Consider the following 57671-nt stretch of genomic DNA (forward strand, 5'->3'; position numbering starts at 1 on the left):
CCTTGCAATCCAATGCCGGTATGACTCTGGCGATTGCTGAGGGGCTGACTAACTCAGGGACCTTACTGGCGAAAACCAGCCTGAGCAGTGATTCGGCCAGCGTGACTAACTCGGGTACGCTTCAGGCTAATGACGGCAGCACGATTACCGCTACGGGTGCACTATCGAATACCGGGCTGATGATGCTATCCGATTCCGCTGCCAAAGCGGGTACAGTGAATGCGGGCACCCTGAGCAACACGGGCGCGGGTATTATTCAGTCGGCTCAGGACCTGGTTATCAATGTGTCCGGTGATACGCTGACCAATGCCAAGACCATCATCGCCGCGCGTGATCTGACGCTCACCTCGACCGGTGCCGGCATGACGCTGACCAATCAGAGCGGCGGTTTTATTCAGTCGGGAACAAACAGCGGTGATACGCTCACTATCGGCGGCCCTGCCGTGGCACTTAACAACAATGCAGGCGGCACGATACTGAGCGATCAGTTGGCCTTTACGTTAGCCAGCCTCACCAATGCCGGCGCCATTCAGGGCGGTACGGCCATCAGCACGATTGACGTGAGCGATGCACTCAATAACGCCGGCACCCTAACCTTAGCGACCGGCGGTACCGGCAACAGCCGCGTGACAGCAGACACCCTGACCAACACCGGCACACTGCAGTCTGGTGCGGGTCTGACGGCAAGCATAGCCCAGTTGCTCAACAATTCCGGCACCCTGTTTGCCAGCAAAAATTTGACCAGTAATTCGGGCAGCCTGACCAACTCTGGTACGCTTCAGACGAATCAGGACGCCACCATCACCACGGATGCACTGACCAACAGCGGAGAGTTGATTACCTCGGGTACCGGATACAACGGCGTCATCGATACGTCTACGCTAACCAATACCGAGACCGGTGTCATCCAGTCGGAAAATGACCTGACACTTAATGTAACAGACACACTGGATAATGCCGGTAAGCTACTGGCCAGCCATGACTTGTTGGTTGATGCGGCAACATCGGCACTGGCGATCAGTAATACCAACCCCGGGGTTATTCAGGCGGGCAACGCGCTGACGATCAGCGGCGCGAATGCCACGTTCAACACGCAATCGGGTACGGTGCTGGGTAACACCACAGGCATCACAGTCACAAGCCTGAACAACAGTGGCACCTTGCAATCCAATGCCGGTATGACTCTGGCGATTGCTGAGGGGCTGACTAACTCAGGGACCTTACTGGCGAAAACCAGCCTGAGCAGTGATTCGGCCAGCGTGACTAACTCGGGTACGCTTCAGGCTAATGACGGCAGCACGATTACCGCTACGGGTGCACTATCGAATACCGGGCTGATGATGCTATCCGATTCCGCTGCCAAAGCGGGTACAGTGAATGCGGGCACCCTGAGCAACACGGGCGCGGGTATTATTCAGTCGGCTCAGGACCTGGTTATCAATGTGTCCGGTGATACGCTGACCAATGCCAAGACCATCATCGCCGCGCGTGATCTGACGCTCACCTCGACCGGTGCCGGCATGACGCTGACCAATCAGAGCGGCGGTTTTATTCAGTCGGGAACAAACAGCGGTGATACGCTCACTATCGGCGGCCCTGCCGTGGCACTTAACAACAATGCAGGCGGCACGATACTGAGCGATCAGTTGGCCTTTACGTTAGCCAGCCTCACCAATGCCGGCGCCATTCAGGGCGGTACGGCCATCAGCACGATTGACGTGAGCGATGCACTCAATAACGCCGGCACCCTAACCTTAGCGACCGGCGGTACCGGCAACAGCCGCGTGACAGCAGACACCCTGACCAACACCGGCACACTGCAGTCTGGTGCGGGTCTGACGGCAAGCATAGCCCAGTTGCTCAACAATTCCGGCACCCTGTTTGCCAGCAAAAATTTGACCAGTAATTCGGGCAGCCTGACCAACTCTGGTACGCTTCAGACGAATCAGGACGCCACCATCACGACGGGCGCGCTTGCTAATAGTGGAAAAATAATTACCTCTGGCGCTGGCTACAACGGCATCGTAAATGCGGCTACGTTAACTAATATGGGGACTGGCGTCATTCAGTCAGCCCAGAATCTGAATGTCAATATATCGGGTGGCACGCTCACCAATGCTAATACGATTATTGCCAATAATGACTTAACGTTGACAGGCACAGGAAGCCCACTGACGGTCACCAACCAGGCGGGTGGTTATCTACAGGCAGGGGGGCTTTCGGGCGATACCCTGTCCATCAATGGCACTAATACACGCTTTAACAGCAATGCAGGCAGCGTTGCTTTTGGCCACCAGTTGCTGCTCTCATTGTCGGACCTGACTAACGCTGGCAACATTCAGAGTGGTGCAGCAGGGAGTACTATCACCGCTAACAATATCAATAATACTGGCACCTTGCAGTCGCAAGGCAGCGCTGCACTGAATGTGGCAACGTCACTCACAAACGCAGGCCAGCTCCTAACAGCGGGTAGCCTTACCCTGCGCGGGACTGATAGCTACTATTCCATTAATGATGCTGGTCGCATGGAGTCTGGCGGATTGCTTGACGTGAAGGGTTCAGGCGGGGGTCGAGGGGTCGATATCAGCATAGGCGGTAGCGGCGTCATGCTGGGTAATACCGTGGACATCAATGCGGGAACTCTGACCGTCAATAACGGTGGTGTGCTAACAAGCCCGGGCGGCATGACCGTAAACCTGAACACGCTTACTTTCGGTGGCAGCTCTTCGAGAATTGTCGGCAGTACGTCGAGCGGCACGACGGATATTGGGCTTTCTTCTGGATTCCAGAATTTGGGAGCTATCCACTCCGGCCACATACTTAATTTTAATGCCCCCTGGATTAGCAATAGTTCTACGGGCGGATTCTCGGCGCTGGGTACGTTGAATGTAAATGCGACCGCTGGAAGTTTTTATAATTACGGCGCGCTGTATTCGGGTGGAGCGTTATCCGCAGGTGCAACGAGCACGTTCACAAACAAAGCGTCCACCGGCACTATAGATGCCCATAATATGATATTGACTGCTTCCTCGTTCGTTAATAATCACATGATCAGAGCCACAGGTGATATAACCATCAATTCTACGAGTGGTTTCCGCAACGAACCGGTGGGTGGGTTGCCAACAATTAGCTTAGATTGGGCCAACGCCGAGGTGGTTTCGGGGCCGACGCTTGACCATTACAGTGAAGAATCGAGTTGCTCAGATTGCAACACTATTCATATTTACCAAGATACCACCTATGTAAAGGAAAAAAGTGCTGCCCTGCCGGCAATCAAACCACAAATACTGGCAGGCAGAAACATGACCATCAATTATGGTTCCGGAGCTGCCAATAATAGTGCGGCCGTTCTTTCGTCTGTAGGTACCCTTTCGGTAACGGGGTCGGGGAGCTTTACGAATCAGTCTTTTGACCTCCAGACTCACCAATATAAACGTCGATGGGGCACCGTTATGTATGACTGCTGGGACTGCAGTTCTAAAACTTATCAATACATATATGCAAACAATGATGCTCAATTCGGCTCCAATCCGTACTATGCCGGCACCAGCAGCAATCTGACATGGGGAGCCGGAGGTGTCTGGTATTTAGGTTCACGCGATGATGCTTACAATAAGGATTTTGGTGTTGTAGGGACACACTTTACTTCCTCTGCGGGCATATTCGCAGGCAATATCGTATTTTCAGGCGGAACATTGAAAAATAAAGGTTCTGCACACTCGCCAACCTTAGCGGCAAGAGGGGCTGAGAGTGAAGCCCTCAATGGAGTAGCAGGCCCCACGACGACAAGTGATACCGATGGTTCAGAATTAGGTGATTCAGCATCGGGAACAGAGGGTGGAGCCGGTGTGAATGGGACAACCGCGACCCGTGGCACGGGTGGTTCAGCATTAAGTGATTCAACATCGGGAACAAATGGTGGAACGGGTGTAGGTGGGACAAGTGCTGCCAGCGGCACGGATGGTTCAGCATTAAGTGGCCCAACATCGGGAACTAGTGGCGGAACGGGTGTGGGTGGTACAAATGCTACCAGTGGCAGGGATGGTTCAGCATTAAGTGGCCCAACATCGGGAACAAGTGGTGGTACCGCGGTGGGTGGAACAACCACCGCTACAGGAGCGTCGGCGATCAGTTTTGGCGGTCTCGTCATTACCCTGCCAACTAATCCCAATGGTTACTTTGTTATCAGTAAGGATCCCAATGCCACCTATCTGGTAGAGGCTAATCCTCTCTTTGCTGTAGGTTCAAACTTTGTTGGTTCCGATTATATGGCGGAGCGCTATGGGTATAACCCTGACACTGTTATTAAACGTCTGGGTGATTCTAATTACGAGGCTAACCTGATTCGTCAGCAATTGATCAGTCAGGTCGGTAACAATATTTTGAACGGCTATAGCAATGAAGCGGATCAGATGAAGCGGCTTATGGATCAGGCGGTAACTGAAGGAAAACAAGCGGGTTTTGTATTCGGACAGGCTCTGACAGGCGATCAAACTGCCAATCTGAAGGAAGATGTCGTCTGGATGGTTGAAACGACTGTTGCCGGACAGAAAGTTCTCGCACCTGTGGTTTACTTGTCAGCGGCCACCCGTAATGCGATTCAGACAGGTGCTGTCATTGCAGGCGGTAGTGTCACTATGGATGTGCAGTCCATCAGCAACACGGGGGGGACCGTTAGCGGTACAGACTCACTCAATCTCAAATCGGTTGAAGACATTACTAACACCAGCGGCACGATTACGGGAGGGATTGTTTCACTCATATCGACCGAGGGAAGTATTAAAAACGAGACACTGGCGACAGGTCAAGGCAGTGAAAATACTTTCGTTACCACTATTGGTAAACAAGGCAGTATTACCTCAACTGGCAGTCTGAGTCTGGATGCCAAGAAAGACATCATTGTTTTGGGTGCTGAAGTTAAAGCGGGCGGTGATGCTGCTTTAACTGCTGGTGATAATGTTACTTTTGACACGATTGTTGATAAAACGACGAACTCAATTGCGACAACATCCGGCAACAGCCTGGTGAGCTCGTCCACCAATACGACGACCAGCACGGAGCGCAATATAGGTTCAGTTCTGCAGACGGGTGAAAATCTGAGCATAACGAGCGGTGCCGATACGACCATTGCAGGGAGTGATGTCAGCGTTGGCGGTGATTTAGCTGTTGACGCGGGTGGTGACTTTAATGTGATAGCACGGCAGGACAAGGTAACGACCAAGTCTGTAAAAGAAACATCTGGTTTCGGCGTTGGTGGCGGTGTGGCGGGGACAGAAAAAGTGACCACCGATGATTTTAAAGGTACAAATTCTGGATCGACATTGACAGTGGGCGGTAACGCTACTGTTAAGGCCGACAAATCCATGACCGTGCAGGGTTCGGATGTAACGATTGCAGGCGATGCGGATATCAATGCTAAGGAAGGGATTAATATTCTCGATGGCTTGGATGAGACGCGCACCAATACTGTGACAGAAACGACTACTTTCCTGAAAGTCGGTAGTTCTGGCGAGTCCGACTCTGATTCTGCTTCCAGTAGTGATTCAGCCAGTGGTCCTGGACGGGCCAATGCGACGGCGAGTGCTTCCGCCAGCGCAGAAGCCTCTGGTTCGGGGGATCTCAAATTAGTAGAGACAACCAAAACCTCTACTCAAGCAGGTTCTAACACCAGCGTATCGTCAAACTTTAAAGTTGGCGGTAATCTAAAAGCTCAAACCGAAGGTACGTTCAAGGTGCAAGGCTCTAATGTTGAGTCCGGTGGTGATATGGAGCTGGATGCTAAAAACGTAGAAGTATTGGCAGGACGCAACGAAGAATGGACGAACACCCAAACCGAGCGTACCTCGATAGGTATTTATAGCGAAGGTGAAGCCAAGGCAGAAGCCGGTGCCGATGCTCAGGCTAAAGCAGGGACGGCAGGCACCGACGCGAGTGCGAGTGCGAGCGCCTCTGCTGAAGCCAGCGGTACCGTCACTTTCGGTGCCCGCACTGAGAATGAAGAGTCGACTGACTACTCATTGACCAATTCAAGTTCTACATTGAAGTCTGGCGGCAATATGTCGATCAAGGCAGAAGAGGCGGCTGTTTTTGTGGGTGCTGAGGTCGAATCCGGCGGCGACATGAATATCGAAGCCACGGATATCCTCAACATGGCGGCACAAGATATCACACTGAAAACTTCATCGAAGGAAACCAAGACTGCTGGACTTTATATCGATGCAAAAGTGAGCGCTGAAGCAAGCGCAGGGGCTGATGCAGGAAAGATTAATGTCGGTGGTGATCCAGCCAATGCAGAAGCTGGCGGTGGGGTATCTGCGGATGTTAGTGCCGGTATTCGTTACAAGACTGAAGAGGAATCCAGTACTGAAGGTTCTGTGACTAACGTTACGAGCAGCTTTAAGTCTGGCGGTAACTTTACACGTAACGCAGAAAATACCATTGTGGATCAGGGTACGCAGATTGAAGCGGGCGGCGATATTAATCAATCGGCGCGCGAGATCAAGGAGATAGAGGCTAATGACTCAACTTTCTCCAGTAAAGACTCGTCTAGTCATGATGCTAAAATTGGTGTGGGTGCCAGTGCTTCTGCTGAAGCAGGTGTTAGCAAAGATGGTGCGGATGCGGGTGCGGGTGCAGGTGCAGGTTTGCGTGCCAAATATGAAGGCAGTATTAATAGCGAAAGTGAAAGTTCAACAACGGCTGTCACCACTAAATACAAGTCAGGTGGCAGTATTAATTCTAAGTCGGAAGAAAAAACTACGTTAATAGGCACGCAGTTTGAATCGGGCGGTGATATCAATATCGAAGCAGGTTCCCTGGAGTTCAAGGCGGCTAAGGATACAACTAGCATGTCTTCTGATGCTAACAAAATGGATGCAGAGCTCAAAGTCGATCTGGTGGGTAAGGCCGGCGGTAGTCTGGAAGCTTCATATGGTAATGAAGGAGAAAGTGGCAGTACCAGTACGGCGCGGACCGGTGGTATTAATGCAGGCGGAAACCTCAACATTAAGACCACTGGCGATGCCAGTTTTGAAGGAACTCAAATAGAGGCGGGTGGAGCGGCGGATATTGATGCTGGCGGTAGCGTTGACTTCAAGGCGGCGCGTGATACGGCTGAAAGCAGCAAGTCGACTATCGATGCGAGTGTGGAGTTGAGTACCAGCAAAGGCAGTAAAGGCGCAGCAGCAAGCGGAGGCTACTCACAAGAGGATAGCGTTAGTAGTACGGCTCAAGCCGGAAGTATCAAGGCGGGTAGCGGTGGTATTAATATCTCGGCTGGCAAAGATGCCAGCTTTGAAGGAACAAAATTGAAGTCGGATGGCGATACGGCCGTTGATGCGGGTGGCAACGTCAATCTTAAAGCCGCTAAAAGTACCTCGACCACCACCTCTTTTGGTGTAGAGGCCAGTATTGGAGCAGAGAAGGGCGACGAAGGCACTACGAAAGAAGGCTCTATCGGTGGGAGCGCCGCTTATGCGAATAAAGTGGACTCGGATGCTACATCGATTGAATCCGGTGGTAAAGTGAGTATCAAGGGTAATAATGTTGTTAATCAGGAAGCTAACATTAAGGCCAAAGAAGGAACGCAAATTATCGGAAATGAGGTCAAAATAAAGGCTGAAAAATCGGATATTTCGGTAGGTGTTGAGGCTTCAATTTCTGGGGGTAATTAAACAGAAAAGCCATCAACTGACAGTGTATGGCTCGACCTGCAATAGTTAAAGCGGCATTTCACCTGAATGAGAAATGCCTGGATGCGTAACATAAATGCCACCTTCTTATAAAGGTGGCATTTTGCGTTTTAGTATTTATCGAATTTTTTTATTTCTCCTGATTTCAAGCGTGACATGTATGAAGTCAATTCTTTCTTAACGATAGGCATTAAGAAGTAAAGTCCGATGATATTGGCAACGGCCATGGCAAAAATGGCAGCATCGGAGAAGTCAATTACAGGTCCAAGATTGGCTGCTGCACCAATCACCACGAAAATACAGAAGATTATTTTAAATACTAACTCTGTCGTTTTTCCTTCACCAAACAGATAAGTCCAGGCTTTTAAACCATAGTAAGACCAGCTAATCATGGTTGAAAAAGCGAATAACACCACAGCGACAGCAAGCACGTAAGGAAACCAACTGATAGCTGACGAGAATGCTGCAGATGTCAGCGCAACACCCGATGAACCATCGGCTGTTATAATGCGACCACTCTCTCCAACGAGATAAAGCCCGGTGGTTGGATCTGTAGTTAACTGCCCGGTAATAATGATAACCAGAGCCGTCATGGTACAAATCACAACCGTATCAATAAATGGTTCAAGCAGAGAAACTAATCCTTCTGTAATCGGTTCTTTGGTGCGTACGGCCGAATGGGCAATAGCAGCAGACCCCACGCCAGCCTCATTGGAAAATGCGGCGCGTTTAAAGCCTTGAATCAGTGCCCCAACAAACCCTCCGGCAACCCCTAATCCAGTGAAAGCGCCGAGGAAAATTTGCTCAAAAGCCCAACCCACTTTATCTGCATTCATGATAATTATGATCGCTGCTGCTGATACATATAAAACACCCATGATTGGCACTATTTTTTCAGTGACATTGGCGATAGATTTAATACCACCAACAATTACTGCAAACACAATAAGCGCAAAAATAACACCCGTGATCCAGCCCGGATAATCACCCACAATACTACTGATCTGAGCATGTGCCTGATTCGCCTGGAACATATTGCCGCCGCCCAGTGCACCAAGGATACAAAATACCGCAAATAAGCCTGCAAGGAATTTTCCGCCCGGAACACCGCGCTCCTTGAAGCCTTTCGAGATGTAATACATAGGGCCGCCTGAGACCGTACCATCAGCATATTCATTACGGTATTTGACACCCAGAGTACACTCGGTGAACTTTGAAGCCATCCCCATCAGGCCAGCAAGGACCATCCAAAATGTAGCTCCCGGACCACCAATGCTAACGGCTACGGCAACACCTGCAATATTACCTAAACCGACGGTGCCGGATAATGCAGTAGCCAGCGCCTGGAAGTGGGAAACCTCACCCGCATCGTCAGGATCAGAGTAATCTCCTTTAACCAGTGCAATAGAATGCCGGATAGCACGGAATTGAATAAATCCGAAGTAGACTGTAAAAACGGTAGCGCCTGTCACCAACCATAGAACGATCCACGGGAAGCTGGTACCGGGTAGTGGGGCAAAGATCAGATTGACGAACCAGCCAGTAGCCCATGAAAATGCTTCATTTACGGTTTGATCAATACTGCTTTCTGCCCATGCGGCTGAGCTTTGAAAAAACAGAATAATAGAGATGATTGCGCAACTTATTGTTTTTTTAGTTTGCATAATAAACCTCAGTTTACGACTGTGACAGGAACGGTGGCACTCATTACAAGTTTTGCGGTGACGCTACCAAACAGCCTTGCTGCAAAGCCACTTTCTGTCGATCTGGCTACAATAATCTGCTCAGCTTTCTCTTTGATTGCGACTGAGTTCAGGAGTTCTGCAGCATCACCGTGTAATACACGTCCATTTGCGGTGAATCCTTCGGCTTTAAGTACAGTCAATGCGGGCGTTATTACACGTTCGGTTGCCGTTTTTACCTCTTGCTCTCTGCGTTTATGGCGCTGGGCATTTTCTTCAGCGGTTTGGAAGCTGTAGGGCGACCACTCAATGATATACACCAGCTCAATGGTGCAATGACCAATGAGTTTTGATAAGCGCTTAGCATGATCGAGTGCCCGTTCTCCAGGCTCACTACCATCCAAACCAACGATTAATTTAGTTGTCATATTTTCACTCCTTTTTTTATTATTCAGTAATTTGGTGTGTAATTAGGTGTTAAGTCAATAGAAGCGTCGTTAAATATGTAGCAGATGTCCCAGCATTAAAACTTTTAGCCCGTTCTTCTCTATATCTCTTTTAATCCTCTGAGTTACCACCTGTTAGGTATATTTCAGGGTTAACCGCCGCTTCATAATAAAACGAATAGAAAAGTGCTTGTGTTATTAATACAAGTACTGTCATTCGGGCGATCACTGGCAGGACGAATATGAGCAGTACCACTACCACAGAATTAATTGATGGCTTTGGACGGCGTATTGAGTATCTGCGTATGTCGGTAACAGATCGTTGCGATTTCCGCTGTGTTTATTGCATGTCTGAAGATGTTAAATTTCTTCCGCGTGATCAGGTTTTGTCACTTGAAGAGTTGGCTACTATCGGGCAAGCCTTCAGCGAGCTGGGTGTTAAAAAAATCCGGTTGACCGGCGGGGAGCCGTTAGTGCGGCACGATATTATTTCGCTGGCCGAAAAGCTTGCTGCATTGCCGGGGCTGGATGAACTCACCATGACCACCAACGGTTCGCAGCTGGAACGCTATGCAGAGCCTTTGCAGCGTGCCGGTATCAAACGTTTGAATATTAGTCTGGACTCCTTAAACCCGTTACGATTCGCCGCGTTAACTCGCCGCGAAAAGCTGGATCAGGTATTACGGGGTATCCGCGTGGCAGCGGATGCGGGCTTTGAACGAATCAAGCTGAATACCGTCGTTATAAAAGGCCGCAATGATGACGAAGTGATTGATCTGGTCGATTTTGCCCGAGAGCTTAATATTGATATCAGTTTTATCGAAGAGATGCCGTTAGGGGTGGTGAGTACGCATAATCGTCAGGAGTCACTTTGCACCAGTGATGACGTGTTGAAACGTATTCAAACACGCCATGGACTCGTTGCCAGCGCTGAAAAAACCGCAGGACCGTCGCGCTATTATCGGATGCAGGATAGCGATATCCGTGTCGGTTTTATCTCACCACATAGTCATAATTTTTGTGACAGCTGTAATCGGATTCGCTTAACGGTGGAAGGGCAGTTACTGTTGTGTTTGGGGCGGGATAACTCAGTAGATTTACGTGCGGTAGTGCGGCGCTATCCGGGTGATGCCGAACGTTTGAAACAGACTATTATTGACGCAATGCAGTGCAAACCCAAAGAACATACTTTTTATCAGGAAGATCAGCCTCAGGTGGTACGTTTCATGAACATGACGGGAGGTTAATGATGAATCCTATTATACGTGTCAGGGTGTTGGATCAGGTGCGCGTACATCCGCTGTTTTCTTCACTGAATGATGAAGCATTAGCGCAATTGTTTGAGCGCGCCAGGCCTGTTGATCTTGATACACACGACCGCTTATTTGCACAGGGAGAGAAAGCTGATCGCTTTTATATCGTGGTATCTGGAAGCATTAAACTTTTCAGGTTCTCGAAGGATGGACAGGAGAAAGTCATAGAAGTGATCGAGGAAGGGCACTCTATGGCAGAAGCGATTATGTTCATGGATGACATTAATTGTTATCCGGTGAATGCCGAAGCCTTGGAAAAAACTACCGTAGTGGGGTTTAATAGCAGCCTTTACCGGCAGATCCTGGAGTCTTCACCGGAAAGTTGTTTTAAAATTCTGGGTACGCTATCGCGCCGCTTACATACGCGACTGAATGAAATAGAAACCCTGACATTGAAAAATGCGCGTCACAGGGCATGCCGTTATCTGCTTGATTTAGCAGGTAAAGAGGCGGCAGAAGGGCAGGTGATTCATCTTCCTGTAGCCAAGCAATTAATTGCGGCAAGGTTAGCGATGCAACCCGAAACCTTGTCACGTATTTTGAGAGAGCTGATCAAAGACGAAGCCGTAACGGTAAGCGGTAGAGATGTTACGATTTACAAACTTGACCGACTTAAAGCGGTAGATTAGCAACCCCTAAGCACTTTATGTTGATATATGTGCAGGCTAAAGAGCTGAAATATGCTCAGATCTGGTGGAGATTATTAAATGGGACATGTAAAAGACACAGTGGTATTCAGACCGCTCAATATCGCTGTACTGACTGTATCTGATACCCGAACGGTTGAGACGGATACATCAGGCGATACCTTAGAAGCACTGCTAACGGCAGCCGGGCACCATTGTACAGAGCGTAAAATTGTACCTGATGATATCTATCAGTTACGTGCGGCCGTATCGAACTGGATCGCATGTGAAAACACACAGATTATATTAGTTACCGGCGGCACTGGGTTTACCCTGCGTGATAGTACCCCGGAAGCGTTGATCCCGCTGTTTGATAAGCAGGTTGAAGGATATGGCGAACTGTTTCGTACCTTATCTTATGACGAGATCGGCACTTCAACAATCCAGTCCAGAGCTGTGGCTGGCATTGCTAATCGCAAAGTCATTTTCTGTATGCCAGGCTCCCCGAAAGCGTGTAAAACAGCCTGGACTCGTATTATTGAAGAGCAACTGGATGCGCGCCATCGGCCGTGTAACTTTGTAGAGATGGTCTTGCCGAATGCAGAAACAGCCTGTGGGAGCCGCTCATGAGTGGATGCTCTTGCGATTCGGGTAAATTACAGTCGTTTGAAAGTGGGCTGGAACAATTAATTAATGCCGCTAACAGTGTTCAGGAAACTGAGGTTGTTGAATTGCAAGAAGCACTGGGGCGTGTGCTGGCTCGTGATATTCATTCTACCTTGTCTGTTCCGCCAGCGGATAACAGTGCGATGGATGGTTATGCTGTCTGCGCTAAAGATTTAGAAGAAGGAAAAGTTTTCCAAATCTCGCAACGCGTCGCTGCCGGGCATGCGGCTGACGCTATCCAGCGGGGAACCGCCGTACGTTTATTCACAGGCTCTGAAATTCCGCATGGTGCCGATACGGTTATTATGCAGGAAGAAGCCCAACTGGAAGGTGAGGGGGTACGCTTCGTCGGTCTGCCGCATAAAGGCGACAACATCCGCAAAGCCGGTCAGGATATTAATATTGGCGATAAAGTTATCACTCAAGGCACTATTTTAGCGCCTCAGCATTTGGGTGTATTGGCGTCGATCGGTGTGGCTGATGTGTCGGTGTATCGTCGCTTATGTGTAGCCGTATTGAATACAGGTGATGAGCTGGTGATGCCAGGCATGCCGTGCCCACAAGGTAAAATCTACAATTCCAATTTCTTCACGCTGACGGGTTTGTTATCGCGTCTGGGGTGCGAGGTATGGACACCAGGTATCGTTAAAGACACCCCCGAAGCGACTCAGCAAGCATTAGCGCAAGCGGCCGGCCATGCTGATCTTATTATCAGTAGTGGTGGTGTATCTGTCGGTGAAGAAGATCACATTAAGTCTGCCGTTGAAGCGCTGGGCTCTTTGAACCTGTGGCGACTGGCTATCAAACCAGGTAAACCGTTAGCGTTTGGTGAAGTCAAAGGAACGCCTTTTATTGGTTTGCCCGGAAATCCATCTTCAGTATTAGTCACCTTTCTGATGTTGGCGCGCCCCTATCTGCTGAAAATGCAGGGCGTACATCATGTGCTCCCTCGACATTATCAGGTACAGGCAGGTTTTGATCGTAGTAAAGGCGGTTCCCGAAAAGAGTTCGTACGGGTCATCGTCAGAAACGACAATGGCACCTTGTTTGCGGCTCCTGCGCACAGCCAAAGTTCGGGAGTGCTTAGTTCAGCCGTGATGGCGGATGGATTACTGGTGATACCAGAGCATCATCGGGTTTCGCATGGCGATAGGTTGGCGTTTATCCCCTTCTCAGAAATCGGTGCAGTATAGCTATTTCAGGACGTTTGCCGCTAAAGAGCCTCAATGTTTTTCGTGTAGTGGCGAGGCTCAACAGCTTTAAACAAGCAGCAGATGAACTATGTGTCACCTCGCAGGCCGTAAGTTTACAAGTTCGTTCGCTTGAAGATACGCTGGGCATAACCTTGTTCCAGCGCTTTCCTGCCGGCGTTACACTGACACCCGCCGGCGAGCGTTTATATGAATATGCTGAGCGCAGTATGCAATTACTGGAACAGGGTATTCGTGCAGCGCAAGCATGTCAGCAGCGGCGTCAGTTCCGTATTAATGCGTCCCCGTGGTTTGCCGTTCATCGCTTGTTACCCGTGCTGGAGCAGTTTGAACAACAGTACCCTGATGTGGATATAAAGATCACAACCGCAGTGGGTTTCCCTGACTTTGCAGCACAGCGGTTAGATTGCGCAATACAGTGGGGCTGGGGCCAATGGCCGAGTAGCGCTAAGCAGTTGTTACTCAAAGATGATAAACGATTCGTCTGTGCCCCTTCGATGATAACCGCTAACAAACCATTAAATACCCCGGCAGACATTAAATATCATCGCATACTGTGCACCGAGCTGTCGGTGGCTTTATGGCAACAGTTCTCCAATACGCTGAGCCTTGATCTGCTACTAGAGCAGCAATCGCTGATTCTGGATAGCCAGGCAAGCCAGGTTGAAGCCACCGAGAAGGGGTTAGGCGTCGCGTTAATTTCGGATGCATTAGCACTGGATGCCTGTCAGCAGGGGCGCTTGATTATGCCTTTATGGCAAACACCGGTTAGTGCATTGAATCCGGCCTTACTGCCCGGTTATTGGCTAGTGGTTGGCGAAGAACGTCAGCATGATGTGCTGACGCTGGCTTTCAAAACATGGTTGTTTACGACACTGAAAGACGATACGCGCTTCGCAGGCTTCTGAATTATTCAGCTATTTAGCTTAGCCGCTCTTCCAGCTGTTCTTCCAAGCGATCTTCAAAGTGTGCTTCGCTGTATTGCTCTCTTAAGGTCCGTTTCAGTAATTTTCCGGCCGTGTTCTTTGGCAGTCCGTCAGCAAAAATAATTGATTTGGGTACTTTAAAAGCCGCCAGATGCTGGTGGCAGTGCTCAGTCAATTCAAACACCGTAGCGTCTTCGTCTGGTTTTAGCACGACCACAGCCGTAATAGCTTCAATCCATTTGTCGTGAGGTGTTCCGATAACAGCCACTTCTGCCACGGCGGAGTGCAGGTACAGAGCCTCTTCTACATCACGGCTGGCAACCAGAACGCCTCCGGTATTTACCACATCTTTAATCCGGTCGACAATATAGATAAAGCCTTCTTCATCGGCATACGCTAAATCGCCCGAGTGGAACCAGCCACCCTCAAAGGCTTCCCGGGTTTCGTCAGGTTTATCCCAGTAGCCAACCATTAAGTGGGGTGAGCGGTGCACAATCTCACCGCGTTCACCGGGAGCACAATCGACCATTGTTAGTGGATCAACAATACGAGTGGCAACTGACATGATTGGTTTGCCCGCCGAAGAGAGTCTTCCTGCATGTTCATCGGGGCCTAATACGGTAGCCAATGGCGCAATTTCACTTTGCCCGTAGCAGTTGTACAAACAACTGCCTGCTAGCCGCTGAGCCAGCTCTGCAGCAATTGGCGCGGGCATAATAGACGCGCCGTAGTAAATGTTTTTCAATGAGCTAAGGTCATACTGATCAAATGCGGAGTGACGTAATAACCCAATCCACACCGTTGGTGGCGCAAAAAACGAATTGATTTTCTCACGGATGATTGTCTCAAACACCCGTTCGGGTAGTGGCGCTTCCATCAGATAAGTCAGACTTCCGATCATCAATGCCGGCATCGTAAATACATGCATTTGCGCTGAGTGGTAAAGAGGCAAGGCGGCTAAAGATCGATCCGTATCTCTAAGGTCAAGATGGTGAATGCAGCTGGTATATTCGTTCATAAAAGAGCGGTGAGTATGCATCGCGCCTTTAGGCTGTGAAGTCGTACCTGAGGTATACAAAATCTGCACAATATCCGTATTGTTTACGACCACATCAGGCAATTGATCATTGCCTTGCGAGAGTGCAATGCTCAGGATATCCAATGTGTCGGTATGCCCCGTCTCAGCGCGTAGCCGACCGATAAAAGCCAATGATGTTGATTCCTGAACCGCTGCAACATGCTCGGCCAGTGTATCATCTACAAATACAGCCTTGGCTCCCGACTGTTCTAGCAGGTAGCTCAATTCATCCTTGACCAATGCAAAATTAATCGGCACATGAATCATTCCTGCACGCGCGCAGGCAAGCCAGAGTATTAAATAAGCATCCGAATTTTTACCATAAGCGGCCACCCGATCACCTTGTTGCAGACCTGTCGTCAGTAATCGGTTAGCTACACGATTAACGGCTAAATCCAGCTGTTGATAAGTCCAGCGGCGTTGTTGAAAGATGATGGCTTCTTTATGGGCAAAGCGCATAACAGAACGTGTTAGTCCGTCACCAATAGTATTGCCGGTAGCGGTGTGAATAAAAGGTAGTAAATCGGTTTGCATCGCGAATGGCCTCTAACGTTTTATTGTTTTTTTACATGGGCTTTATCGAGTTCTACCTAGTCTCTGTGAGTGACGCAAGCTAAACAATGATGAATTTGTCCAAAGCATTTAACGAATCAGGCCAGTCGGAGGGCAGGCGTTGCATATCATCCTTAAAGAAGGGAAATCTTTAGCCGATAAGACTTTCTAGAAAGAAAAAAAGAGATTCTTTATTAAGCGAGTTTCCCAGTCAACTTAGCCACGCTGCACCGGAGTTGGTTTGAATACAGATAATTTCCAAAAAAATACTGCTTACCTGGACGGTGTCTTGATGTCACTTGCTGGCGATAAGGTCATCATCATCAGTTATGGCGCTAAACAAGAACGGTTTTATGTATCTGCAAGCGGCGATGTAAACCGTTGTGGCGAGCAGGGACCAGTACCCGGAACAGAAAGCGACTTTGAACTGTATCGAATGGCATTTTTAGAAGCACTGATAGAGGGCGGTTCAATAATCGTACGCCAAATTGGTGTTGATACATTGCAACTACCCGCCACACTCGGTGGTGGAGCTGTCCCTATGGATTACCTGAGCGCCGCCAGTGTCAGCCTCAAAGGCGTACGCGCCCTTAATGCCGGAGAACTCAAAAAAGTGTACCAGCAAGGCGCTGATGGCGCGGTCGAATATCATGATTTTCTGAGCAAAGATCAGGTTAAAATCGCTATGATTAAACTGGTAGAAGCAGAGCAAGGTTAAAGGTTAAGGTAAAAGTTTGGTGGCTGAGTGAATCACTACAGTGTCATTTTTTACTATGCAGACGGTCACTCTTCAAGTTTTAGTGTGTGCTATAAACGCTAGGTGCCACGCCTGTCCAATTTTTAAAGGCCCGGCAAAATGCGGCCTGCTCTGTAAAGCCTATGAGCAGGCTGATATCGGCAATCGATAACGACTCTTCTGTTAATAGGCGTATTGCAGTGTCGCAGCGCAACCGGTCTTTGATCTGCTGATAACTCACGCCCTCATCTTTGAGTTTGCGGCGTAGTGTTCGTGCTGTCATGTGCATTGAGTCTGCTATTTGTTCTAATGTTGGCAAATGTTCTAAGCCTTGTTTAAACAATAAACGCCGTACTTGTGAGTGCAAAGAGCTGTCTTGCCCTACACGCCGTAATATTTCTAACGGTGACTGTAGTAAAAAAGTGGATAGCTCGTTCTGGTCTCTGACAATGGGTAAGTTGAGTAGTTTGGAGTGCAGTGTAAAGCCTGATGTCGGTTGCTCAAATAACAGCTGCCCGCCAAACATGGGAGGGTATTCATCAATATGAGCAGGCTCCGGGTAATTGAAACGGGTATGTAAAAAAGCTATTTTTTCATTTACCAGCCAACAGCTGAAACGCTGCCACATGAGTAACAAAAACTCTTGAAAAAGGTGGTCGGGATCATGTTTAGGATCACGTAGTGTGAGTGTGAAATCGACGCTATCATTGTGTTGGTTTATAGCAAACTCAATGTCGTTTTGTACTCTGTTATAAAAGCGCGCACTTTGATGCAGCATCCCACCGAGCGTTTTTGCCTGCAGTACCGATTCTGCCATCAGTTCAAACACTCCCAGATGGCAAGGGTTAGCCGTCAACCCCATAAACTCATCGCCGGTTTTACTCCATACACTACGAATTAGGTTCGCTAGCTGTACTTCTGTAATCCTGGCGCGCGGTTTATTCCTCAATTCCAGCGGAATGGCGGCCTGTATTAGTAACGCTTCAGCAGAAAATCCTGCTTTGAGTGCGCCGCTGATGGTGGCTTGGATGTAATGGTTGGAAACCAGCTTCTTTTTCATTTTGTTCTACGTGAAAACCCTGATGCCAGAGCATAACGCTATCGTCAGTGACTCGCTAGCGTTTGGTCATATCGAAAAGCTTGCGTGGACATTTTGGTTAAATAAAACGTCTCCAATCGTCATGGTCAGTACACATTGCCGCGGTTAATACTGGTGAAAAATTAAAACCTTCATTTATCGTGAAGGTTTTAGCGATGCGGTTTTATCAATGGAGTGTCACTACAGGTGAATATTAATAACAAAGTAGCGGTGGCCATTCGTATGGAGTCACGTTAATGCAAACTGAGGAAATGAACCTTTATCGGGATATGACTATTCGTGTGCTGACGAAGGAAGTCGCCCCTTTTTATGAAGCGTGGGAGTCTGATGGACAAATGCCGCGCAGACTCTGGAACACCTTAGGTGCAGCCGGTTTGTTAGGGGTGGATATGCCCGAGTGTTATGGGGCAGCTGAAGTATCGTTTGATGTGGCGCAGATGGTGCTTGAAGAAATCTCGCGTATGGGATTTGGCGGGCTGGCCAGTGGCCTGAATATTCACGCCAATATCGTCATGCCCTACATTCTGACTTATGGCAGTGATGAGCAAAAACAGCAGTGGTTACCTGACTTGATTTCTGGGAATGCTGTCGGTGCCATTGCCATGACAGAACCCGGTGCAGGCAGTGATTTAGCCGCTATCAGAACCCGTGCCGTTCGCCAGGGTGATAGCTGGTTTATTAATGGATCAAAGATATTTATCACCAATGGATTACACGCCGATGTGGTGATTGTTTGTGCGAAAACAGATCAGCAGGCGGGTGCGAAAGGGATATCGCTATTTTTGGTGGATACCCGAATGCCAGGCTTCTCTCGTGGGCCCGGGATTAAAAAAATTGGCCAGCATGCCAGCGATACCGTTGAGTTGTTTTTTGATGATCTGCTGATCCCGCATAATGCATTGCTCGGGGAGGAAAACTGTGGTTTTGCTTATTTGATGCAAGAATTGCCGCGCGAGCGCTTAGGCGTCGCCACACAAGCGGTGGGTTCGGCTGAAGGCGCATTAGCTCTGACGCTTGACTACGTGCAACAGCGCAAAGCTTTTGGGAAAAGTATCGCCGATTTTCAGAACACCCGCTTCAAACTGGCTGAAATAAAAACCCGGATAGAGATCTGTAAAGCGTATTTGAACCAATGTATGCGGCTATATCAGGCAGGACAGATGAACAGCCACGAAGCCTCTATTCTTAAATTGAGCTCGACCGAAATGCAGTGCTGGGTAGTGGATCAATGTCTGCAGTTGTTCGGTGGTTATGGCTACACGCAGGAATATCCCATCTCGCGCTTTTACCTCGATGCCCGCGTACAGACCTTGTATGCAGGTACTTCTGAAATCATGAAAGAAGTCATTGCCCGCGGCATGATCAATAAGAGAGAGACAAAATGAGCAATGCAAAAATTGCCGGTGTCGGCATGGTTAAGTTCAGTAAACCCGGACAACACCAACCTTATAAGGTGATGGTTAAACACGCCGTCGAAGCCGCACTTAAAGATGCCGGGATTAAGTTTACGGATATTCAACAGGCCTACGCCAGTTACATCTATGGCGACAGCACCTGTGGACAAAACGCACTTTACACTGTGGGTATGACCGGCATCCCGGTCATTAATGTGAATAACAACTGCTCTTCTGGCTCAACGGCGCTGTTTCTGGCGCGACAGGCAGTTGCATCCGGTGCAGTGGAGTGTGCATTGGCGTTTGGTTTTGAAGAGATGCAGCGTGGTGCATTGTCATCCCACTGGACAGACAGAGAATCACCATTTGACCCGATGCTGCAACAGCTTGATAGGGTTGCGCCTGAGGCACCCGCAGGCCCATTGGCGTTACGTATGTTTGGCTCGGCGGCTACGGCATATATCGATCAATATGGCGCAAATCCTGACATCTTTGCCAAAGTGGCGGTTAAAACACGCCAACATGCAGTAAAGAATCCATTCTCGTTATTCAGCAACGAGCTTAGCGTTGACGAAGTGATGTCTGCGCCGCCAATCTATGCACCTTACCTGACGCGTTTAATGGCATGTCCACCGACCTGTGGAGCAGCCGCTGTGATTGTTTGCAGCGAAGCGTTTGCACGTCGCCATGGCATTAAGGCATCAGTTGAAATTGCCGGACAAGCAATGGCGACCGATTTGGCCAACAGTTGGGATAACCCGATTGATCTGATTGGCGCGCAGATGACACGAAAAGCGGCGAGTGAAGCCTATCAGCAAGCAGGTATCGGAATTGATGAAGTGGATGTTGTTGAGCTGCATGACTGCTTTACGCCTAATGAAGTGATCACTTATGAAGCACTGGGTATGTGTGGAGAAGGGCAGGCCGAGCAGTTGATCAATGATGCCGAAAACACCTATGGTGGCCGCTTCGTGGTGAATCCGTCGGGCGGACTGATGTCTAAGGGTCATCCTATTGGTGCAACGGGTTTAGCCCAATGTGCAGAATTAGTCTGGCATTTACGCGGCGAGGCAGGTGCACGACAGGTGCCGAACGCCAGAATTGCGTTGCAGCACAATCTGGGATTGGGTGGCGCTGCCGTAGTGACGCTCTATAAAGCGTGCTGATAAGCTATTAAGTCAGAGAGCTGGTGATAATAAAACTTGTCCTTGATGGTAAGTTTTATTGTTTGCGCTCTGGGTTGTTGAGGATCAAACTGACATTAAATAATCCTGTTCCCGGAGCGCACCATGCAAGCTGAAGCTTTTTTTAATGAACTGTGGACTGATTACGTAAGCATCACACCACAGGCTAAGAAAATTCGTGATCTGTTTACCGCCACCGATGGTGAAGTGATCAATGATCATGTGGCTTTTCGTACCTTTGCTAACACGCCACTGCGCCTGGATCTGCTCGAACCTCTGATTTTAGCGATGGGATATGAGCGCCAGGACAGCTACGAATTTAAAGCTAAAAAATTACGTGCTCACAGCTATATCCATCCTAATCCGTTGGTGCCAAAAATATTCTGTTCTGAATTGCTGGTGAATCAGTTGAGTGATTCCGCGCAGAAAATTATCGGAAAATACACCGCAGAAATCACACAGCAACCTCAGGATCAAGCAGTGTTCTGGTCTGGCCGCCACTGGTCTATGCCTAGCTGGGAAGATTACAACACGATCATGACTGAGAGCGAATACGGCGCCTGGTTGCTGGCTATTGGCGTACGGGTTAACCACTTTACTGTCAGTATTAATCACCTCACCACGGCTGATGCCATTCACACTGTGCTGGGCCGTGTAAAAGACGCTGGTTTTAGTATCAATACGGTGGGTGGAGAAGTGAAAGGCACCCCTGAGTCTTTACTGGAACAAGCCTCTACATTGGCTGACCGTCAGGTATTTGAGTTTGCCAGAGGCGACCAGCACGAGATTCCAACCTGTTTTTATGAGTTTGCTAAACGCCACGCCGATGCTCAGGGTTTTGTTTATCAAGGCTTTATCGAAGCTAATGCAGATAAGATTTTCGAATCAACTAATGCTTCATAAAGTAAGTGCTTCATGAGTCAGTACTTAAGTAAGCCAATATTTATGTGATCCAAACGGGCTCTATCCATCGGGATTTAGTCCGTTAGCCCCTGTAATAAACCAGAATGCCTTTCTGGCTGTTCTGTGACCGGCCTCGCGAAAAAATATTTTGCATCAATGTACGTATATACCCGTCAGAGGAATTACACTCATTACTGAGTTTGACTGTAATTAGGGATAAATCATGAACGTCAAAGATCATTTTCGGCTAATGGCCGCCTACAATCGACGCTTGAATGAACAACTGTATCAGGCGGCGGCGAGTTTGCCTGAGGCGGAGCTTGAGCGTGATGTCGGTGCTTTTTTTAAATCTATTATGGGTTCGTTAAATCATATAGTGGTAGGGGATTTACTGTGGCTCTCACGATTTGCTACGCATGCAGAAAGTTATCAGTCCTTAGCTCGTCTGGAGACGTACCCGAAACCCGGTTCATTAGATGAGCGGCTGTTTGATGATTTTAATGCTTGCTGGGCTGTTCGGAAAGAACTGGATGAAATTATTCAGGAGTGGTTGTTGAGTGAAATTCTGGAAGTAGATTTTGATCGCGATCTCATATACAAAAATAGTAAGGGCGTAGCGAGTAGCCGCAATTTTGCGGAGCTGCTATTTCACTTCTTTAATCATCAAACGCATCATCGTGGCCAGATAAGCACATTGTTATATCAACAGGGTATAGATGTAGGGGTAACGGATTTTTTAATTGATATCCCGGATGCTTTGCGCGAGCAATAACGAGTTCTGGTTCACTGTAAAACGGGCTTGTCGGAGTAAAGATAAGCCCGCTTATTGTTCGTGATGACTATTATATAAAGCTGGCTATCAAGCCAATCAGCCCACCTAATACGCCTCCCCAGACAACTAACCAGCCAAGATGCTTTTTGATCATGTGTTGAATAATATTCTTCACCATTTCCGGTGTTAATTCATCCAGACGAGCGTCCACAATCGTTTCAATATGCTCGCTTATATCAGCGCCCAGTTTATCGGTACTCAGGCTTTGGTGAATGGCGGTCTGGAAACGTTCGCTATGGGCTATTTCTTCTAAAGCTACCCGCATTTTCTCTGATACGGGTTGGCGTAACGGTTCGAGTGCCTCTGAGCCGCCTACCATTTTAAGCATGGCACCCAGAGAAGAGGCATTGATGGCATCGATCAGTTTTTGAAAGATATTATCGTAATCGACAGCATCTAAAACGGGCGTGAAGTCTAACGTTTTTTTGGCAGACTCCTCTTCTGATTGAATAAAACGTTTAATGTTATCTGCGGTAAAAAATTGCAACATGATGATGTTTTTAATACCACTTTTGAAATCTTCGAACTGATTTGGAATAACACCGGATCCGTACAAAAAGGGTACTTTCTCAAATAACATATGAATTGCCAACCAATTTGTTATAGCACCAGAAAGTGAAAATAAGCCAATGGATAGCAGTACATTTGAATATACAGGTGAGAGGAGGCCTGCAATGACGAGCAGAAGGGCAACGAGATTAGTGATGAGGCTTTTATTCATAATAAAGAGCTGATTCTAGTATAAGGATGAGGAAAAGAATTTTAGTACATTATTGGCTCATAAGAGAGACTATTTGATGAAAGTTTACTGTTGCAATAGGACATAGATCTGCTTGCCGCCGATTTTAGGTTGGTATGCCGGATGCATCACTGTTTCCATAGTGCGTGGTTTCTTTTTTCAATAGCTAAACAGGCTTAGGGGCATCATTAATGGATATGGCAGCTATTCCATTCGGTACCACCGATTTGTCTGAAATTACGCCGACTCGACATGTCCGAGAGAAATGTTTTGCTTTATGGCGTACCCGTCAATGTGGCAATATTCGTGTGAGCATGGCGGAGTATTCTGCAGAAATTTCAACAGTGTTTTCAGGTGCCATTGAATACGATGCTTACGCTTTATTTAAGCTCTATGTATATATTAGTCATTTACAGCGTTAGTGACTAAATTCAACAGTTTTACCGGCCAGTCTTCATCCAGACACAAAAAGGCCCCCATCATTTCTGATGGGGGCCTTTTTAAAAATAGCTTAAATTAAACAGCTTTTTTGGTAGGTGCTTTAGCAGCAGCTACAGAGTCCTTGCTTTCAGCCAGGATAGCCTGAACTTCAGCAAAGTAAGCCTTAGTAGTTTCTGCAGATGCTTGAGCTTCGGTCTGTAGTGCTTCAAGTTTGGCTTTAGCTTCTTCAGATTTTACGGTAACAAAAGAAGTTAGCGCTTCAACGTCTTTGATTCCAGAAAGCGCTTTAAAATCAGCTTGTGCCTGAGCAATTTGTTTCTCAGCAGCCGCTTTCTGAAGTTCGAATGCTTTAGTAAAGGTAGCTGTATTTAGTTCGATCAGCTTCTGAACAGGAGCGCTAAAAGCAGAGAAGTCAGCAGTAGGAATATTCTTAAACATGATTTATATCCTTATAGGAAAATAGTTGATGGAGTGATGGTATAGATCTTTATGCTGCATCGCAACAATTTTATTTTTTATTGGGTGATATGTTTTTATAACTATCTGAAAATAAAAGATAATTATAAATAATATTTTTTGTGCAGATGCTTATATCATCGTATCTTTAGGTTGCGAGTTGACGTTTACAGCTTTGTTTCGCTCTCGCTGGCGCAGTCACAAAGGCTCAGGCCAGCGTCAGCTTAGGGAAAGTTGGATTGTTGCAATGGAGCCAAGGTTGATGCAACGTCAGAGGCGACAATGAGACGGTAATCGAAGCAAAACCAGATCAAGCGTTTTGGCAGGTTCGTGCCAAAAGCGGACGAATAATAGGCTCGATTTTATGAACGTTTAGATACAGTATTTGTAAATGATGGAGCAGTCATCACCTTCCTTTTCCTGTTTGACTGCTTGGGGTACTTAATTCAGTTTAGCAGCTCCTAACAACTAGGCCTGTAGAGCAGGGATAGATACTTATTCGTAGGCTCCGTTCCCATGCCTAAGGGGGTATGTGTTTCGAATGGGTAATCATAAGGTTTCCTCTATTGATGAAAAATGGGTAGTACGTTATTGGCTATGTCAGTCATACTGTCTTCTATGGGCCTATCGTTTTTCCTGAAATGAAGGCCGATGTGATCAACGCCAGCGGCCTTCATGCTTTCAAGTTCTTTTATGAGACCGTTGACACCGGTTTTTACCCCGAAACGTTGTCGTTCTATAGGGGCATTAACATCAGAAACTAAATCTAAATGAATGAAACTAACATAAGGTTTTGAGCCTGCGACCTTTCGCCATAAAGCGACACGATTTGTGTGATCTTCCGGTGTTCCCGGGTAGGCTAACCAACCATCCAGGTTCCCACCTATCCACTCAGGTGACTGTTGTGCGAGTCCTGCAACGTAAATAGGGAACTTAGGAACCTCAGGATAAATTTTTTGACCCAACATTAATTTCGAATTCGAATGGTCTTTTAGTACTTCAACAGCATCTCTGAATAGCTGCCCCCTAGACGCATAATTCACGCCAAACAATGGATACTCTGATGGTCTATCCCCGCTAGCTACGCCCAGTATCAGGCGATTGTGGCTTAATTCTGCTGTCGTATTAGCAGATTTTTTCACTAACCAAGGTTGTCTCAGGGGTAAAACGATTGCAGCAGTACCCAGTAAGATTTTATTAGTGACACCTGCTAAATAGCCAAGATAAGTGAAGGCTTCAAAAACTTGGGCGGCATCTCCAAAATCAGGGTCATACAATGGAACATCACGGACCCATGCGGTACTGAAGCCTAATCTATCAGCCAGCTGAATCCGTTCCTTGTGCAAAGACAGATCAGGCACACCGAATGGTCTACCGGCTTTTACACCTTTACTTTGTCCTTCTTGAGACCAGTCGTTATCTAAAGGCAGCTCAACGCCAATTGAGAAGCCTAAATTCTGTAATTTGTCGAAAGTCATATACACTCCTCTATCATCTATGGGGGCTTCCCCCCCAGGCATTTGGTTTTAGGCTGTCTTAGCTTGTTCTCGTGAATCCAGGAAACCAGATACGTTTGTTAGAATGATTGCAACAACAACGATTAAGGCGCCAATCCAGGGTGTATCGACTAGCTCCATATCTTCAACCACCCTACCGCCAATAATTGAACCGATAGCAATGCCGACATTGAATGCGGCGATATTTAATCCAGAAGCAACATCGACTGCATTAGGTGCATATTTTTCAGCTAGTTGCACAACGTATACCTGTAGCCCCGGAACATTGCCGAATGCAAAAGCGCCCCATATAAGCACGGTAATGACGGCAGCAATTTGATTGCCAGCGGTGAAGGCTAAAAGTACCAAAGCAAGTGCGGTGAAAATGATGTTAAGCGCTTTCACCGGCCCCAGTTTATCAGCCAATTTACCGCCCCAGATGTTACCTACAGCAACAGATACACCGTAGACAAGCATGATCAATCCTATTGAACTGGATTCAAAACCCGACACTTGTTCTAAAATAGGAGCAAGATAAGTGAAAGCGACAAATGTACCGCCATAACCCACAGCCGTCATTGCATACACTAACAACAACCTGGGTTGAGTCAGTACTTTTAACTGCTCAGAAAGCTTTGCCGGTGCCGGTTGTTTTAAGTTTGAAGGGACTAGAATTGCGCTGCCAATCATAGCGACCAGGCCAAGTACAGCAACAATTAGAAACGTGGTTTGCCAACCAAACGTTTGACCAATGTAAGTACCCAGCGGCACACCGGTTACTAACGCCACAGTCAAACCAGTAAACATAATCGCAATGGCACTGGCCGCTTTCTCTTTGGGAACCAGGCCTGTCGCGATGGTAGAGCCAATAGAGAAAAACACACCGTGCGCCAAACCGGTCAAAATACGGGCAAAAATCAAGGTGTTGTATCCAGGTGATTGCCACGCTAATAAGTTGCCGGCGACAAAGAGCGCCATCACCGTAATTAGTACGTGTTTACGATTCCATTTCCCGGTCAGCGCGGTTAAAACGGGTGCACCAATGGCAACGCCAAGGGCGTAAAGACTCACTAACAGCCCGGCTGATGGTATAGAGACGTTTAAATCGGAGGCCATGGTTGGAATTAATCCAACAATAACAAATTCTGTGGTTCCAATAGCAAAGGCGCTGAGCGCCAATGCAAGAAGAGCTAAGGGCATACTATTACTCACTATGGTTGTTTGGTTTCACATCACGATAGGAGGGTGAGGGTGCCATCCGCCATATCGTATTTTGTTTTGATGGCGGCATTATGCATACATATTTACTTGTGAAAAACAGATGTATTAACAAATAATATTTGTTATAAATGCAATAAAATATCTGAGGTCGAGAACCGAACTCTTGAATACCGTAGTATTAGGGTAATGACATGCTGACGCGATCTGATGATTTAGAAATATTGCTGACCGTGGTTGATAGCGGTGGATTTTCTGCTGCCGCAGAGGCATTAGATATTCAAGTGGCTCGTGTATCGAGGGCGGTGAGCAAGGTAGAGAAGCAGCTCGGTGTCACTATACTCAATCGCACCACAAGGCGGATAGAGTTAACCGATGAAGGGCGTCAGTTTATTGAATCGGTTCGCATCGGGTTAATCCAGATTCAACAGGCTGAAGAGGAGATTATTTCCCGGGGAGCGCTGCCGAAAGGTCGATTGCGCGTGGATGCCGCCAGCCCGTTTGTTTTTCATCAGTTAGTCCCACTGGTGCAAGCATTTAACCACGAGTATCCCGATATCGAATTGGAACTCACGTCCAATGAAGGGTTTGTTGATTTACTCGAAAAGAAAACCGACTTAGCGATTCGGATTGGACAATTGAGTGATTCGACCCTTAATGCAAGGCCTTTGGGGATAAGCTTGTTATACATTGTGGCTGCTCCCGACTATTTATCGAGACGAGGTTTTCCAAAGAAAACAAGTGACCTTGTGAATCATGATACCATTGGATTCTCTGGTGCCAAGGTGCTTAACGATTGGCCGCTGAGAGATTTTGATACATTAAAGCCAGTGCTGGTATCCAGCAACGGTGAAACAGTGAGGCAACTGGCCTTAGCGGGTAATGGTATCGCTTGTTTATCGGGCTTCATGATCAAGAAAGATCTTGAAGAAGGCCGTTTAATCCCTCTGCTTGAGAGCGAAAAACTGACCAATACAGGTAGGGAACAGATCAACGCGGTATTCTATAAATCATCGTCGGTGGCCAAGCGTATTTCTGCCTTTATTGATTTTATTCAACCCAGATTATTGCTGTAAAAATTCATTGCCTCATCGTTTACTGACTATTGCACATTTTAACAAATATTATTTTTTTATTGCTGTAAATATTATTGTTCCGCTTGCTAATATGTATTCATATATTGGGGGGGGATAGTTATGACGAATTTACTTTTTCGGAGGTTCTTTAGTAAAAAGTCGCTTGTCGAAGCTGTTTATTGGTAGAAGGTACTAGCATTATGAATACGGGTAGTTAAGAGCCTCGAACCCCCGCCCCCCCCGCATGCGGGTCTGCACAGAGTGTTTTATTCAGTATTTGTCCGCCATCGCGTAAGGAATAAAGGGCGATAGATATTTAAATAAATATGGGATAATTTATTATTAATCTCGGAGATATTACACAGCGTGTTTAACACGATATCTCCCCCTTTGTTCTATCGCTATCATTTCATGCCGTGGTTGGTTTAGTTCTTAGGGTCGACACCGGAAGTTTAACAGTCCAAACAGCTATCGGTAGTCCCAGTCGTTTAACAACAGTAAAAGACACGCTAATGATCATTCAGGAAACCATCGTTACATTCACAAACCAGTGGATTAACGGTGCCAGTGGTGCTGCCAATATCTTCATCGTGGTCTAGCATGTGGCTGATTAACGCATCACTAGCAACACCGATGCTTAGGGTGTTGGTCAATATAATCGGTGTTTCAATCGTTCCCATCTCCTCGACTTGCATCAGTCCCATGGACTTTCCGAAGCCGTTTATGACGTGTACTGCGGCTTGAACTTTGTTCTGATACAGGTTCCCTTCGTGGGGCAGGATGGCCGTCACTCCAGTTTTAATTCCGCCCTCGGAGAGGGTGAGGTGGCCGACTTTTACGCCTTCAATATCGGTGATTGAATTTTTTTCGCCGGGATCTAGCTCACCAATCACAATGCCATAATCGCGTATACGTTTTTGTCCTCGCATCTGCTAATGCTCCTGTACGGGTGATTTTGCGAGTGCCGGGCGAATTTCACCGACAGCCTGACCTCGGGAATTTAATATCTTTGGGTTGATGTGAGCGCTGAGTTTTTGTTTCTCGGTTTTTGATAAAGCACCTATACGGTCAAGAATTTCTAGCAAGGCAACCGAATGAGCGCGGGCGTTGCCGTCGGCGATCTTTAATGCGATGCCCAGGCCGCGATCAGGCAGTGCCGCCATAAAAAAACCTTCAGCACCGGTTTTTGCCAGCACAGCACCCTTAGTCACATCTATCAGGTCACTGGAGACGGCACCCTCTCCGGCGAGATAGAAGGGTTCATTGGTGATCGCCGCTTGAATGCGTTTAATCGCTTTGCCACGCCGCTCTGATAGGCCTGCCGGGTTGGCGAAACGCGCCATAGCGATACCAAGATTTCTTAACGGCAAGCTCAGTGCAGGAAAACCACAGCCATCGATCGCCATTCGGTGGAGGTCAAGCTTAAATTGTGCAAGATCAGAGATGATATCGAACGACAACTGCTGCACTGGGTGGGCGGCTTGGTGATAACCTTCTACCGGTTGTTGCAGGTGCAGTGCGGTTGCCATAAAGCCGGTATGTTTACCCGAGCAGTTATGGTGCACACGACAGCAATCTTGACCGGATGCCAGCAATGCGTGAGCGCTCGGCACATCCATCGGCAGTTGTGCACCGCAGGCTAGTTGGTTTTGGTCCAACCCCAAACGGTTTAGCAACTCACTCACTCGCTCAATGTGCATCGGCTGTCCCAGATGAGACGCACAGGCCAACGATATCTCTGCGTCAGTCAGGGCATAATGATCACTGGCGCCACTCTCTATCAGGCCGATCGCTTGAATCGGTTTTATGGCCGAGCGGGGGAACACTAATTGATCAATATCTCCCCAGCTTTCCTGAACGTTACCGTTAAAGTCGCAAACAACGGCGGCACCGAAATGTTGGCTTTCGACCGTGCTGCCGCGTGTAACCTCAACAAAAAGTTCGTAGGACATAAAAAAACTCCAAGATATTAATTCGCAATGATAGGTTCACAACCATCAGGTTATGGTCGATGATGGACCACCGGTCATTGCCAATATCAGTCGATTCATTACAATAAAATCATCGACTATTGTCTGTATACAAGCGTCAGTCGTTGAGGCTACGAGAGCCTTAACATACTGAGCAGTTGGTACCAATAGGCGTATTGAGGCGAATGTTAAGGTGCTCAATTAGGCCTTTTACAACACGGTTAGTGTTGAATAATTTGGCTGAGAAACTCTTTGCCGCGTGCTGACTGTGGGTTGGCAAAAAAGCTGTCCGGATCCGACTCCTCAATGATTTTTCCTGCGTCCATAAAGATAACTCGATCGGCGATTTTCTTGGTAAACCCCATCTCGTGGGTAACACAGAGCATGGTCATGCCACCTTCTGCCAACTCCACCATGGTATCGAGAACTTCAGAAACCATCTCCGGATCTAGCGCCGATGTCGGTTCATCGAACAGCATCAGCTTAGGCTTCATACACAGTGCTCGGGCTATGGCTACACGCTGCTGCTGTCCACCCGATAACTGACCTGGAAACTTGTTGGCATGCTGAGGAATATGGACCCGCTGCGAAGGCCGCACCGCTAATTGCCGTCATCATTGTTTTTATTTTGATCATCATGAACCTCATTGGGTTAGTCGCGAATTTTTCGAAAGATCCCGGCCTTAGCTCTTGCTACTCAAGATCCGAAATTGGGGGATATTTAAAATCTGAAGCAGCCGGCAAGGCCTGTCCTTCGATTAGATCAATTTCGTTGGCTCTCCTTGAGTTAGCGATTTTAGCGCCTCCGTGATTGATAAAAACAATATGGCGATTATCACTTTCAGTCCAATACCGTTATCAGGCGAGGTCATGCAAATAATGCATCAGGTGGTGGGGGTTACTATACTTGCGTATACTAAAGATGGTTTTACCTAACTTGTTAACAATGTACATGTTGAGATTATTATCATGGAACTCAAGTGGTTAGAGGATTACCTTAGCCTGTGTAATTCTGGGAATTTTCGTGTTTCTTCCGAACAGCGATTCGTTTCTCAACCTGCGTTCAGTCGACGCATCAAGGCACTGGAAACCTGGATAGGTGCTGAACTCATCGATCGCACTAGCTACCCAGTACAGCCAACCGACGCGGGACAAGAGTTTAAATCGGTAGCTCAACATATCGTGAGTCTGTCCTACCAGGCCCGCAACGACATCAGAGAGCAAATCAGAGGCAGTGAGGAAAAACTCTGTATTGCTACGTTAAACACATTAGCTGAGTTCTTTATTCCTTCCTGGTTAAAAGAGCTAAAGCCTTTTGTTGAAACGGAATTTTTCAGTGTTAGAACAGATTTTAGGAGCATTGATGCCTATCTGAGTGCCTTGGATGAAGGAATTGTCGATTTCTATATCAGCTACGAAGATAACTCTAAGTCCGTGTTAATCGATGCTGATAAATATCCTTCGCTGTTGCTAGGCACAGAAACGATGGTGCCAGTAGCGAGTCCTGACAGCGATGGCAGGACGAAGTGGTGGCTCCCCTCCAGCCCTCAGGCTCCAATACCTTATCTCCAATATACGAGTGCCAGTATTCGTCTGCACTCGTTCGTCGAGAGTCACCTTAAGAAACGCTATAGCGACCTTACCTTCACCCCAGCTTACGAAGCTTCGTTTACCACCGCGTTAAAGGCGATGGCGATAGAAGGCTATGGTGTAGCTTGGCTACCATACACAATAATTCGAGATGATCTGGTTAACGGTAAGCTGGTGCGAGTTGCTGAGGAAAGCGACGACATTTTGATTGATATTAAAATTTTTAAGTGTGCAGCCATCGTTGAATCGAGGGTGGACGCGTTCTGGCAGACGTTAATGCAACATTCATTACCTTAAAATAGTGCTGCAATATCAGCAAAAAACCAGCTTCATTTCGCCTTGCGACCTAAATGGCTCAGAGTCGAGCAAGCGTTTTGGCGAGTTAGTGCCAAAAGCGGAATTTTAGAGCTTGCTAATATAATATCGCACCTGCTAACCCTCAGTTCCAAAACCGGTCATAGACAGTAATCCTAAAGATAGGCGAGTCACAATCCAATGCGGACCCTAAGCCGGAGCGCTTAAGTTATGGGGTCACAGTCTATCCTGGGTATAAAAGTGTCAGGATTTTTTACAATGTTCGAATGTAGATAGCCGCTGCCGATAGCGGAAGTCACCTCGAAGTCGCAAAGTTTGCATAGGGTCGCTTTGCGACGTAAATGGCTCTGAGTCGAGCCAGATCAAGCGCTCGGGCAGGTTCGTGAGCCGGACATAGACAGTAATCGTAAAGATAGCCCGCTTTCGACCCACCTCAGTCCAATCATTATTGCGTAAACGGTTCAGTAAATTACAGATACTGTTGTTAGCACTCGCTAACCCGTAAGGCTATATATCGCGTAAATTTGGCGTTGAATTGGCGCTTGCCTTTAACTAAAAGTTAGTTAGCTGCGCTTTAAATAACATTTTGTCGCTCTATCACCCTGGCAAGTTAGCCGGAGATGAAGGATGTTTTTTTGATTCAGTAAATATTTCTTACAGGCCACGCTAAATGTTTTGTGGTTGCCAGACAAACGAAACAGATTAAAAAGTGGCGGGCCTCGCCAGCCGTCATCGCAGTCGCGGACCAGCCATTGATAATGGATGCTCAGCTAATAGGGCCTTTTTTAGGCACTTAGTGTCATTATTTTTTACATCTAAAACTCATTAAATTTTAATTAATATTTAAGTATATGTATTAATAGATATTTTTTATTTGGCCCGATTATTGCTTTTAACAAACCAGATGATGCTCAATTTATTATAGAGCCTCAATATACTTGCAGTTACATAAGGAAATACTAATGACTCTATCCCGTATGGTTATCGCTAGCGCTTTAAGCGCTGGCATTATGCTCTCTAGTTCATATGCTTCGGCAACCGTTATACAGGTAGGTATCGGAAGCTTCTCAGGGACGCCTGTAATTAATTTCGAAGATCTTAGTGGGTACTCAGCGCTACCACCAGGATACGGATCAACCTCAGGCTTCAGCTTTTCAGGTAGCACTAAATCCTATCCGAATAGCGCATACGGCGGTACCCTCCAGACCAACGCGACGGCTCTTGGGCTAGGTACTCAAGGTGGCACTTGGGGGGGGGCTGGATCATATGGAAGTGGTTTTGATCTGACTACTGCGGCGGGCAGCGTTGGCTTTTACATTGGCTCGAACGTTGCCATTGAAAACGCTGTCGTATCGCTATTCGATAGCGCCACATTACTAGGCTCTTTTACTTATAACTTCGCCGTAAACCAGTGGGGATTTGTTGGCTTACAATCCGACACTGCATTTAATCGCGTAACTATTGGCGACGAAACTAATTGTGCTGGCACCTGTGTCCACCAAATTGATAACATTATGCTTGAGACTGCATCCGTCCCAGAACCCGGCACTCTAGCACTACTCGGCCTAGGGCTTGCTGGCCTTGGATGGAAAAGACGTAAGAACGCTTAGACAAAAGACCTGATGTTAAAGCCCGCTTCGGTGGGCTTTTTATTACCCGCAATCTGAGGATGCTAACGACCGCTTGTTGCAGGGAGTCCAATTATCTATTCTTATATGGAGACGCTTGTTTGTCCGGTTAGGGTCGATAGCGACTAAAGGGCTCTGAGTCGAACAAGATCAAGCATTTAGGCAGGTGGCAAAAGCCGACATTCTCTTCTTAAGAAGGCGCTAAGTACTAATTGAATTGATCAAACCCAGTTCGGTAAAAAATGGTCTTTCATATTCGTTCTCAAATAAATTTTCTATCGCCGCACAGTCGGGAAGGTCTCCCCCTGCGCATTGGGATGCCATCAACTCTAGGTTGCTTTTTAGTCACCAACCGGTCTCTGTGAGACTTGGAGTAAAAACTTATTTTTAAAAAAATAGCCTCATTATCTTTACATGTATTAAAATTCATATATATTATATTTCATATATGTTTACTTTGGTAAATCACGAAGGTCTTGTTATGAATCCAGTACAGTTTTACAAATGCCTAGCTGACGAGACTCGACTGAAATGCATGTTGCTTATTGAACATGAAAATGAGCTATGTGTTTGTGAGCTAACTGAAGCTCTACAAGAAATCCAACCTAAGATTTCTAGGCACCTCGCTCAGTTACGTCAGTGCGGGCTGCTGATGGATCGTCGACAGGGGAAGTGGATTTTTTATCGCATTAATCCTGCACTGCCTGAGTGGAGCAAAAAAATCATCACTGATACGACGTTAAGTAACACAGTTTTTCTTAAGGAAAGTCTAGCGAAATTAAGCGATATGGGTGGTCGTCCTGAAAGAATGGCTGCTTGCTGCTAAATAAATTTAGCTATACATATATGAAAATTCATATGTTTTTGTTTTGAAAAAGGAAATCAACATGGGTATTTTTGAGCGCTACCTCTCAATATGGGTTGCTCTGTGCATAGCGGCTGGTGTTCTTCTAGGGTATTGGATACCAGGTATATTTTCTATCATTGCGAAGTTAGAAGTCGCCCATGTAAACCTGGTCGTTGCCGTTCTCATTTGGGTCATGATTTATCCGATGATGGTTCAAATTGATTTCTCCAAGATAAGAGATGTGGGGAAGAAGCCGCGAGGGCTTGTCCTTACACTTGTCATCAATTGGCTGATAAAACCATTTACGATGGCGGCGTTGGGATGGTTGTTTTTCAAAGTGCTATTTATTGATTATGTTGATCCCGCATCAGCGAGTGAATATATAGCCGGCATGATTTTACTGGGTGTAGCCCCTTGTACGGCGATGGTCTTTGTATGGAGTCAACTGACTAAAGGTGACGCTAACTACACACTGGTACAAGTGTCCGTAAATGACATCATCATGATTTTTGCCTTTGCTCCAATCACCGCTTTTCTATTGGGCGTTAGTGACATTACTGTCCCATGGGGAACCTTGGTGATATCGGTAGTGCTCTACGTTCTTTTACCGTTAATTGCTGGCGTAATTACCCGTCATTATCTTGAGAAAAGTAATGATGGAGAACAGATTACTTCATTTCTATCCAGTGTAAAGCCTTGGTCTATTGTGGGTTTGCTAGGCACCGTTATTCTTTTGTTTGGCTTTCAGGCACTGAGAATTCTGGAGCAGCCACTGATTATTATGTTGATAGCCATTCCATTGTTAATTCAAACCTATGGGATTTTTGCAATAGCCTACGGTGCAGCCAAAGTATTGAAACTGCCGTACAGCATAGCGGCCCCTGCCTGCATGATCGCTACGTCCAACTTTTTTGAACTCGCCGTTGCAGTCGCTATATCGCTGTTTGGCTTACATTCAGGGGCCGCGTTGGCCACGGTTGTTGGCGTATTAGTTGAAGTTCCTGTGATGCTATCTCTCGTCTTCTTTGCAAATAAAACGCAGCATTGGTTTGCTTCGAATAAATAGTATGAAATCCCATCTGATCGGGTAAGGAGTTCGCATGAAAAGAAATCAGTACTCTGTATTGAAATGTGCCTGCATATTTTTGGCATCTATGCTCAGTTTTTATGTATCCATGGTAAAGGGCAGTAGTTTAGAGGTTGAGCAATTAGCACCTAATATCTACTCAGTTATTGGCCCACTGGAGCAACGTTCTGAACTAAACCTGGCAAATAATGCGACCTTTGGTTTTATCATTTCAGAATCAGGGGTTATCTTGATTGATAGTGGCGGGACTCTTGAGGGAGCTAAAGCACTAGAGGAAATAATTCACACAATAACGCCTAAGCCTATCACCCATATCATCAATACAGGGGGACAAGATCACCGCTGGTTTGGTAACCGCTATTTTACTGATAAAGGAGCGGTCACTCTAACCTCTACAATGACTCAAGCCGATCAGCAACAACGCGGCTCATTGCAGGCCATCAGTACAGCAATACTAACCGGTAAGAACTGGTCGGGCACTGACCCTCAAGCCGCTCAAAGAGCTATCTCAGTTGATACGACATTAGACATTCCTGGAATCACGCTTCAAATAATCCCCGTGGGGCCTGCCCATACCGGAGGGGAAACGCTTGTCTGGCTTCCTCAGAAAAAAGTGCTTTTTAGTGGTGATGTTGTATATGTCGAGCGCATGCTAGGTATTGGTTCTCAGTCTCATCATCGCGAATGGATTAAAGCGTTTGAAAAAATAGTGGAATTAAACCCTGACATCATAGTTCCAGGGCATGGGCACCCAACTACATTAAAAATAGCGACTCAAGATACCTATAACTACCTTACATTCCTGAGAAATGAAGTAGACAAATTTCTTCAAGCAGGTGAAGACATTAGCTCAGTAAACTTAATCGACCAATCACGATTTAGTTACTTAAAAGTGTATGAGCAGATTAAAAACCGAAATGCACAGCGTGTATTCGAAGAGATGGAGTGGGAATAATGTCACCGTTGATAGAGGATTTTAAATCATGTTAGGGATTTTTAGTGATTTTGCTAGTTGGTTTACCTATACCATTCTAGAGTTATCACCAGAAACCAAGTTGGGAGATGCGGTACATTTTTTTATTGAGGATGTCAGTAAAATATTTGTACTACTGCTTTTTATGATTTACGTGATAGCGCTGATGCGGGCCTCACTGAATGTAGAAACGGTACGTGACTATTTGGCGCGTAAACATCGTGGAGTCGGCTATTTGATGGGGTCAAGCTTTGGCGCTATTACCCCATTTTGCTCCTGTTCCAGTATCCCTATCTTTCTGGGTTTCACCTCAGCGGGTATTCCCGTGGGTATCACAATGGCATTCTTGATCACCTCTCCACTGATTAACGAAGTGGCTGTGCTCTTACTGATGAGCTTATTGGGGTGGAAATTTACCGTACTCTACGTAGTTATCGGCATGGCTGTTGGAATTCTAGGGGGCTTATTTCTTGATGCGATTAAAGCCGAGAGGTGGTTACAGTCCTTTGCTGCAAAAGCTCTAGAGAGAGGGCAATCTCAAACGCAAGAACCGTCCAACTCTGTACTTAAACCTAAAAAACTTTCAATTAAGGAACGCCACCAATTCGCAAAAACGGAATCTTTTGAGATTTTTGGCCGAGTCTGGAAATGGGTGATTGTTGGTGTTGGATTGGGGGCAGCTCTACATGGTTTTGTACCCGATGGTTGGATTCAGGAACATTTAGGTGACGGCCAATGGTGGTCTGTGCCTGCGGCGGTACTGCTGGGCATACCGCTTTACTCCAATGCGACGGGTGTAATTCCCGTGATGGAGAGCCTCATCGTTAACGGCTTACCTATTGGCACAACATTAGCGTTTTGTATGAGTACAGTAGCCGCCAGTTTTCCTGAATTCATTTTGCTCAAACAAGTGATGCAGTGGAAGCTATTAGCAACACTGTTTGCATTGCTTTTGGTTGCTTTTACCTTAGTCGGTTGGCTGTTTAATTTCTTCACTCCATTTCTATAAAGGATAAAACTATGAAAAACATACAAGTACTGGGTAGCGGTTGTGCGAAGTGCATAAAGACAGCGGAAATAATTTCCGAAACTGCTCAAGCATTATCAATCGATGTAAACGTAATAAAAGAGACCAATCCCGAAGTTATTATGGGTTATGGCGTGATGAGCACACCTGCGGTAGTGATCGATGAAAAGCTTATTCATTCTGGATCTGTACCCCAGGTATCCCAAGTCAAAGAATGGTTAGAGCGGGAGTAAATTCCTCATTCTTATTCGATAGAGGGCCCCTTAGCAAGGGGGCTTCTTGCTATTACCAGTCATATTTATTTTGGTTTATCTATCAAGTAAGTCTTGTCTTTTTTAGGAGAATAATCATGTCCAATAAAATGACATTTAACGTCGTCGCCAATCGGATTGACGCGCACGGCAGTACCGTAAAATGTAAAGATGCTTCATTGGTGATTGATACAGATTTGAAAGGCCGTATTGACGCTTTTAATCCTGCTGAACTATTAATGAGCGCATTAGCAGCATGCATTATCAAAGGGATTGAACGCGTAACACCTATTTTAAAATTTGACCTGCAACATATTGAAGTAGAGATTACGGGTGTAAGACAAGATGCCCCGCCCAAAATGGAGTCTATCCAATACACCATAAAAATCACAACCCAAGAATCGGATCATCGCTTAGAACTGCTACACGATAATGTTCGTAAATTCGGAACAGTATTTAATACGATTGCGCCTGGCACCAATCTGACTGGTTCATTAATTCGCGCATAATACAAAGTGACATAATATGACTCATCAACATACTCACACCACTAACTATGGCCGATTGTTTGGCATAGGTATAGCGCTAAATATTGGCTATGTTTTGCTTGAATTTTCATTTGGCTGGCACATCAACTCTCTCGCGTTACTGGCCGATGCTGCGCATAACGTGGGAGATGTTGCTGGTTTGTTGTTGGCGTGGATAGCTGTGGCCATGGGCAATATAAAAGCCAACCAGCATCATACCTTTGCCTGGAAAAAAGCATCCATTCTAGCGAGCTTTTTTAATGCTGCTATTTTGCTTTTGGGAATGGGGGCATTAGCGTGGGAGGCTATCTCTCGATTTGGCCAAGTCAATAATGTGCAACCTGAAACCATTATTTGGGTTGCCGGTGTTGGTGTAATTATTAATGCTATTACTGCGGCTCTATTTTTAAAAGGCAGTCAGTCTGATTTAAATATTAAGGGGGCATTCTTGCATATGGCCGCTGATGCATTGGTATCACTGGGTGTGGTTATATCTGGCATCATTTATATCTTTTGGCCACTCTCTTGGTTAGATCCAATGATGAGTTTAATTATTGCAACAGTAGTAGTTCTGAGTACATGGTCATTATTTAAGCGCTCCACTCACCTTTTATTTGAAGGTGTACCTGACGACATTGATCCCAAATCTGTAAGTGATGCGTTAATTGCGCATCCCCAAGTCCGACAAATTCATGACTTACATATATGGGCCATGTCTACCACTGAAAACTCTTTGAGTGTACATATTGTTATCGATCAATCCGATAATAATTCATTTGAATTACTCAAAGAAATTGAAGAGTTAATTAGCCATCAGTTTAAAATTTCACATGTCACCATTCAAATAGAGTCATTGGGTTTTGCAGAACAATGTTCTTCCTTGTCATGTACCTTCGATCCACAACCATTATCTGGTCAAAATGCTTAAATATTGGAGCTAATCATGTCTCATCCCTTTGATGCATTGTCGTTTGGAAACGGCGCTAAATTTATTTTCACAGCATGTCCTGGCACCCAAGATGAAGACTTGGTTGCATCATTAACAACATTAAAAGCTGTGGGTACAAGTGCCGTAGTAAGCCTGCTATCAGATACAGAGATCGGGGTGTTAGGCGTTACAGGTTTAGGCGAAGAGATTAGTCGCCAAGGTCTGGCTTGGTATCAGTTACCGATTGAAGATGACTGTGCACCTGGTGACGATTTTTTTGAGGCGTTTGCATTAGTCAAAACTGAGTTGCTCGACAAAATGAATCGGGGAGAAACAATAGTGATCCATTGTAAAGGGGGCTCTGGTCGAACAGGGTTAATGGCTGCCATTTTATTACTTGAGAATGGAGATAGCTGGTCCGATATCATAGCGCAGGTTCAATCTTTACGTCCAAAAGCACTCACACTGCCCCATCATCTTAATTTTATCCATACGCATTATTCTATCTGAGGTATTTATGACAATCAAAGTTGGTATTAATGGTTTTGGTCGCATGGGACGACTCTCTTTTCGTGCCGCATTCGACTGGGATGATGTGGAGTTTGTGCAAATTAATGACCCAGCGGGAGATGCCTCAACACTCGCACACCTGATTACGTTTGATTCAGTTCATGGACGTTGGCACCATGAAGCCAGTACAGAAGGTTCAGATATTATTGTGAATGGCGCACGTATTTCCTGTACTCAAAACATCGCCATTGAAGATACAGACTGGTCCGATTGTGACGTGGTAATTGACGCATCAGGAAAGATGAAAACAGCAGAATTACTTCAACCATACCTTGATCAAGGGGTGAAGCGCGTAGTAGTAACGGCCCCCGTTAAAGAAGATGGCGTGCTTAACGTAGTAATGGGCGTTAACCATCATCTTTATGACAAGCAAGTACATCCTATTGTTACTGCTGCATCCTGTACTACTAACTGCTTAGCACCTGTAGTGAAGGTTATTCATGAAAACTTGGGTATCAAGCATGGATCAATGACAACCATTCACAACATTACGAATACTCAAACAATTCTGGACGCCCCGCACAAAGATTTACGTCGTGCCCGTGCATGCGGTATGAGTATGATTCCCACAACTACAGGATCTGCAACTGCAATAACTCATATTTTTCCTGAGTTAAAAGGTAAGCTGAATGGACATGCTATACGCGTTCCTCTTGCTAATGCCTCTATCACAGACTGCGTATTTGAGGTTGAGAGAGCAACGACCATTGAAGAGGTGAACCAGCTGCTAAAAAATGCTTCTCAGGCGGAGCTTGAAGGCATCTTAGGTTATGAAGAAAGGCCCCTCGTTTCGATTGATTACAAAACCGATCCTCGCTCAAGCATCATTGATGCATTGTCGACCATGGTGATTAACGGCACGCAAGTGAAAATCTATGCCTGGTATGACAACGAGTGGGGCTACGCCAACCGCACTGTTGAGTTAATGCGTCTGGTCGGTTTGTCTGATAAGGAAGCAGAGTGAATGAAATGGCTCGCACAACTATCACCTGAAATTCGTCAGTACATGGTGGTCACCGGTAATTATTGGGCGTTCACCCTGACGGACGGTGCGTTAAGAATGCTGGTTGTGTTGTATTTCTATGGGTTGGGTTACAGTCCGTTGGACATCGCTATGCTGTTCCTTTTTTACGAAATTTTCGGCGTAATAACGAACCTTGTGGGTGGTTGGCTAGGCGCTCGATTAGGCCTCAACAAAACCATGAATATTGGTTTGTTTCTGCAAGTGGTAGCTTTAGGCATGTTATTGGTGCCTGCATCAGTGCTGACTATTCCCTGGGTCATGGCAGCCCAGGCGGTGTCGGGAATTGCCAAAGATTTAAATAAGATGAGCGCCAAAAGCTCCATCAAATTGCTGGTTCCCACGAATGCCGAAGGTCAGCTCTATAAATGGGTGGCGATACTCACTGGCTCAAAGAATGCACTCAAGGGTGTCGGTTTTTTCCTCGGCGGAGCCTTACTCAGTCTATTTGGTTTTAGAGGCGCAATACTGGGTATGGCCGTAGCCCTGATCCTGGTTTGGATCTCTAGTTTATTGACCCTAAAGAAAGATTTAGGCAAAGCAAAGAACAAGTCAAAATTCACCGAAACTTTCTCCAAAAGCCCAGCCATTAATTACCTCTCAGCCGCACGCATGTTTCTGTTCGGTTCCCGAGATGTCTGGTTTGTCGTTGCATTACCTATTTATTTAGCGAACACTTTTCAGTGGGACCATTGGATGGTTGGAGGATTTCTAGCGATTTGGGTTATTGGCTACGGGATTATCCAGTCAATTACCCCGTTATTAACAGGTAAAAAAACAGGGCTTGCTCCTGATGGTAAAGACGCATTCATTTGGGCCTTGGCCTTACTGTTCATTCCGATCGTAATTGGAGTACTTCTACAAAATGACATATATCCTTCAATAAGTTTGATTACAGGGCTGCTAATCTTTGGAGCCGTATTTGCAATCAATTCATCCATCCATAGCTACTTAATTGTTAGCTATGCAAAAGAAGATGGAGTTTCACTTGATGTTGGCTTCTATTACATGGCTAATGCTATGGGGAGACTAATTGGTACTGTGTTATCGGGATATGTTTTCCAAGTAGCGGGTCTGGAAATGTGTTTGTGGGTTTCTGCGATGTTTATTGCAATAACATCCGTGATCTCCTTTAAGCTACCAAAACATAAAGATCTTTTGAAAAACTGAAACGGTGCGCAACACTTGTTCTAACAATCTAGACAAATGGGTAGCAGCAGATCGGAAACGGTATGGTCATGTCACTTCAAAGCTGCGATAACCGCCACCTAGTCAACCGAAAGAATGATACATTAGCAACATCTAAAGGTCAGCTTGGGGTCGATACCTTCCATGGTCTTCCGCTCGCTCAACGTTCACTTTCAGGGATTTAGATAGCTGGGCAAGGGCTTTTGGGACTCGACGGTCAGAACGCTACCGATGTTAAAATGGGCAAACTTAGAAAGGTTTGTTACACGGGATGGTTGAGGTTACGTCGATACATAGCACTGCCACCTGCTTCGTAGTTTCACTACAAAAATAGTGCTTATGCAGGCTTCTAGTAAACATTATTCAAACTTATGCGCATTTTAGGCAGACTTATGGTTCGTTTTTGTTGGGTATTTGGCGCAATGACAATCATTACGGATTTGACATGTTTGAGGTGTATAAGGTGCCGGATGATTTATTATTAAGCATTAAAAAGCTGCTTAGATGCGGCTTTTTAACAGGTATTATTTAGGTTTAATTACGACGATGTGAATAACGCCGGTATTGGAATAAACGCCTCCATTGCTGAAACCACCGAAAAGCAGGCAGGAGATGTGTATCGCTCCTGCCTGTCATTTTATGCGCGTTTAGCGAGTTTCTTTTGTGCGGCCAATTGATCGGCCAGATACTCGTCGTAGGTTCCCTGGAAATCGATCAATTTTTTATCCTTGATTTCGATAACACGAGTCGCCAGCGAAGATACAAATTCACGGTCATGACTGACGAAAATCAAAGTGCCGGGGTAATTTTCCAGTGCCATGTTTAACGCTTCGATCGCTTCCATATCGAGATGGTTAGTCGGCTCGTCCATAATCAGAACGTTAGGATTAGACATCATCAATTTGCCGAATAACAGGCGATTTTTCTCACCACCTGAACACACTTGCGCTTTTTTGTTGTAGTCATCGGCAGAAAACAGCAGTTGTCCCAGTATGGAACGGACAATCTGATCGCCATGGCTGGGTTTACGCCACTGGCTCATCCAATCAAATACGTTGATGTCAGAATCAAAATCAGCCGTGCTGTCTTGTGGGCAGTAGCCGAATGAGGTGTTTTCAGACCATTTAACCGTACCCTCTTTAGCGCTTAACTGGCCGAGCAAACAACGTAACAGCGTGGTTTTTCCCGCGCCGTTTTCGCCGATAATGGCCAGGCGACTGCCGGCATCCAGGATAAGATTACCACCACTGAAGAGTTGATCTCCTTCAAAGCCGTGACCAATATTTTCCAGTATCAGCGCCTGACGGAATAATTTCTTATCTTGATTGAAACGAATAAACGGGTTGATACGGCTGGAAGGTTTTACTTCATCCAACTTTATTTTATCGATCTTCTTAGCGCGCGAACTGGCCTGTTTGGCTTTAGACGCGTTAGCGGAGAAGCGGCTGACGAATTGTTGCAGATCAGCGATTTCAGCACTCTTTTTAGCATTTTCTGATAACAGACGTTCTTGCACTTCGTTTGCCGCCATCATGAAATCATCATAAGTGCCGGGATAAACACGTAGTTCGCGGTAATCGATATCAGCCATGTGAGTACATACGGAATTCAGGAAATGGCGATCATGTGAGATGATGACCATAGTGCTTTTACGTTCGTTGAGTATTGTTTCCAACCAATGAATAGTGTTGATATCCAGGTTGTTGGTTGGCTCATCCAGCAAAAGGATATCCGGATTAGAAAACAGCGCCTGTGCCAGCAATACTCTTAACTTCCAACCGGGTGCAACTTCACTCATCGGGCCATAGAGCAATGATTGATCAATGCCGGCACCCAATAGAATATCTTCTGCCCGGCTTTCTGCACTGTAGCCATCCATTTCAGAAAAGATTACTTCGAGTTCAGCAACCTTCATGCCTTCCTCTTCAGACATCTCAGGCAGAGAATAGATGCGCTCTCGTTCCTGTTTGATCTCCCATAGCTCTTTGTGACCCATAATAACCGTGTTAACCACACTGAACTGCTCAAAGGCGAACTGATCCTGATGTAATTTACCGACGCGTTGATTAGGGGAGATAGAGACGTTGCCAGAAGTAGGGGTCAGGCTGCCGTCGAGTATTTTCATGAAGGTTGTTTTGCCGCAACCATTTGCGCCAATCAAGCCGTAGCGATTACCGTTGCCAAATTTTACAGAGATATTTTCGAACAATGGCTTGGCGCCAAATTGCATGGTGATGTTTGCGGTGGAGATCAATGAATTATTCCTGAATCTGGAAAGCGTTTAAAAATGCTGCATGAGCGGTACGGTACTATAAAGTATTGTTGGGTGATTCAAAGGGGTAAATTGCATTTAATTGGATGAATTTTGTTCAATTTGGCGTAAGTTCCCGCTTGTTAACCCGTTTTATAATCTGGATATGCCCATAGCGCCTTGAAAGCACATGAGTTAATGGATTAAGCCCATACATAATCGCTGAATTCGACGGTAGAATAGCCGGCGTTAACTTTTTAGCATGACCGGCGTATTTGTCCCGGTCATTGATAACACGAGTTGAGAGCAAGTATTGAGACCACGAATTGAGAGTACGAATTGAGAGTACCAATTGAGAAGAAACACGTGAAAACCAGCCAGCGTTTACAACAAATCGATACAATGATTACCCAACGTTATGACCATATCTGGGATTGCTGCTGTGATCACGGCTTGTTAGGCTATCGATTGTTACGCCGCGAGGCTACCCGGACCGTACATTTTGTAGATGTGGTTGAGCCGCTGATAGCTGAGGTGCGAACCAAGCTGCAGCGTTTCTTTACGCAGGGTTTTCCTGAACACAGTTGGGAAGTTCATTGTACCGATGTGGCAGCACTGCAAGTGTCATCCGCGGCGCTCGGCTCGCCTGAAAGATCGTACGATAGTTCGAGTGAAAGTACGCATGAGAACAGGTGTAAAAGTTCGCATCTGATGGTGATTGCGGGTGTTGGCGGTGATTTGCTGATTGAGTTGGTGAGAGGCTTGCTTAACGCTAATCCTGATCAGAATCTGGAGTTTTTATTATGCCCTGTTTATCACAACTATAAGGTGCGCGAAGCACTGGTTGATATGGGGTTTGGTCTGCTAAATGAAAACCTGATGCGTGAAAATAATCACTTTTACGAAATTATGCACGTGTCTACTGATGCTCGTGAGCCGATCTCGTTAGCAGGCTCCATGATGTGGGATTTTTCCCGTGAGGATGATAGAGAATACTTAGCGCGCACTATTAATCATTATCAGCGCATGTCAAAAAATCCAGGCCGAGACGTACAGCGGGTTATCGACGCTTATCAGGCGTTAGGCTGCGTTCTTTAATTTAGAATTATTGTTTCCAAAATATTACAAAGAATAACCAAAAGTTATATATGAAACTCTTCACAAAGGGTTGTCATAAAAATATCTTTTAGTTGTCTCTGTTTGTTCATAATTCCTGTTTATTCTTTTCGCCAATGATTTGAATAACGCTTTACCGGTATGACAGTGCCGGTAAATGATCTGGCAGGAAGATATGTCGAATAAAGTAATATTGGTAATTCTTGATGGGCTTGAGTACCGCACGGCTGAACAGTGCATGGGCTTTTTGCATGCCTTGAAAGAGCAGGGTAAAGCGACATTGTACAAGCTTCAATGTGAGCTTCCATCCATGTCTCGCCCGTTGTATGAAACTATCCTTACGGGTACACGGCCTGCTGAAAGCGGCATTGTACATAATCAGGTGGTGCGTAACTCTACTCAAACCAGTGTCTTTAGCTTAGCTCGGGAAAACAATTTAACTACGGCTGCCGCGGCTTATCACTGGTTTAGTGAGCTGTACAATTGTGCTCCCTATAATGCGGTTAGAGATCGTTTTACCGAAGCGCCTGAGCAGCTCATCCAATATGGCTGTTTTTATCACCAGGACCATTATCCCGATAGTCATTTGTATCTTGATGCTGAATGGCTGCGCCGCAAATACGATCCGGATTTTCTGTTAGTACATCCCATGAATATTGATGATGCGGGTCACCGTGCCGGGTTTGATAGTGCGCATTATCGTAATACTGCCCGTCACTCAGATATGTCGTTGTCTTCTCATCTGCCTGAATGGATAGCGGCGGGGTATCAGATTCTGATTACTGCGGATCACGGCATGAACAATGATAAAAGCCACGGCGGCACCTTAGCAGAAGAGCGCGATATTCCTTTATTTGTTATCGGAGATCGTTTCACCCATCAAATTGAATGCCTGCCTCAGCAAACCGATATCTGCGGCGTGGTCTGTGAATTGCTGGGAATACAAGGCCATGCGAAGCCTGTAGCGAGTGGGCTCTTAAGAGCAGAGCTCAGCTATCAAGGGGCTGTTTAATGGCTTTGGCGATTTTTGATCTGGATGAAACCTTAGTTGCTGGTGATAGTTGCTCTCTTTTTTGTCAGTTTATGTTGGCAGAAGGTTTGGTTGGCAGTGAGTTTGTTGAACGTGATCAGCAAATGATGGCTTTGTATAACGCTGAAAAATTAGTGCTTGATGATTATATAAGTTTTTTTATTAAACCACTGAGCCAGTTAAGCATCGCCGCCATTGACGAGATGATGCCGCGCTTTGTTGAGCAGTATATTGCCCCGCGTATTTATTCTGAAGCGCATCAGATTTTAGAGATTCAAGCGGCACTGGGAAATCGTTTGCTGATTATTTCTGCGACTGCTGAATTTATCGTCAGTGCTGTTGCACGCTACTTAGGCGTCACCGATGTTTTAGCGATTCGACTGGCGAGTGAGCAGGGGTTTTACACCGGCAAGATTGAAGGTGTTCCCACCTTTCGAAATGGCAAGGTAACCCGGTTGCGCAGCTGGTTAGTTGAACAGGGTGAAACGTTAGCAGGGGGGCAGTTCTACAGCGATTCTATCAATGATCTTGCGTTGTTAGAACAGGTCGATTATCCCACTGCAACCAACCCGGATGGACAGCTTTTACAAATAGCTAAACAACGCAACTGGCCTGTTCTTAATTGGTTTGCTCTTAACTCGCCTGCTCATAATCTGCCAGCTATCAACAGGTTAACTGCGCAACATGAAACCAATCCACTTCAGCTTAATAAACCTTTTAATAAACCTTTTAATAAACAACGTAACGACTCATTCAATGAAGAGTCCGTTCAACACTTAACCCTTCAGGAAATCACTCATGTCTAAACTTTTGATCGCTGGTGCCCTAGCACTGATCTCAGGTAACGTAGCCGCGTCATGTCCGTCTGTGGCGGGTGCTGATGCCGGTGGCGCTTACCCTCATATATTTGAAAAGGTTGAATTTGAAAGCCAGCATTCTTGCCTGCTGACATTCCATGAAAACCCTGTTATTGGTGCATTGAATAGCCGTATTGCCGGCAATCCGGAGTTGCTGCCTTTGGCACAGCGTTTACCACAAGAACCTTTGGTCATTGCTCCCTATCAGCGCATTGGTCAGTATGGTGGTGTGCTGAATGGGATTTCAAAAGCGACTGAATCGGGCACCTCTGATCTGTTGTCGTTACGTCATGTGAACTTAGTACGTTTTAGCGATGATCTTGCAACGGTAGTGCCTAACGTAGCTAAGTCCTGGAAATGGAACAGTGATTTTACGGTACTCAAGGTTAACCTGCGTAAAGGTCACAAGTGGTCTGACGGTAGTAAGTTTACCGCTGAAGATATCGCCTTCTGGTACAACAATATGCTGATGGATAGCCATATTATCGAGAAGCCAAAAGAGCGTTTTTTATCAGCCGGTAAAGCGATAAAAGTGGATGTTCTTGATGAAACCACCGTCCAGTTCACCATGAACAAGCCTGCGCCGGGTTTTTTAGATAACTTTGCTCAGGATTACGCTCAGCCGTTTCAGCCTAAGCACTTGCTGGCTCAGTTCCACCCTGATTTTAATAAAGACGCCGATAAGAAAGCTCAGGCACTGGGTTTTGACAACGGCTATGCGGTGATTAATTTTTACTACGGCCAATCAGACTGGAAAGATATACCCACACCTCTGCTAAAAGATAAAGCGGCTTCTGATCGTCTGGTCAGTGCAGGTTTAACGGCGATTATGCCGACTTTGGAATCTCATTTGGTAGCAGAAGAGTCTCTTGAAGGTCGTCGTCTGGTCGCTAACCCATACTTTTTCCAGGTCGATACGGCGGGTAACCAGCTGCCATACATTAATGAGATTAAAGAAGTCTTCATCGGTGACGAAGATATCCAGACGGCTAAGTTGATTTCTGGCGAAGTGGACTACAAGGCGCAGGCGGTTAACCTCCCTCAGACTCCGGTATTACTGGAAAATAAGGATCAGGGTAAGTACGAACTTGCACTTCGCCCGACTATTGCACAGACGACGGTTGCCTTTAATCTGACCGATAAAGACGAAGAGAAGCGTGCGGTATTCAACGATATCAACTTCCGCCGCGCTATGTCGGTAGCGATGAACCGCGAACAGATCAACGAAATCGCTTACTTCGGTTTGGGTAAACCAACGCAGTACACCGGTTTCGACGCTGACACCACACCCTTTGTCACTGAAGAACTGCAGAACAGCTGGACACAGTTCGATCCTAAAATGGCGGCTGAACTGCTGGATAAAGCCGGTGTTGTTGATAAAGACAATGATGGCCTGCGTGATCTTCCTTCGGGCAAAAAGCTTGAGTTGAACATTCAGTATGCCACTCAGGGGACGCCTACTGAACTGGTTGAAATCATCGCTAATAACTGGACGGATGCGGGTGTTAAAACCACTATCAAGGAAGTAACGTCGGATGAATACCGTAACTCTCAGACGGCTAACGATCTGAGTGTGCTGAGCTGGGTGATGGGACGTCCACTGTCAAATATCGCCAGTAACACTGAAACGCTGGTTCCTCCTTATGGTGGTTTCTTTGATCTGCGCACCGGTATGCTGTGGTCACAGTATCAAGATACTAACGGTGCTGAAGGTGTGGCGCCGCCAGCAACGGTTGCAAAAATGCAAAAATTGGCCGCGCGCTTCGTAACATTAAAAGCAGGCACTGCAGAGTCTGACACGCTGGGAATGGAGATTGCCACGCGGGTGGTTGATGACCTGTTCATTATCGGTACGGTAAAAGCGGTATCTCCGGTTTATCGCAGTCGCTCTCTGGGTAACTTCGAAGTCCCTAAAACCTCGTCATACGAGTTCTACCGTATGTACCCCTACCTTCCTACCCAGTGGTTTTTGGGTAATGAGGATATGGTTAAAAACTAATTGTTTAAAAACTAATAGATTACGAGCTTAGTAAAGGGAGGGGCGCAGTCTCTCCCCTTTAGTTATTTCTGCTGACGGAGTCCGGTCGTGATTGCCGATTTTTTTACTAATACCTGGTTGTTATGGATCCTGCTCAGTGTGGCAGGCTTGCTGTTTTGGCGAAGCCGCAGCAGTCAGTATTTTCATTATGTGCTTAACCGTTATCTTCTGGCGCTGATGACACTATTGATTGTCAGCGGTATTGTTTTTTCGTTGATGGAAGTATTACCCGGCGACTGTGCTGAAAAGTATATTGCTTATAAAAGTACACAAGGCGAAATGATTACACAGGCTGATATTGCTGCTGAAAGGTCGCGAATGGGGCTGGATCGCTCATTGATTGTTCGTTGGAGTAGCTGGATAACGGATCTGACATTAAAAGGCGATCTGGGCTTTAGTTGTGCTAAGCGCCAGTCAGTCAATATTGCTCTGGGAGATCGCTTCTGGATGAGCTTTGGCTTCTGTATTGCAGGTTTGGTTTTTGCCTATGTGATTGCTGTGCCGTTCGGTATTCTCTCTGCTTATATGATCAATAAGCCCTGGCTGGATACCAATCCACAGCATAACCAAAAACAGCGATGGATAAACTCAATCGGGTTGAGTTTCAACAAATTGCTCGATCTTAAACTGCGAATTATCAGCTATCTTGGCTTGGCATTACCGAATTTCTTGTTAGCGTTGAGCATCATTCTGCTCTACGTATTCGCCGGTGAACCTGTGCCTACCGGTTTATTTTCGGACCAATGGAGTGCTGAGCCCTGGTTTGGTGTAAATGGTTTTCAATACGCCAAGCTAACTGATTTTCTGAGCCATATCTGGTTGCCAATTTTTGTTATCGGCTGGGCGGCAACGGCGCTGCAATTACAGACAGTGCGTGCTCTGGTTGTCGATGAATCTAATAAGCTCTATGTCGATGCGGCACGTGCACGCGGTGTTCACGGCATGAGTTTGTGGGTGGGTTATCCGGTACGCCATTCTATTAGCCCGTTGTTTAATAGTATCGGTTTCGATTTTCAGCGTGTATTTAATGATCTGCCCATCGTAGCGGTTGTTATCGGCCTTACCGATTCCGCAGCATTATTAATTGAAGCGTTGGCGATGACTAATGATCAGGAGATGGCTGCAGCGATTCTGTTTCTGGTGGCGCTGGTGGTTATCTCGATGAATTTTATTACTGATATTGTTCTGGCGGCAGTCGACCCGCGCGTCCGAAAAAGTGTACTTGGATAAACTTATGATAAGCAGTGTGTTGGCCCGTTTCGGGAAAAAAGTTGAAACCTCGCAAGATGAGTCTTACTACACCGCGGGCCAGCTGGCGTTGATTAAAGCTCGCTTTACGCGCAAGGCCAGTGGAGTGATTGCTGGCTGGGTACTGGTATCCATTATCCTGATGGGTTTCTTTGCGCCGTTTTTTTCTCCGATAGATCCTACTATCCGTGGCGCCGATGCTGAATATCGACGAGGGGCGCCTCAGGCTTTTTTCTTTTGGGATGAACAGGGTGCTTCCTTACGGCCATTTACCTATACCTACACGAAAGACAAACCCAAAATTAACCTCAGAGCGTTGCTTGGCAGTGGTGGGCTTGATGCACTGGATGCCTTTACTTCCAGCGGTGCGTTGAGCGCTTCGGCACAAAACAAATATAACGTGGATAGGGGGCAGCGTCGTTATGTGCAGTTTTTCGTTAAAGGGTGGGAATACAGTCTGATTGATTTCAGTATGGCAGGTTTGGATCTGGATCTTCGCTGGGATCGGCATTTGTTTGGTGTTGAGCAGGGAGATATTCATCTGATGGGTACGGACGAAGACGGCAAAGATGTATTCAGCCGTACCCTGCATGCCGTGTGGGTTACGGTCAGTATTGCCATCGTTGCTCTGATTGTAAAATTGTTTTCGTCTTTGCTGGTCGGTGGTGTCAGCGGTTATTTCGGTGGGCGTGTTGATGCGGTATTAATGAGCTTCACTGAAGCGGTACGCGTGATCCCGTCGATTCCTGTCTATCTGGCCTGTGCCGTCGCCTTATCGAGCATGGATCTTACCGCTGTGCAGCGCTACTTTGCGATTGCCGTGGTGATTGGCGCACTGGACTTCGCTACCTTGGGACGGCGCTTACGCACGCATATTCTAACCGAGCGTAATCAGGACTATGTGCTAGCGGCGCAGCTTTGCGGTTCCAGTGGCTGGCGTATCATCTGGCGTCACCTAATACCTAGTTTTACCAGTTATATCATTGTCGATACCCTGATCAATTTTCCTTACGTCATTCTGGCGGAAACCAGCCTTAGTTTTCTGGGATTAGGTTTGACTGAGCCGGTCAATAGCCTGGGCGTATTACTGCAAAAAGCTCAGGATCCGGACATCCAGCAAAATATGATCTGGCAGTTCTTTCCGGTACTGGTTTTTGTCATATTAATTATGGCTTTTGTTTTTGTCGGTGACGCGCTGCGTGATGCTGCAGACCCTTATTCGGAGAAGAAATAAATGATGATTAATAAAAGCATGCACAGTAACTTGCTTGAGATTCGGGATCTGAGCATCGACTTTAATACCGATGAGGGCTTAGTTCACGCCGTTGACAACATCAGCTTTAATATACGTCCTGGTGAGGTGATGGGGCTGGTGGGGGAAAGTGGTTCTGGTAAGTCGATTACCGCAAAAAGCATTATGCAATTATTGCCGGGTAACGCCATTATTCAACCTCAGAGCCAGTTGCGGATTCGGCACGACAATCACGACATCGATATTCTTAAATTGCGTGGCCGGGATTTGCGTAAAGTGCGCGGTGATTTGGTTTCGATGATCTTTCAGGAGCCGATGGCGAGTTTCGCTCCGGCGATTCGTATTGGTGATCAGATCGTTGAAACCATGCAGATTCATCTGGGTTATAGCCGTGAACAGGCTCGCCGGGCGGGTATCGAATTATTTGAACGCGTAGGCATTGTCGACCCTGCCCAACGCTTTGACCAGTACGTATTTGAACTGTCGGGTGGTATGCGACAACGCGCCATGATCGCTATGGCGTTATCAACAAAGCCCAAACTCTTAATTGCTGACGAGCCTACCACGGCGTTAGATGTAACGATTCAGGCGCAAGTACTGGAGTTGATGTTAGAACTGCGTGAGCAGATGGGCATGGCCATGCTATTCATTACGCATGATCTGGGCGTTATCTCTAAGATTGCCGATAACGTGACAGTGATGCGTAAAGGCGTAGTGGTCGAGGCGGGTAATGCCGACCAGGTGTTGTTTAGACCTCAGCATCATTACACCCAACGTTTGTTGGCAGCGTTACCTAATCTGGATAACTTACCTGAAGCGCCAAAGGAAAAACCACAGCCGCTGCTGAGTATTCATGATCTGTCCGTAAGCTACTCATTAGCAGGAAGTAGCCGTAAACAAGCAATGTTTACGGCGGTAAAAAATATCTCGCTGGATCTTCCTGAAGGGCAAATTATTGGTTTGGTCGGTGAAAGTGGATCAGGTAAAACGTCATTAGGTAAAGCGCTCTTAGGTGCAGCGCCTATCAGTGGGGGCAGCGTTGAATATCACGGCACCAAAAAGAAAGTGCACTTTGGGGCCAATAAGCGTCTTAAGCGCAAGCGTTTATCCAAAACGGCACAGATGGTGTTCCAGGATCCTCATAGCTCGCTGAATCCACGCATGACGATTAGGGATATTATTGCAGAACCCTTAGAAGCGATGAAATTAACCTCCAGCAGAGAAGAAACCGACCAGCGGGTGATAGAAGTAGCAAAACGCTGTCATATTGAAGTTGAGCATTTGCGGCGTTTTCCGCATGCTTTTTCGGGTGGGCAGCGGCAGCGTATTAGCATTGCCCGAGCATTGGTGTGTAACCCTAAATTTATTGTTGCCGATGAGTCGGTTGCGGCATTAGATGTGTCAATCCAGGCTGAAATTCTGGGTTTATTAAAAGAGCTGCGTGCCGAGTTTGGGCTGACTATTTTGTTTATCTCACATGATCTGAGCGTTATTGCGAACCTATGTGATTGGGTTTGTGTGATGAAAGACGGATCGATGGTTGAGCAAGGGACTGTTCGGCAGATATTCCTTAAGCCTCAGCAGCCGTATACTCAGAAGCTAATCGCCTCTATTCCGCTTTTAGAACCGCCACAGGCGCGGCTTGAACGCTTGCCTGGCTATACAGGGGACATGGCGCTGCTAAAGGAGCCTTCTGCAAAGGCCAATAACGAAGCATTGCGTTGTTAAGGCACTCTGATGGACTATTCATTAGCAGAGGTGCGTGCTTTTAATGCGGCGATTCAATGTGGTAATTTCACGCGGGCGGCGCAACAGCTGTCCGTTAGCCAGCCGGCTATTACCGCTCAGATTCGCAAGTTAGAATCTCGCTTTGAAACACCGCTATTGGAACGTTTTAGCCGAGGCTTAAAGCCAACAGAACTGGGCAAACGTCTTTATCAAATCACGTGTCAGTACAGTGATCTACAAGGGGCAATAGAGGCACTCGCCAATCCTCAAACGCCACCCGGTAAAATGACCTTACGTGTGGCTACGGCTTCGCCGTTGGTGTTTATGCCGTTAATCGCACAGTTTAATCAACGCTTTCCTGATGTGACCTTGAAAATAACATCAGTAACAACACTGCACTGTAAAAAAATGCTACTTAACCGGGAGGTAGATATTGGTCTTTTTCCTTCGGGTGAATTGGAACCAGGGTTTTCCAGATTAGCTTATTCCTCCCATCGTCTTATGGCTATTCTCAAGGCTGGCCATCCTTATGCGACACAAAAGAACCTGAGTGTTTTACAATTAAGAGATGAGCCGCTGATTTTCTATAAGCCAGAAGCCTGTACTCAACAGCTGCTGAATGATCTGTTTCGGCGCGCTAATATGAAAGCCAACGCTAATGTTACGGTCGATGGGCGTCTTGATATGTGTGAAGCAGTCGCATATGGATTAGGCATCGGTTTTGCGTTAGCGCAGGATGTTCGCCCGGATGAGCGCCTGCGTACAGTAACGGTTACTGAGGCTTCTGAAAATGTGCTGGAGCATGTTGTTTGGCAGAAAAACCGTAGCGCTTTGCCTGGTGTCAGAGATTTTATCCAATTGACATTGGAGCAGCGAAGCGAAACAGCATTGAGTTAAATATTGAAGTAAATGCATTCAGTTAAGCGGTAAGCAGCCCCGCTTTTTCAGGAGGGCTGTTTTGTTGAGCGAGTAGCTATTTTTAGTCAGCTCTTCAGGCCATTCTCTTGAAAAACGTCGCTGTGAGCTGTTGGTGTTGCTATATGAAATTTTGGGTTATCAAATTCACGATGTTTCATATCATAATAGGCCTGATAAAAATCACCGTCACTTTCTGCGTTAAAGGTAAAGAACATGGCTCTGCGCGTCATGTTTGAGTTGTTCTTTTCGGAGTGATGGGGCGCGTACGAGTCGAATAAAACTACATCACCCTTTTTAGCAGTCACAGGTGTCCAGCGAATCTGGTCGCTTATCGCCTGACATATATTGCCATGCGTACGCCCACCTTCGTCACTATCAAGTACCGGACGATTACCGCTCAGGGTGCTGACTCGTTTGGTGTTTAAGTCCTTGAGGTCTTCCAGGTAATTCTCAGGAAAAAAAAGACAACCATTTTCGATGGTCGCATCATCCAGAAAAATGGCTGCGGTGATATGGTAAGCAGGCTTAAACTGGTCATACGCAATGATGTCCTGATGGGGTGCGAATGCGCCACCCCCCGGATTTTTTGCGTTGCATTTATCTTTGAATAAAACAAATTTCTGCTGAGTAAGTTGTTCTATCAGGATTTGCAGCTTAGGGATGATTTTAGTGCGAACGGCTTCGCTGTAACCACTGAGGTATTCATAGCGACATACTTTGTTTGCGTTATCAATTTCAGGAACAACAATTAGTTCGTGGATGTTTTTGTTGTAAAATTCTGTGAGTGTTTCTCCGTTTTCAGCAATGGTTTTAAGTAACTGTTCGGAGTGTGCATATAGCTCATCGCTGGCATTTTCTAAGGTTTCAATATCATCACTATTAAGTGCTTGTTGTAGGGCGATATAACCTTTTTGTGTAAATGATTGTGCATCGTTTAACATGATGGATCCTGAGTATTAGGCGGGGATAGTTACTTTTAAAATAGCGGCTTCAAGATACGGCAGGTAATGCCTGATACCGTTTTTACTCAGTTCCTGCACTTTACCTTCATCGTCCCAGCGGCGAAGTTTAATGGCTGCTTGAGCGAAAGGGTCTTGCAAGAAAGACTGTTGCTCTGAAGCTGACATCAAGCCACCCTGATTATGTAGTGAATCGACTGAAGCGGCAGACAACCCCGCTAAATACCCCTCTTCAACCGCGCAAAGATAGCGCTTTGCCTGCGCATGTAAGCGGATAGGCTCAGTGACCTCTTTGGAGAAATAAGGCGCTAAAAACTCAGCGCCGATGAGGTCATGTTTATAGTTTCCAAACGCAATATCCGTCGCAGCCATCAAGTGACCGATGTCATGCAAAAGGGCTGAAACCACCAATTCAGAAGGTTCTCCCGCTATGATTGCCAGTTGTGCGCACTGCACTGCATGTTCGATTTGGTTAATATCTTCGCCGTAGGTTTGACTACCCTGGGCATCAAATAAAGAGACTATTTGTTGAATAAATGGGTGCATAATTATCGTCATATAGAGTGAATGGTGTGGGTGAATCGATCGGCTATAAAGGCTCTCACCAAACATCAATAATGCAGTAATTATGTGACAAAACTATTAAGAAAAGATGAATATGATATGGCTGATGCTAAGGAATATGTGATTAGGTGCAGAGGGTATCGATGGCACTAATTATCGTGATCATTCATTCTGTTTTAGCACGTTTAATGCCTTGTTTTTGAGCACTTGCACGAAGATAGGCAGGACTAAACATTTAAGGCTTCCCGCTGGGGGAGTTCGTATGTACGACCTTTAAGAGGGCGAAAGCTGTGAATAGTTGTGAAGAGCGAATAACTGTTAGCTTATGTGAAATCTCCATGAGGCTGCATGCCCGTGTATTTTATTATTAGTTGAGATCTGATTACCGCGAGAGCACGTATAAGGTACATGGAAAAAGACACACTATATTACGACGATGCATGCCCGATTTGCAGTGCTGAAATGGCTAAGCTGGCGACGCATCATGATGATGGTTTAGCACTGTTGCCCATTACGTCGCTGCCAATAGAAAACCAGGCGGCGTTGCGTTCTGAGTTACATTTAAAAACCGAAGATGGCCTGTGGCTGAAAGGTTTAGAAGCCAATGTGCGCGCTTGGCAGCATACGCGTTACAGTAAAGCAGCGCGCTTGTTGCTGCATCCGGCGTTTCGCTGGTTAGCGGAACTGGGCTACAGAACCTGGCTTGTTTGGTATCAATGGGCGCGTAAACGGAGAGACGTTAATGGTTGATCGGTCATTACAACGAACGCTCCCTGACACAGTGCTATTTCTGGGCTATGCGGGTTTAATCCCTTTTGTCGCCTTGCCATTTTTGCAGTATTTTGGCCTTGTGGAAATGACGCAGTTACAACCGACTATTAATGCATACGCCTTTGGCATAATCAGCTTTATCTGCGGTACCTGGTGGCGAGCAGATATGGCAACGGTTGCTCAGACCCCAGCGTTAATACTCAGTAATTGTGTTTTTTTAATCGGCTTTTTTGCTTTTGTGTTATTGCCGAACGTCTGGCCGCTCATTGCTGCAGTTTTATTGTTAATACTCTTTACGATCGAACATTACACGTCTTTGATCGGCCGTTTTAGTATGAGCTATAAATTTATGCGGGGTACGTTGTCGGTGCTGGCCAGTATCGCGATGCTGTGCTCTTATATATTTTATGCGTCATAAAAGCTCGGATCGTGGATTCAATGTTCAACGTAACACATTATCCTTAATTCAAAGATGCAGGCCTAACGTTATGAGAATTATTGAGAAATCATCAATATTTCAAACAGTTGAATCCAGAAGCAGAAGGCTTAGCGATGGCAGAATTGAGTGAAGGCCTGGTGATAATCTCTGTGAGGATTGAAAATATCGAAGATACTTTTATTCGCGCACGAAACATCATTACTAACGAAGGGTAAAAAAATGAAACAAACTATTATTGATCTAAAACGTAGAAATCTTCTGAAGCAAAGCCTTTTTGGTTTAACCGCTCTTGCAGCGGGTACAATCATTGCAACTAGCGCTTACGCTGACGAGCTACCTGAATTAACCGAAGATGATCCAATGGCAATTGGTTTAGGCTACAAAAAAGATACCACAACTGTAGATGCCGCAAAACAACCAAGGCACACAGCTGATCAACAGTGTTCTAATTGTGCTTTATATATGAGTAAGTCAGAGACAGCAGGAACCTGTGCTATCTTTGCAGGAAAGCACGTTAGCGCGACAGGCTGGTGTTCAGCGTATGCTAAAAAAGCTTAAGTTTATCAAATGACGCGTAATCCTCCTCCTTAAATCGGGGGGGATTTTAGGGACAGTTTACTTCATCCCGTCTACTTTTAGGCCCCGGTTTTCCATTACGTAAAATACACTTTGTCTGTCACTCAAACTTGTTCAAAAAACATCTTTACCGCCATACATTACCGTACGAGTTTACTTGAATGAGTACAACAGATCAGGGTAAATTAAAACGGCCCATCAATGCTGTCAGGGTATTTCAATCGATGAGAGCAGCCG

The 57671-nt window shown here is 46.3% G+C and carries 49 protein-coding genes and 2 pseudogenes; 37 read left to right on the forward strand and 14 right to left on the reverse strand.

From position 1 onward, the window contains the following. Positions 1–20 precede the first annotated feature (20 nt). A complete protein-coding gene (locus Nant_RS20140; RefSeq protein ID WP_238377211.1) occupies positions 21–7673 on the forward strand; it encodes a hemagglutinin repeat-containing protein in 7653 nt (2550 codons plus the stop codon). A 128-nt stretch (positions 7674–7801) separates the two neighbouring features. On the opposite strand, the gene Nant_RS20145 is transcribed toward Nant_RS20140, so the two are convergent. Both Nant_RS20145 and Nant_RS20150 read right to left on the reverse strand, forming a co-directional pair. After that, on the reverse strand, positions 7802–9355 hold the full coding sequence (locus Nant_RS20145) for an alanine/glycine:cation symporter family protein (protein ID WP_054343486.1): 1554 nt from the start codon (positions 9353–9355) through the stop codon (positions 7802–7804). Between the two features lie 8 nt (positions 9356–9363). Further along, positions 9364–9801, reverse strand: a complete 438-nt coding sequence (locus Nant_RS20150; RefSeq protein WP_054343487.1) for a universal stress protein — start codon at positions 9799–9801, stop codon at positions 9364–9366. Between the two features lie 260 nt (positions 9802–10061). Here Nant_RS20150 and moaA point away from each other — a divergent pair, with 260 nt between their 5' ends. The 5 genes from moaA (at position 10062) to Nant_RS20175 (ending at position 14543) form a co-directional block, all read left to right on the forward strand. After that, positions 10062–11066: a GTP 3',8-cyclase MoaA gene (gene moaA / locus Nant_RS20155; RefSeq protein WP_054343488.1), complete on the forward strand. Its 1005-nt coding sequence runs from the start codon at positions 10062–10064 to the stop codon at positions 11064–11066. Continuing rightward, positions 11066–11761 carry a Crp/Fnr family transcriptional regulator gene (locus Nant_RS20160; protein ID WP_082400445.1) on the forward strand — a complete coding sequence of 232 codons (696 nt, stop codon included), beginning with the start codon at positions 11066–11068 and terminating at the stop codon, positions 11759–11761. The genes moaA and Nant_RS20160 overlap by 1 nt, the downstream gene beginning before the upstream one ends. A gap of 78 nt (positions 11762–11839) precedes the next feature. Beyond that, positions 11840–12388, forward strand: coding sequence for a molybdenum cofactor biosynthesis protein B (gene moaB / locus Nant_RS20165; RefSeq protein ID WP_054343490.1), 549 nt, complete (start codon positions 11840–11842; stop codon positions 12386–12388). Beyond that, positions 12385–13617 carry a molybdopterin molybdotransferase MoeA gene (locus tag Nant_RS20170; protein ID WP_054343491.1) on the forward strand — a complete coding sequence of 411 codons (1233 nt, stop codon included), beginning with the start codon at positions 12385–12387 and terminating at the stop codon, positions 13615–13617. Before moaB ends, Nant_RS20170 begins: the two co-directional genes overlap by 4 nt. Positions 13618–13631: 14 nt before the next feature. Continuing rightward, a complete protein-coding gene (locus tag Nant_RS20175) occupies positions 13632–14543 on the forward strand; it encodes a LysR substrate-binding domain-containing protein (protein WP_082400447.1) in 912 nt (303 codons plus the stop codon). A gap of 13 nt (positions 14544–14556) precedes the next feature. Here the strand turns inward: Nant_RS20175 and Nant_RS20180 are convergent, their stop codons facing one another. Then, positions 14557–16173, reverse strand: coding sequence for a fatty acyl-CoA synthetase (locus tag Nant_RS20180; protein ID WP_054343493.1), 1617 nt, complete (start codon positions 16171–16173; stop codon positions 14557–14559). A 259-nt stretch (positions 16174–16432) separates the two neighbouring features. Between Nant_RS20180 and Nant_RS20185 the strand changes: the two genes are divergently transcribed. After that, a complete protein-coding gene (locus Nant_RS20185) occupies positions 16433–16909 on the forward strand; it encodes a hypothetical protein (protein ID WP_054343494.1) in 477 nt (158 codons plus the stop codon). Between the two features lie 79 nt (positions 16910–16988). Here the strand turns inward: Nant_RS20185 and Nant_RS20190 are convergent, their stop codons facing one another. Then, positions 16989–17987 carry an AraC family transcriptional regulator gene (locus Nant_RS20190; protein ID WP_054343495.1) on the reverse strand — a complete coding sequence of 333 codons (999 nt, stop codon included), beginning with the start codon at positions 17985–17987 and terminating at the stop codon, positions 16989–16991. A 275-nt stretch (positions 17988–18262) separates the two neighbouring features. On the opposite strand from Nant_RS20190, the gene Nant_RS20195 reads away from it, so the two are divergent. From Nant_RS20195 to Nant_RS20210, 4 genes are all read left to right on the forward strand, one after another. Continuing rightward, positions 18263–19411 carry an acyl-CoA dehydrogenase family protein gene (locus Nant_RS20195; RefSeq protein ID WP_054343496.1) on the forward strand — a complete coding sequence of 383 codons (1149 nt, stop codon included), beginning with the start codon at positions 18263–18265 and terminating at the stop codon, positions 19409–19411. Beyond that, positions 19408–20586 carry a lipid-transfer protein gene (locus Nant_RS20200; RefSeq protein WP_054343497.1) on the forward strand — a complete coding sequence of 393 codons (1179 nt, stop codon included), beginning with the start codon at positions 19408–19410 and terminating at the stop codon, positions 20584–20586. Before Nant_RS20195 ends, Nant_RS20200 begins: the two co-directional genes overlap by 4 nt. Before the next feature lie 123 nt (positions 20587–20709). After that, positions 20710–21507, forward strand: a complete 798-nt coding sequence (locus Nant_RS20205; RefSeq protein ID WP_054343498.1) for a DUF1338 domain-containing protein — start codon at positions 20710–20712, stop codon at positions 21505–21507. A gap of 223 nt (positions 21508–21730) precedes the next feature. Next, positions 21731–22279, forward strand: a complete 549-nt coding sequence (locus tag Nant_RS20210) for a DinB family protein (RefSeq protein WP_054343499.1) — start codon at positions 21731–21733, stop codon at positions 22277–22279. 70 nt (positions 22280–22349) lie between these two features. On the opposite strand, the gene Nant_RS20215 is transcribed toward Nant_RS20210, so the two are convergent. Continuing rightward, entirely contained in the window at positions 22350–22919 is a 570-nt protein-coding gene (locus Nant_RS20215; RefSeq protein WP_238377212.1) for a DUF445 family protein, read from the reverse strand. Positions 22920–23269: 350 nt separating this feature from the next. Here Nant_RS20215 and Nant_RS20220 point away from each other — a divergent pair, with 350 nt between their 5' ends. Continuing rightward, positions 23270–23500, forward strand: coding sequence for a hypothetical protein (locus Nant_RS20220; RefSeq protein ID WP_054343501.1), 231 nt, complete (start codon positions 23270–23272; stop codon positions 23498–23500). Positions 23501–23594: 94 nt separating this feature from the next. On the opposite strand, the gene Nant_RS20225 is transcribed toward Nant_RS20220, so the two are convergent. The 3 genes from Nant_RS20225 to Nant_RS20235 form a co-directional block, all read right to left on the reverse strand. Continuing rightward, complete coding sequence (locus Nant_RS20225; protein WP_054343502.1) at positions 23595–23957, reverse strand: hypothetical protein; 363 nt, start codon at positions 23955–23957, stop codon at positions 23595–23597. A gap of 581 nt (positions 23958–24538) precedes the next feature. Continuing rightward, on the reverse strand, positions 24539–25453 hold the full coding sequence (locus Nant_RS20230; protein ID WP_054343503.1) for a TIGR03571 family LLM class oxidoreductase: 915 nt from the start codon (positions 25451–25453) through the stop codon (positions 24539–24541). 48 nt (positions 25454–25501) lie between these two features. Further along, on the reverse strand, positions 25502–26671 hold the full coding sequence (locus tag Nant_RS20235; protein WP_054343504.1) for an MFS transporter: 1170 nt from the start codon (positions 26669–26671) through the stop codon (positions 25502–25504). Between the two features lie 212 nt (positions 26672–26883). On the opposite strand from Nant_RS20235, the gene Nant_RS20240 reads away from it, so the two are divergent. After that, positions 26884–27765 carry a LysR family transcriptional regulator gene (locus tag Nant_RS20240; RefSeq protein ID WP_054343505.1) on the forward strand — a complete coding sequence of 294 codons (882 nt, stop codon included), beginning with the start codon at positions 26884–26886 and terminating at the stop codon, positions 27763–27765. Positions 27766–28274: 509 nt separating this feature from the next. On the opposite strand, the gene Nant_RS20245 is transcribed toward Nant_RS20240, so the two are convergent. The 3 genes and pseudogenes from Nant_RS20245 to Nant_RS20255 all read right to left on the reverse strand — a co-directional run. After that, positions 28275–28694, reverse strand: coding sequence for a P1 family peptidase (locus tag Nant_RS20245; RefSeq protein WP_082400449.1), 420 nt, complete (start codon positions 28692–28694; stop codon positions 28275–28277). Between the two features lie 3 nt (positions 28695–28697). Beyond that, entirely contained in the window at positions 28698–29717 is a 1020-nt protein-coding gene (locus Nant_RS20250) for an asparaginase (protein ID WP_054343506.1), read from the reverse strand. Between the two features lie 239 nt (positions 29718–29956). Continuing rightward, positions 29957–30319, reverse strand: a pseudogene (locus Nant_RS20255) (amino acid ABC transporter ATP-binding protein); the annotation flags it as partial. Between the two features lie 385 nt (positions 30320–30704). Here Nant_RS20255 and Nant_RS20260 point away from each other — a divergent pair. The 12 genes and pseudogenes from Nant_RS20260 to arsJ all read left to right on the forward strand — a co-directional run bounded on the left by Nant_RS20260 (position 30705) and on the right by arsJ (position 41669). Then, on the forward strand, positions 30705–31622 hold the full coding sequence (locus Nant_RS20260) for a LysR family transcriptional regulator (protein WP_054343507.1): 918 nt from the start codon (positions 30705–30707) through the stop codon (positions 31620–31622). Between the two features lie 1547 nt (positions 31623–33169). Next, positions 33170–33250: pseudogene (locus tag Nant_RS21960) on the forward strand (PEP-CTERM sorting domain-containing protein); the annotation flags it as partial. A 499-nt stretch (positions 33251–33749) separates the two neighbouring features. After that, entirely contained in the window at positions 33750–34094 is a 345-nt protein-coding gene (locus tag Nant_RS20270; RefSeq protein WP_054343509.1) for a metalloregulator ArsR/SmtB family transcription factor, read from the forward strand. 61 nt (positions 34095–34155) lie between these two features. Continuing rightward, complete coding sequence (arsB, locus tag Nant_RS20275) at positions 34156–35181, forward strand: ACR3 family arsenite efflux transporter (RefSeq protein ID WP_054343510.1); 1026 nt, start codon at positions 34156–34158, stop codon at positions 35179–35181. 34 nt (positions 35182–35215) lie between these two features. After that, positions 35216–36157: an MBL fold metallo-hydrolase gene (locus tag Nant_RS20280; RefSeq protein ID WP_054343511.1), complete on the forward strand. Its 942-nt coding sequence runs from the start codon at positions 35216–35218 to the stop codon at positions 36155–36157. Between the two features lie 28 nt (positions 36158–36185). Next, positions 36186–37184 carry a permease gene (locus Nant_RS20285; protein ID WP_054343512.1) on the forward strand — a complete coding sequence of 333 codons (999 nt, stop codon included), beginning with the start codon at positions 36186–36188 and terminating at the stop codon, positions 37182–37184. A gap of 11 nt (positions 37185–37195) precedes the next feature. Continuing rightward, entirely contained in the window at positions 37196–37435 is a 240-nt protein-coding gene (locus tag Nant_RS20290) for a thioredoxin family protein (protein ID WP_054343513.1), read from the forward strand. Between the two features lie 116 nt (positions 37436–37551). After that, the gene (locus Nant_RS20295; protein ID WP_054343514.1) at positions 37552–37962 is read left to right on the forward strand and encodes an OsmC family protein; all 411 of its coding nucleotides are present in this window, start codon (positions 37552–37554) and stop codon (positions 37960–37962) included. 16 nt (positions 37963–37978) lie between these two features. Beyond that, positions 37979–38908, forward strand: a complete 930-nt coding sequence (locus tag Nant_RS20300; protein WP_054343515.1) for a cation diffusion facilitator family transporter — start codon at positions 37979–37981, stop codon at positions 38906–38908. A gap of 15 nt (positions 38909–38923) precedes the next feature. Beyond that, on the forward strand, positions 38924–39418 hold the full coding sequence (locus tag Nant_RS20305; protein ID WP_054343516.1) for a cyclin-dependent kinase inhibitor 3 family protein: 495 nt from the start codon (positions 38924–38926) through the stop codon (positions 39416–39418). Between the two features lie 7 nt (positions 39419–39425). Then, complete coding sequence (locus Nant_RS20310; RefSeq protein ID WP_054343517.1) at positions 39426–40442, forward strand: ArsJ-associated glyceraldehyde-3-phosphate dehydrogenase; 1017 nt, start codon at positions 39426–39428, stop codon at positions 40440–40442. Beyond that, a complete protein-coding gene (gene arsJ / locus Nant_RS20315; RefSeq protein WP_054343518.1) occupies positions 40443–41669 on the forward strand; it encodes an organoarsenical effux MFS transporter ArsJ in 1227 nt (408 codons plus the stop codon). It abuts the gene before it with no gap. A 655-nt stretch (positions 41670–42324) separates the two neighbouring features. Here arsJ and Nant_RS20320 read toward each other — a convergent pair. After that, entirely contained in the window at positions 42325–43941 is a 1617-nt protein-coding gene (locus Nant_RS20320) for an ABC-F family ATPase (protein WP_054343519.1), read from the reverse strand. A 363-nt stretch (positions 43942–44304) separates the two neighbouring features. On the opposite strand from Nant_RS20320, the gene Nant_RS20325 reads away from it, so the two are divergent. The 8 genes from Nant_RS20325 to Nant_RS20360 all read left to right on the forward strand — a co-directional run bounded on the left by Nant_RS20325 (position 44305) and on the right by Nant_RS20360 (position 54104). Continuing rightward, a complete protein-coding gene (locus Nant_RS20325) occupies positions 44305–45036 on the forward strand; it encodes a tRNA (adenine(22)-N(1))-methyltransferase TrmK (RefSeq protein WP_054343520.1) in 732 nt (243 codons plus the stop codon). A 193-nt stretch (positions 45037–45229) separates the two neighbouring features. Next, positions 45230–46066 carry an alkaline phosphatase family protein gene (locus Nant_RS20330; RefSeq protein WP_054343621.1) on the forward strand — a complete coding sequence of 279 codons (837 nt, stop codon included), beginning with the start codon at positions 45230–45232 and terminating at the stop codon, positions 46064–46066. Further along, positions 46066–46890 (forward strand): HAD family hydrolase, encoded by an 825-nt coding sequence (locus Nant_RS20335; protein ID WP_054343521.1) that lies wholly within the window; start codon positions 46066–46068, stop codon positions 46888–46890. The genes Nant_RS20330 and Nant_RS20335 overlap by 1 nt, the downstream gene beginning before the upstream one ends. Next, entirely contained in the window at positions 46883–48940 is a 2058-nt protein-coding gene (locus Nant_RS20340; protein ID WP_054343522.1) for an ABC transporter substrate-binding protein, read from the forward strand. The genes Nant_RS20335 and Nant_RS20340 overlap by 8 nt, the downstream gene beginning before the upstream one ends. A gap of 87 nt (positions 48941–49027) precedes the next feature. After that, positions 49028–50209, forward strand: a complete 1182-nt coding sequence (locus Nant_RS20345) for an ABC transporter permease (RefSeq protein WP_054343523.1) — start codon at positions 49028–49030, stop codon at positions 50207–50209. 4 nt (positions 50210–50213) lie between these two features. After that, positions 50214–51461: an ABC transporter permease gene (locus Nant_RS20350; protein ID WP_054343524.1), complete on the forward strand. Its 1248-nt coding sequence runs from the start codon at positions 50214–50216 to the stop codon at positions 51459–51461. Then, positions 51462–53207, forward strand: coding sequence for a dipeptide ABC transporter ATP-binding protein (locus tag Nant_RS20355; RefSeq protein ID WP_202905055.1), 1746 nt, complete (start codon positions 51462–51464; stop codon positions 53205–53207). It begins immediately after the preceding gene. Positions 53208–53216: 9 nt separating this feature from the next. Next, a complete protein-coding gene (locus tag Nant_RS20360; protein ID WP_054343525.1) occupies positions 53217–54104 on the forward strand; it encodes a LysR family transcriptional regulator in 888 nt (295 codons plus the stop codon). Between the two features lie 86 nt (positions 54105–54190). Here Nant_RS20360 and Nant_RS20365 read toward each other — a convergent pair whose 3' ends face one another. Beyond that, complete coding sequence (locus tag Nant_RS20365) at positions 54191–55066, reverse strand: phytanoyl-CoA dioxygenase family protein (protein WP_054343526.1); 876 nt, start codon at positions 55064–55066, stop codon at positions 54191–54193. A 15-nt stretch (positions 55067–55081) separates the two neighbouring features. Next, the gene (locus tag Nant_RS20370) at positions 55082–55630 is read right to left on the reverse strand and encodes an HD domain-containing protein (RefSeq protein ID WP_054343527.1); all 549 of its coding nucleotides are present in this window, start codon (positions 55628–55630) and stop codon (positions 55082–55084) included. A gap of 426 nt (positions 55631–56056) precedes the next feature. Here Nant_RS20370 and Nant_RS20375 point away from each other — a divergent pair, with 426 nt between their 5' ends. From Nant_RS20375 to Nant_RS20385, 4 genes are all read left to right on the forward strand, one after another. Then, positions 56057–56398, forward strand: coding sequence for a thiol-disulfide oxidoreductase DCC family protein (locus Nant_RS20375; RefSeq protein ID WP_054343528.1), 342 nt, complete (start codon positions 56057–56059; stop codon positions 56396–56398). Beyond that, positions 56391–56837: a DUF3429 domain-containing protein gene (locus Nant_RS20380; RefSeq protein ID WP_054343529.1), complete on the forward strand. Its 447-nt coding sequence runs from the start codon at positions 56391–56393 to the stop codon at positions 56835–56837. Before Nant_RS20375 ends, Nant_RS20380 begins: the two co-directional genes overlap by 8 nt. An 80-nt stretch (positions 56838–56917) precedes the next feature. Continuing rightward, the gene (locus Nant_RS21410) at positions 56918–57073 is read left to right on the forward strand and encodes a hypothetical protein (protein WP_156298845.1); all 156 of its coding nucleotides are present in this window, start codon (positions 56918–56920) and stop codon (positions 57071–57073) included. A gap of 4 nt (positions 57074–57077) precedes the next feature. Then, positions 57078–57416: a high-potential iron-sulfur protein gene (locus Nant_RS20385; protein ID WP_076496103.1), complete on the forward strand. Its 339-nt coding sequence runs from the start codon at positions 57078–57080 to the stop codon at positions 57414–57416. Positions 57417–57671 lie beyond the last annotated feature (255 nt).

This window comes from Neptunomonas antarctica (assembly GCF_001305295.1).
GTDB classification, from domain to species: Bacteria; Pseudomonadota; Gammaproteobacteria; order Pseudomonadales; family Balneatricaceae; genus Neptunomonas; species Neptunomonas antarctica.

Coding starts and splice junctions, on each gene's coding strand:
- Nant_RS20140 (WP_238377211.1), top strand. CDS start 21: ATGACTCTGGCGATTGCTGAGGGGCTGACTAACTCAGGGACCTTACTG.
- Nant_RS20145 (WP_054343486.1), bottom strand. CDS start 9,355: ATGCAAACTAAAAAAACAATAAGTTGCGCAATCATCTCTATTATTCTG.
- Nant_RS20150 (WP_054343487.1), bottom strand. CDS start 9,801: ATGACAACTAAATTAATCGTTGGTTTGGATGGTAGTGAGCCTGGAGAA.
- moaA (WP_054343488.1), top strand. CDS start 10,062: ATGAGCAGTACCACTACCACAGAATTAATTGATGGCTTTGGACGGCGT.
- Nant_RS20160 (WP_082400445.1), top strand. CDS start 11,066: ATGATGAATCCTATTATACGTGTCAGGGTGTTGGATCAGGTGCGCGTA.
- moaB (WP_054343490.1), top strand. CDS start 11,840: ATGGGACATGTAAAAGACACAGTGGTATTCAGACCGCTCAATATCGCT.
- Nant_RS20170 (WP_054343491.1), top strand. CDS start 12,385: ATGAGTGGATGCTCTTGCGATTCGGGTAAATTACAGTCGTTTGAAAGT.
- Nant_RS20180 (WP_054343493.1), bottom strand. CDS start 16,173: ATGCAAACCGATTTACTACCTTTTATTCACACCGCTACCGGCAATACT.
- Nant_RS20190 (WP_054343495.1), bottom strand. CDS start 17,987: ATGAAAAAGAAGCTGGTTTCCAACCATTACATCCAAGCCACCATCAGC.
- Nant_RS20195 (WP_054343496.1), top strand. CDS start 18,263: ATGCAAACTGAGGAAATGAACCTTTATCGGGATATGACTATTCGTGTG.
- Nant_RS20200 (WP_054343497.1), top strand. CDS start 19,408: ATGAGCAATGCAAAAATTGCCGGTGTCGGCATGGTTAAGTTCAGTAAA.
- Nant_RS20205 (WP_054343498.1), top strand. CDS start 20,710: ATGCAAGCTGAAGCTTTTTTTAATGAACTGTGGACTGATTACGTAAGC.
- Nant_RS20210 (WP_054343499.1), top strand. CDS start 21,731: ATGAACGTCAAAGATCATTTTCGGCTAATGGCCGCCTACAATCGACGC.
- Nant_RS20215 (WP_238377212.1), bottom strand. CDS start 22,919: ATGTTATTTGAGAAAGTACCCTTTTTGTACGGATCCGGTGTTATTCCA.
- Nant_RS20220 (WP_054343501.1), top strand. CDS start 23,270: ATGGATATGGCAGCTATTCCATTCGGTACCACCGATTTGTCTGAAATT.
- Nant_RS20225 (WP_054343502.1), bottom strand. CDS start 23,957: ATGTTTAAGAATATTCCTACTGCTGACTTCTCTGCTTTTAGCGCTCCT.
- Nant_RS20230 (WP_054343503.1), bottom strand. CDS start 25,453: ATGACTTTCGACAAATTACAGAATTTAGGCTTCTCAATTGGCGTTGAG.
- Nant_RS20235 (WP_054343504.1), bottom strand. CDS start 26,671: ATGCCCTTAGCTCTTCTTGCATTGGCGCTCAGCGCCTTTGCTATTGGA.
- Nant_RS20240 (WP_054343505.1), top strand. CDS start 26,884: ATGCTGACGCGATCTGATGATTTAGAAATATTGCTGACCGTGGTTGAT.
- Nant_RS20245 (WP_082400449.1), bottom strand. CDS start 28,694: ATGCGAGGACAAAAACGTATACGCGATTATGGCATTGTGATTGGTGAG.
- Nant_RS20250 (WP_054343506.1), bottom strand. CDS start 29,717: ATGTCCTACGAACTTTTTGTTGAGGTTACACGCGGCAGCACGGTCGAA.
- Nant_RS20260 (WP_054343507.1), top strand. CDS start 30,705: ATGGAACTCAAGTGGTTAGAGGATTACCTTAGCCTGTGTAATTCTGGG.
- Nant_RS20270 (WP_054343509.1), top strand. CDS start 33,750: ATGAATCCAGTACAGTTTTACAAATGCCTAGCTGACGAGACTCGACTG.
- arsB (WP_054343510.1), top strand. CDS start 34,156: ATGGGTATTTTTGAGCGCTACCTCTCAATATGGGTTGCTCTGTGCATA.
- Nant_RS20280 (WP_054343511.1), top strand. CDS start 35,216: ATGAAAAGAAATCAGTACTCTGTATTGAAATGTGCCTGCATATTTTTG.
- Nant_RS20285 (WP_054343512.1), top strand. CDS start 36,186: ATGTTAGGGATTTTTAGTGATTTTGCTAGTTGGTTTACCTATACCATT.
- Nant_RS20290 (WP_054343513.1), top strand. CDS start 37,196: ATGAAAAACATACAAGTACTGGGTAGCGGTTGTGCGAAGTGCATAAAG.
- Nant_RS20295 (WP_054343514.1), top strand. CDS start 37,552: ATGTCCAATAAAATGACATTTAACGTCGTCGCCAATCGGATTGACGCG.
- Nant_RS20300 (WP_054343515.1), top strand. CDS start 37,979: ATGACTCATCAACATACTCACACCACTAACTATGGCCGATTGTTTGGC.
- Nant_RS20305 (WP_054343516.1), top strand. CDS start 38,924: ATGTCTCATCCCTTTGATGCATTGTCGTTTGGAAACGGCGCTAAATTT.
- Nant_RS20310 (WP_054343517.1), top strand. CDS start 39,426: ATGACAATCAAAGTTGGTATTAATGGTTTTGGTCGCATGGGACGACTC.
- arsJ (WP_054343518.1), top strand. CDS start 40,443: ATGAAATGGCTCGCACAACTATCACCTGAAATTCGTCAGTACATGGTG.
- Nant_RS20330 (WP_054343621.1), top strand. CDS start 45,230: ATGTCGAATAAAGTAATATTGGTAATTCTTGATGGGCTTGAGTACCGC.
- Nant_RS20335 (WP_054343521.1), top strand. CDS start 46,066: ATGGCTTTGGCGATTTTTGATCTGGATGAAACCTTAGTTGCTGGTGAT.
- Nant_RS20340 (WP_054343522.1), top strand. CDS start 46,883: ATGTCTAAACTTTTGATCGCTGGTGCCCTAGCACTGATCTCAGGTAAC.
- Nant_RS20350 (WP_054343524.1), top strand. CDS start 50,214: ATGATAAGCAGTGTGTTGGCCCGTTTCGGGAAAAAAGTTGAAACCTCG.
- Nant_RS20355 (WP_202905055.1), top strand. CDS start 51,462: ATGATGATTAATAAAAGCATGCACAGTAACTTGCTTGAGATTCGGGAT.
- Nant_RS20360 (WP_054343525.1), top strand. CDS start 53,217: ATGGACTATTCATTAGCAGAGGTGCGTGCTTTTAATGCGGCGATTCAA.
- Nant_RS20365 (WP_054343526.1), bottom strand. CDS start 55,066: ATGTTAAACGATGCACAATCATTTACACAAAAAGGTTATATCGCCCTA.
- Nant_RS20370 (WP_054343527.1), bottom strand. CDS start 55,630: ATGCACCCATTTATTCAACAAATAGTCTCTTTATTTGATGCCCAGGGT.
- Nant_RS20375 (WP_054343528.1), top strand. CDS start 56,057: ATGGAAAAAGACACACTATATTACGACGATGCATGCCCGATTTGCAGT.
- Nant_RS20380 (WP_054343529.1), top strand. CDS start 56,391: ATGGTTGATCGGTCATTACAACGAACGCTCCCTGACACAGTGCTATTT.
- Nant_RS20385 (WP_076496103.1), top strand. CDS start 57,078: ATGAAACAAACTATTATTGATCTAAAACGTAGAAATCTTCTGAAGCAA.